Annotated in this window: 43 protein-coding genes and 4 pseudogenes; 12 read left to right on the forward strand and 35 right to left on the reverse strand. The window is 37.1% G+C overall.

Going from position 1 to position 42,299, the window contains the following annotated elements:
- Positions 1 to 189, reverse strand: a 189-nt coding sequence (locus tag WAX46_RS10315) for a transposase (RefSeq protein ID WP_336493791.1), incomplete at its 3' end; no start/stop codon positions are given.
- A 146-nt stretch (positions 190 to 335) separates the two neighbouring features.
- Here WAX46_RS10315 and WAX46_RS15850 point away from each other — a divergent pair.
- A pseudogene (locus WAX46_RS15850) lies at positions 336 to 776 on the forward strand (bile acid:sodium symporter family protein); the annotation flags it as partial.
- Between the two features lie 182 nt (positions 777 to 958).
- On the opposite strand, the gene ku reads toward WAX46_RS15850, so the two are convergent.
- A complete protein-coding gene (gene ku / locus WAX46_RS10330; protein ID WP_336493856.1) occupies positions 959 to 1,807 on the reverse strand; it encodes a non-homologous end joining protein Ku in 849 nt (282 codons plus the stop codon).
- A gap of 115 nt (positions 1,808 to 1,922) precedes the next feature.
- Here ku and WAX46_RS10335 point away from each other — a divergent pair, with 115 nt between their 5' ends.
- Positions 1,923 to 3,788, forward strand: a complete 1,866-nt coding sequence (locus WAX46_RS10335; protein ID WP_336493857.1) for a DNA ligase D — start codon at positions 1,923 to 1,925, stop codon at positions 3,786 to 3,788.
- A 425-nt stretch (positions 3,789 to 4,213) separates the two neighbouring features.
- Here the strand turns inward: WAX46_RS10335 and WAX46_RS10340 are convergent, their stop codons facing one another.
- The 6 genes from WAX46_RS10340 to vanR all read right to left on the reverse strand — a co-directional run bounded on the left by WAX46_RS10340 (position 4,214) and on the right by vanR (position 9,621).
- Complete coding sequence (locus WAX46_RS10340) at positions 4,214 to 4,417, reverse strand: hypothetical protein (RefSeq protein ID WP_226570080.1); 204 nt, start codon at positions 4,415 to 4,417, stop codon at positions 4,214 to 4,216.
- A 461-nt stretch (positions 4,418 to 4,878) separates the two neighbouring features.
- Positions 4,879 to 5,991, reverse strand: a complete 1,113-nt coding sequence (locus WAX46_RS10345) for a Rap family tetratricopeptide repeat protein (RefSeq protein WP_336493859.1) — start codon at positions 5,989 to 5,991, stop codon at positions 4,879 to 4,881.
- 157 nt (positions 5,992 to 6,148) lie between these two features.
- Positions 6,149 to 6,286 (reverse strand): hypothetical protein, encoded by a 138-nt coding sequence (locus WAX46_RS10350; RefSeq protein ID WP_336493861.1) that lies wholly within the window; start codon positions 6,284 to 6,286, stop codon positions 6,149 to 6,151.
- A gap of 551 nt (positions 6,287 to 6,837) precedes the next feature.
- Positions 6,838 to 7,716: a VanY-A/VanY-F/VanY-M family D-Ala-D-Ala carboxypeptidase gene (vanY, locus tag WAX46_RS10355; RefSeq protein ID WP_226570076.1), complete on the reverse strand. Its 879-nt coding sequence runs from the start codon at positions 7,714 to 7,716 to the stop codon at positions 6,838 to 6,840.
- A 104-nt stretch (positions 7,717 to 7,820) separates the two neighbouring features.
- On the reverse strand, positions 7,821 to 8,933 hold the full coding sequence (locus tag WAX46_RS10360; protein ID WP_226570074.1) for a sensor histidine kinase: 1,113 nt from the start codon (positions 8,931 to 8,933) through the stop codon (positions 7,821 to 7,823).
- Positions 8,926 to 9,621 (reverse strand): vancomycin resistance response regulator transcription factor, VanR-F/VanR-M family, encoded by a 696-nt coding sequence (vanR, locus tag WAX46_RS10365; protein ID WP_336493864.1) that lies wholly within the window; start codon positions 9,619 to 9,621, stop codon positions 8,926 to 8,928. The genes WAX46_RS10360 and vanR overlap by 8 nt, the downstream gene beginning before the upstream one ends.
- Positions 9,622 to 9,866: 245 nt before the next feature.
- Between vanR and WAX46_RS10370 the strand changes: the two are divergent.
- Positions 9,867 to 10,089 (forward strand): annotated as a pseudogene (locus tag WAX46_RS10370) (IS1595 family transposase); the annotation flags it as partial.
- Between the two features lie 690 nt (positions 10,090 to 10,779).
- On the opposite strand, the gene WAX46_RS10375 reads toward WAX46_RS10370, so the two are convergent.
- From WAX46_RS10375 to WAX46_RS10385, 3 genes are all read right to left on the reverse strand, one after another.
- Positions 10,780 to 12,048, reverse strand: coding sequence for a Y-family DNA polymerase (locus WAX46_RS10375; RefSeq protein WP_226570068.1), 1,269 nt, complete (start codon positions 12,046 to 12,048; stop codon positions 10,780 to 10,782).
- The gene (locus tag WAX46_RS10380) at positions 12,041 to 12,370 is read right to left on the reverse strand and encodes a YolD-like family protein (RefSeq protein ID WP_336493867.1); all 330 of its coding nucleotides are present in this window, start codon (positions 12,368 to 12,370) and stop codon (positions 12,041 to 12,043) included. Before WAX46_RS10380 ends, WAX46_RS10375 begins: the two co-directional genes overlap by 8 nt.
- A gap of 582 nt (positions 12,371 to 12,952) precedes the next feature.
- Positions 12,953 to 13,186 (reverse strand): IS3 family transposase, encoded by a 234-nt coding sequence (locus tag WAX46_RS10385; protein WP_336493869.1) that lies wholly within the window; start codon positions 13,184 to 13,186, stop codon positions 12,953 to 12,955.
- A gap of 900 nt (positions 13,187 to 14,086) precedes the next feature.
- Here WAX46_RS10385 and WAX46_RS10390 point away from each other — a divergent pair.
- Positions 14,087 to 14,173, forward strand: a pseudogene (locus tag WAX46_RS10390) (DUF3967 domain-containing protein); the annotation flags it as partial.
- A 169-nt stretch (positions 14,174 to 14,342) separates the two neighbouring features.
- Here WAX46_RS10390 and WAX46_RS10395 read toward each other — a convergent pair.
- The 4 genes from WAX46_RS10395 to WAX46_RS10415 form a co-directional block, all read right to left on the reverse strand.
- Positions 14,343 to 14,705: a hypothetical protein gene (locus tag WAX46_RS10395; protein WP_226568906.1), complete on the reverse strand. Its 363-nt coding sequence runs from the start codon at positions 14,703 to 14,705 to the stop codon at positions 14,343 to 14,345.
- Positions 14,706 to 15,178: 473 nt separating this feature from the next.
- Positions 15,179 to 15,502 carry a hypothetical protein gene (locus tag WAX46_RS10400; RefSeq protein ID WP_336493870.1) on the reverse strand — a complete coding sequence of 108 codons (324 nt, stop codon included), beginning with the start codon at positions 15,500 to 15,502 and terminating at the stop codon, positions 15,179 to 15,181.
- 315 nt (positions 15,503 to 15,817) lie between these two features.
- Positions 15,818 to 16,933, reverse strand: a complete 1,116-nt coding sequence (locus tag WAX46_RS10410) for a hypothetical protein (RefSeq protein ID WP_226568902.1) — start codon at positions 16,931 to 16,933, stop codon at positions 15,818 to 15,820.
- A gap of 393 nt (positions 16,934 to 17,326) precedes the next feature.
- The gene (locus tag WAX46_RS10415; RefSeq protein ID WP_336493871.1) at positions 17,327 to 17,833 is read right to left on the reverse strand and encodes a hypothetical protein; all 507 of its coding nucleotides are present in this window, start codon (positions 17,831 to 17,833) and stop codon (positions 17,327 to 17,329) included.
- Positions 17,834 to 18,096: 263 nt separating this feature from the next.
- On the opposite strand from WAX46_RS10415, the gene WAX46_RS10420 reads away from it, so the two are divergent.
- From WAX46_RS10420 to WAX46_RS10440, 5 genes are read left to right on the forward strand one after another with little or no spacing between them, the layout of a single operon-like run.
- On the forward strand, positions 18,097 to 18,381 hold the full coding sequence (locus WAX46_RS10420; RefSeq protein WP_226568898.1) for a circular bacteriocin, circularin A/uberolysin family: 285 nt from the start codon (positions 18,097 to 18,099) through the stop codon (positions 18,379 to 18,381).
- Between the two features lie 43 nt (positions 18,382 to 18,424).
- Positions 18,425 to 19,912, forward strand: a complete 1,488-nt coding sequence (locus tag WAX46_RS10425) for a hypothetical protein (protein WP_226568896.1) — start codon at positions 18,425 to 18,427, stop codon at positions 19,910 to 19,912.
- The gene (locus WAX46_RS10430) at positions 19,902 to 20,510 is read left to right on the forward strand and encodes an ATP-binding cassette domain-containing protein (RefSeq protein ID WP_226568894.1); all 609 of its coding nucleotides are present in this window, start codon (positions 19,902 to 19,904) and stop codon (positions 20,508 to 20,510) included. Before WAX46_RS10425 ends, WAX46_RS10430 begins: the two co-directional genes overlap by 11 nt.
- On the forward strand, positions 20,488 to 20,994 hold the full coding sequence (locus WAX46_RS10435; RefSeq protein ID WP_226568892.1) for a stage II sporulation protein M: 507 nt from the start codon (positions 20,488 to 20,490) through the stop codon (positions 20,992 to 20,994). The genes WAX46_RS10430 and WAX46_RS10435 overlap by 23 nt, the downstream gene beginning before the upstream one ends.
- A 30-nt stretch (positions 20,995 to 21,024) precedes the next feature.
- Complete coding sequence (locus tag WAX46_RS10440; RefSeq protein ID WP_226568891.1) at positions 21,025 to 21,534, forward strand: hypothetical protein; 510 nt, start codon at positions 21,025 to 21,027, stop codon at positions 21,532 to 21,534.
- A gap of 613 nt (positions 21,535 to 22,147) precedes the next feature.
- On the opposite strand, the gene WAX46_RS10445 is transcribed toward WAX46_RS10440, so the two are convergent.
- The 4 genes from WAX46_RS10445 to WAX46_RS10460 all read right to left on the reverse strand — a co-directional run bounded on the left by WAX46_RS10445 (position 22,148) and on the right by WAX46_RS10460 (position 23,350).
- Positions 22,148 to 22,273, reverse strand: a complete 126-nt coding sequence (locus WAX46_RS10445; protein ID WP_226568888.1) for a DNA/RNA non-specific endonuclease — start codon at positions 22,271 to 22,273, stop codon at positions 22,148 to 22,150.
- Positions 22,274 to 22,356: 83 nt separating this feature from the next.
- Positions 22,357 to 22,476 (reverse strand): DNA/RNA non-specific endonuclease, encoded by a 120-nt coding sequence (locus tag WAX46_RS10450; RefSeq protein WP_226568886.1) that lies wholly within the window; start codon positions 22,474 to 22,476, stop codon positions 22,357 to 22,359.
- 16 nt (positions 22,477 to 22,492) lie between these two features.
- Positions 22,493 to 22,753, reverse strand: coding sequence for a hypothetical protein (locus WAX46_RS10455; RefSeq protein ID WP_226568884.1), 261 nt, complete (start codon positions 22,751 to 22,753; stop codon positions 22,493 to 22,495).
- Positions 22,754 to 23,101: 348 nt separating this feature from the next.
- Positions 23,102 to 23,350 carry a DUF2651 family protein gene (locus WAX46_RS10460; RefSeq protein WP_226568882.1) on the reverse strand — a complete coding sequence of 83 codons (249 nt, stop codon included), beginning with the start codon at positions 23,348 to 23,350 and terminating at the stop codon, positions 23,102 to 23,104.
- Positions 23,351 to 23,594: 244 nt separating this feature from the next.
- Between WAX46_RS10460 and WAX46_RS10465 the strand changes: the two are divergent.
- Positions 23,595 to 23,789 (forward strand): annotated as a pseudogene (locus tag WAX46_RS10465) (tyrosine-type recombinase/integrase); the annotation flags it as partial.
- A gap of 115 nt (positions 23,790 to 23,904) precedes the next feature.
- On the opposite strand, the gene glnA reads toward WAX46_RS10465, so the two are convergent.
- From glnA to spoVK, 5 genes are all read right to left on the reverse strand, one after another.
- Positions 23,905 to 25,239 carry a type I glutamate--ammonia ligase gene (glnA, locus tag WAX46_RS10470; protein ID WP_226568880.1) on the reverse strand — a complete coding sequence of 445 codons (1,335 nt, stop codon included), beginning with the start codon at positions 25,237 to 25,239 and terminating at the stop codon, positions 23,905 to 23,907.
- A gap of 60 nt (positions 25,240 to 25,299) precedes the next feature.
- Entirely contained in the window at positions 25,300 to 25,710 is a 411-nt protein-coding gene (locus WAX46_RS10475) for a MerR family transcriptional regulator (RefSeq protein ID WP_226568878.1), read from the reverse strand.
- A gap of 101 nt (positions 25,711 to 25,811) precedes the next feature.
- Positions 25,812 to 27,080 carry a methionine gamma-lyase family protein gene (locus WAX46_RS10480; RefSeq protein WP_336493877.1) on the reverse strand — a complete coding sequence of 423 codons (1,269 nt, stop codon included), beginning with the start codon at positions 27,078 to 27,080 and terminating at the stop codon, positions 25,812 to 25,814.
- A gap of 17 nt (positions 27,081 to 27,097) precedes the next feature.
- Positions 27,098 to 28,360 (reverse strand): GTPase HflX, encoded by a 1,263-nt coding sequence (hflX, locus tag WAX46_RS10485; RefSeq protein ID WP_336493879.1) that lies wholly within the window; start codon positions 28,358 to 28,360, stop codon positions 27,098 to 27,100.
- 121 nt (positions 28,361 to 28,481) lie between these two features.
- On the reverse strand, positions 28,482 to 29,441 hold the full coding sequence (gene spoVK, locus WAX46_RS10490; RefSeq protein ID WP_226568913.1) for a stage V sporulation protein K: 960 nt from the start codon (positions 29,439 to 29,441) through the stop codon (positions 28,482 to 28,484).
- 318 nt (positions 29,442 to 29,759) lie between these two features.
- Between spoVK and WAX46_RS10495 the strand changes: the two genes are divergently transcribed.
- Positions 29,760 to 30,518 carry an N-acetylmuramoyl-L-alanine amidase gene (locus WAX46_RS10495; RefSeq protein WP_226568872.1) on the forward strand — a complete coding sequence of 253 codons (759 nt, stop codon included), beginning with the start codon at positions 29,760 to 29,762 and terminating at the stop codon, positions 30,516 to 30,518.
- Positions 30,519 to 30,584: 66 nt separating this feature from the next.
- On the opposite strand, the gene WAX46_RS10500 is transcribed toward WAX46_RS10495, so the two are convergent.
- The 8 genes from WAX46_RS10500 to WAX46_RS10540 all read right to left on the reverse strand — a co-directional run bounded on the left by WAX46_RS10500 (position 30,585) and on the right by WAX46_RS10540 (position 37,419).
- On the reverse strand, positions 30,585 to 31,202 hold the full coding sequence (locus WAX46_RS10500; RefSeq protein WP_226568870.1) for a hypothetical protein: 618 nt from the start codon (positions 31,200 to 31,202) through the stop codon (positions 30,585 to 30,587).
- A gap of 84 nt (positions 31,203 to 31,286) precedes the next feature.
- Entirely contained in the window at positions 31,287 to 32,267 is a 981-nt protein-coding gene (gene nrdF, locus WAX46_RS10505; protein WP_226568868.1) for a class 1b ribonucleoside-diphosphate reductase subunit beta, read from the reverse strand.
- Positions 32,268 to 32,284: 17 nt separating this feature from the next.
- Positions 32,285 to 34,387 (reverse strand): class 1b ribonucleoside-diphosphate reductase subunit alpha, encoded by a 2,103-nt coding sequence (gene nrdE, locus WAX46_RS10510; protein WP_226568866.1) that lies wholly within the window; start codon positions 34,385 to 34,387, stop codon positions 32,285 to 32,287.
- Complete coding sequence (nrdI, locus tag WAX46_RS10515; protein ID WP_226568864.1) at positions 34,347 to 34,739, reverse strand: class Ib ribonucleoside-diphosphate reductase assembly flavoprotein NrdI; 393 nt, start codon at positions 34,737 to 34,739, stop codon at positions 34,347 to 34,349. Before nrdI ends, nrdE begins: the two co-directional genes overlap by 41 nt.
- Before the next feature lie 265 nt (positions 34,740 to 35,004).
- A complete protein-coding gene (locus tag WAX46_RS10520; protein WP_226568862.1) occupies positions 35,005 to 35,217 on the reverse strand; it encodes a hypothetical protein in 213 nt (70 codons plus the stop codon).
- 531 nt (positions 35,218 to 35,748) lie between these two features.
- Positions 35,749 to 35,970 carry an RNA chaperone Hfq gene (hfq, locus tag WAX46_RS10530; protein WP_226568860.1) on the reverse strand — a complete coding sequence of 74 codons (222 nt, stop codon included), beginning with the start codon at positions 35,968 to 35,970 and terminating at the stop codon, positions 35,749 to 35,751.
- Between the two features lie 25 nt (positions 35,971 to 35,995).
- Positions 35,996 to 36,952 carry a tRNA (adenosine(37)-N6)-dimethylallyltransferase MiaA gene (gene miaA, locus WAX46_RS10535; protein WP_226568857.1) on the reverse strand — a complete coding sequence of 319 codons (957 nt, stop codon included), beginning with the start codon at positions 36,950 to 36,952 and terminating at the stop codon, positions 35,996 to 35,998.
- Between the two features lie 68 nt (positions 36,953 to 37,020).
- Entirely contained in the window at positions 37,021 to 37,419 is a 399-nt protein-coding gene (locus WAX46_RS10540; protein WP_226568855.1) for a YmaF family protein, read from the reverse strand.
- A 104-nt stretch (positions 37,420 to 37,523) separates the two neighbouring features.
- On the opposite strand from WAX46_RS10540, the gene WAX46_RS10545 reads away from it, so the two are divergent.
- Complete coding sequence (locus WAX46_RS10545) at positions 37,524 to 37,799, forward strand: spore coat protein (protein ID WP_336493887.1); 276 nt, start codon at positions 37,524 to 37,526, stop codon at positions 37,797 to 37,799.
- A gap of 426 nt (positions 37,800 to 38,225) precedes the next feature.
- Here WAX46_RS10545 and WAX46_RS10550 read toward each other — a convergent pair whose 3' ends face one another.
- The 3 genes from WAX46_RS10550 to WAX46_RS10560 all read right to left on the reverse strand — a co-directional run bounded on the left by WAX46_RS10550 (position 38,226) and on the right by WAX46_RS10560 (position 42,073).
- Positions 38,226 to 39,731 carry a carboxypeptidase M32 gene (locus WAX46_RS10550; RefSeq protein WP_226568851.1) on the reverse strand — a complete coding sequence of 502 codons (1,506 nt, stop codon included), beginning with the start codon at positions 39,729 to 39,731 and terminating at the stop codon, positions 38,226 to 38,228.
- A gap of 125 nt (positions 39,732 to 39,856) precedes the next feature.
- Positions 39,857 to 41,800, reverse strand: coding sequence for an ATP-dependent DNA helicase (locus WAX46_RS10555; RefSeq protein ID WP_336493888.1), 1,944 nt, complete (start codon positions 41,798 to 41,800; stop codon positions 39,857 to 39,859).
- Positions 41,801 to 41,875: 75 nt separating this feature from the next.
- Positions 41,876 to 42,073, reverse strand: a complete 198-nt coding sequence (locus tag WAX46_RS10560; RefSeq protein ID WP_226568848.1) for a hypothetical protein — start codon at positions 42,071 to 42,073, stop codon at positions 41,876 to 41,878.
- Between the last annotated feature and the right edge of the window lie 226 nt (positions 42,074 to 42,299).

Consider the following 42,299-nt stretch of genomic DNA (forward strand, 5'->3'; position numbering starts at 1 on the left):
ATATCGGACTGGATAATTTGTATATGACTTTGAAAAAGCTTTTTCGCCATGATATTGATACTTTCTGACCCAATATTGAAGTATACTTTTGTTCACGCCAATCTGTTTTGCAATTCTAAGCAAGCTCCCACGGTCAATGAGGTATCGTTTTACCGCTTTGATTTTATCTTCAATTGTAAATTTAGCCAAAGAAAAGCACCTCTAAATGTTAGACTGTGTCTAATATTTGGGGTGCACTTCAATGTGGGGTGTTTTTTGTTTACATAATATCATTATTGAAACAGATACAAATAATGGGCTGTTTTCCCATAATATTCGTTTAAATGAATCAATGAATGAACATCCTTTTAACCATTAGTCACTTTGCAGGAAGAACATTTACGATATGGGTCATTGTATTTGCATGTCTTGGATTTGCCTTTTCTGCTGAATTTGGCGTGATTGTACCTTATATCCCTTTTTTACTCGGTATCATTATTTTTGGTCCTGTCTGCTGAAGATTTTAAAGAGCTGTTTCAAAGTCTATTTATGTGCTGGGTTGACTCTTGCCATTTATTGCAATTCTATTAGCTTACGGATTACAGTTCCTTCTGAAATCGCTGTAGGTGTCATCCTCGTAGGCTGCTGCTCAGATGGGTAGTAGCCTCCAATGTATTTGCTAGAACTCTTGGTTACCTGTATCGCCGGGAGCTTTATTTTTGTCGATTGTACAAGTTGTGTTCATTCCTATTATTTTGGGAGTCATCGTGAAATTATTTTTTAAAAAACAAGTGACATATATTGAAACCATGATCTTGATAAGTTAATCATAGATGTCTTACTCATTTTGGTGTGTCTGAGATGGTCTGCTTCATCTAGTAGTCCTGTCAAATATGACGATGAATCTGTAATTTTGACTGTGTGGTTTTTTTATATTTGTCTACTTGACAGGATAAGACCAAAGTGAGCGGTCTTTTTCTTACGCATTCTTTTCTTTTTTAGTGGGTCCTTTTCTTTTCTTAGGGGCTGCTTTTTTCGCCTTTGACGGTTTTGATCGATCGATAGAAGCCTGCAAAGCTGCCATCAAATCGGTTACATTGGATGATACATCTTTCTTACCTATTATTTCTGGCTGAACGGTATGCTCACCAGATATTTTATCTCCAATTACATTCATTAGCTGCTCCCTGTATTCATCCTGATATGCATCTGGATCGAAGGTTGTGGTCAGCTGCTCGATTAAAAGGAGCGCTGTATCTAACTCCTTCTTCACAATGTTTTCCTCTTGCGGGATATTTGGCACGTCTGATACTTGTCTAATTTCGTCAGGGAAATGAATGGTTTCCATCAGCAAAATATGTTTATAACATCTGACAATCGCCAATTGTTCTTTTGAACGTATCATAATCTTGGCTACACCAATTTTTCCCGATTCTTGCAAGGCTTTTCTTAGTAATGAATAAGCCTTCGTTCCACCTGTATCTGGTGATAAGAAATAACTTCGTTCATAATAGATCGGATCAATGTCTTCTATCTTCACAAAGTCAATGATTTCGACGGCTTTTTCTTCATTTTCTTTTCGCAGTCTTTCTAGCTCTTCATTGTCCAATTCAATAAATTTATTTTTAGCATACTCGTATGCTTTGACTATTTGTTCTGGAGCTACCTCTTCACCGCAATTGGCACAAACCTTTTTGTAGTTAATGGGCGTATGGCATTCTTTATGTAGCTGTCTTAATTTAATATCTTTATTCTCTGTAGCGGTAAACAGCTTAACTGGAATATTGACCAATCCGAAGCTAATACCGCCCTTCCATACTGTATGCATCGTGACGCCTCCGTTCTTTTCTCCTTACTATGTAATGTTTTTACCAGACTTATGTATGTTTATGAAAATTTCATCCCAATCTAAGAACACACAATGTGAGGAAGTGAAAAGTACAATGAAACCTATGCGATTAACGTCTGCCCATGATATTCCTGTCGGAGCAGACTGGCTGTATGAATTAAAGTATGATGGATTTCGGACCATTCTTGTGTGGGAAGTAGACGAGATCCATTTGGAGAGTAGAGCTGGAAAACGATTAAACGACCAATTTCCTGAGGTGATTGATCAGTGTAAACAATTAAAGGATCGACTTGCTCCTTTTTTACCGCTAACCTTAGATGGAGAATTGGTCTATTTAATGAGTGAACAGCAAAGTGATTTTGCGAAGGTTCAGCAAAGAGGCAGGCTGAAAAACAAAGAAGCCATTCAATGGCAGGCTGAGCGGTTTCCATGTCATTTGATTGCATTTGATATATTGAAGTGTAAAGGGAAATCCCTCATTGATTTCCCCCTTATTGAAAGAAAAGAATGGCTACAGAAAGTGTTCCAACAGGCAAAGCTTCCACCTTCCGTTCAGCTGGATCATCCTTCCCTTCTTCAAATCATTCAAACAGATCGTAACCCTGAGCAAATGAAAGAGCTGATGACGACGCATTTAGCAGAAGGACTAGTTGCCAAAAAAAAGACGAGTAAATGGCATGATAATGCACGCTCGAAAGAATGGCTGAAAATCAAAAATTGGCGATACGTATCTGTCATTGTGACCCGTTTTGATAAAGAAAATGGCTATTTCCAAGGATGTATTTATCAAGATTCCGATCTCATAGAAGTTGTTCAATTCAAGCATGGTTTTTCTAAAGAAGAAGAACAAACACTGCGTACGTTATTTCAAACAAAAGGCCATCTGATAAAAGCATCACAATATGAAATCCCGCCATCTATTGTCGCAAGTATTGCTTGTGTATCCTTTGATGGATCAGCGTTAAGAGAGCCCCGCTTTTCTTCATTTTTACTAGATGCTGATCCAGCAGCGTGTACCTTTCAGCAAATGCTCAAACAAGTGTATCCGCTCCCAGCCGCAATTGATGTCACTCATCCGGAGAAACCGATTGTCCCGGTACTTCATATCACCAAAGCAGATTACTTACTTTATTTGAGACAGGCGGCTCCCTATCTATTGCCCTTTTTACGTGAAAGACGGCTGACTTTAATTCGATTCCCTCATGGCATTGGAGGTGAATCTTTTTATCAGAAATCGACGCCCGATTATGCGCCAAATTTTGTTGTGGTTGATCAAGTTCAAGATATTCAATATACAGTTTGTAATGATCCTAAGACATTACTTTGGCTCGGCAACCAGCTGGCGATGGAATTTCATATCCCTTTTGAAACAAGAGATACCGAGTGCCCAACAGAGATTGTCTTTGATTTAGACCCGCCATCTGTCAAAGAATTTCACCTAGCCATAGAAGCAGCAAAACGAATTAAAGCACTTTTAGACGAACTCTTCCTCACCGCTTTTATTAAAACAAGCGGCGGCAAAGGACTACAAGTTTATATTCCATTAAAGAAAAATGCCTTCACATATGAAGAAACGAGACAATTCACAGCTTTTATCTGTCAATTTTTATGCGAACAAGCGCCTGAGCTTTTTACACTAGAACGTCTAAAGAAAAAGCGCGGCAATCGTTTGTATTTAGATTACCTTCAGCACGATGCTGGAAAAACAATCATCGCTCCGTATTCCCCAAGAGGAAACGAGCTTGGACTTGTTGCAACACCGCTTGAATGGGACGAACTGAATCACAAAGAACTTCATCCTTCTCTTTTTACCATGTCGGCTGTCATTGAGCGTCTAAAGGAAAAAGGCGATCCATTTCGCCGAATGAGGCACATTGTGAATAATGATCCTTTTAGACAAGTCTTATATCAGCTTCAAGACATTTTACCACCTCATAAGATGGACATACGCAGTCATTAAGCGTTACACTTATTTATTTGAGAAAAAGAAAGGGAAGACCATTTTTCCTTATTCACAGGGTGTCTATTTTATGCTGATTATTCTTTTAAGTATAGACATAGGCATGCAGTCGACGAGCGCCCGCCCGTAAATTGAATGTGGCTGGCATTTCAACAACCGTTCTAACGAGTACACTTGCTATGCTCAGCGCTTATCAAATTCCAAAAAAAGAAGAACCCCTGATAAGCATATGAGCTTGATACGAATAGGATCCATTTCCTTTTACTGTCTAGGTCTGCTTTAGTTTGCATACGCAGATACCTCGATCAATTTCATGATTATTTGGCTGCCTGTTTGCATTTTAGGGGTGATTATTATCACTGCCACATGCAAACACCTTCACCAATTGAAATAGCCAACGGATATTTCAATTGGTGAAGGCTGAATTAAAAGCTCCTCACATAAAAGCCAGGAGGATGTCCCATGATGAACGTTGAGCCATACGGTCCCGAAAATGAACCATATCCGCCATACCCAGGATAACCACCTAAACCAGAGAACACACCAGGGCTCACATAATACCCGCCAAAGCCAATATGAGGGCCAACCGGTCCAATTCCATGAAAGCCTCCATATGCCCGTGTATACATACAATCACCTACCTTCACGATACACCTCATCTCATCATATGCATCACTAATGGAGGGGTGTTCGTGTTCCCTCTATTCTTTCAACTTCTATGTACAATAGCCCAATTTAATAAAATTTGAATGAAAAGTCCTGCAAAAAATTAAATTAAGCAAAAAAAGGTGACCTTTTTAACTTGTTGCTACTGCCTATGTTTATTTAGAATAATGGGGCAGGTAAAAAATTTGCACACCCCCTTTATTGCGAATTCTTCTTATTAAACGTTCTTGCAGCGTTTAATAAGAAGAGCCTATTCATACAAAAAACCCTTGCTGATATTATCAACAAGGGCAAGATTTGGATGGGTGATTAACCTCCTATAATTTTTTCTGCTACTTCGAATGAACCCGCAACGTTTTCAGTTAAAACAGCCGCAGCGATGGCTAAACCCACAACGAATAATACTTTTAATCCTGTTTTCATCTTAATTCAACCCCATTCTTTTCATATGTAAATCCGCTTCTAAGCTTTTATTCAAATAAAAAACAGACTGCTGAAAAAGTGCTTGCTTTTCACAATATTTTGCCGCAAAATGTGAAAGCTCTTTTACTTCATGATATTCATTCTTTTCTTCTAACTTTCTTAATTTCTCATCAATTTGCTGAAATCTTTGTGGCGCATTCGTTAAGTAAAGATCATGTACGATACCTATTTTTAGATGAATCACTTCATGAGAAGTATCTTTTATTCTGGCATAAGCAGCTTCTATATATTGGCTTGCACGCTGCTTTTCACCAATCACACAGAGTTCCCGGCTAATCAGATACGTAGAATTGAAAAAGAATTCTGAATCATAATACTCTTGATGGGACAACGCTTTTTCAAGATGACGTATTGACTCCTTCGGCTTGTTCCAAAATGAATATAAAATGGCCACATTGTGGTGATGCTGAGCCAGCATAAAGTCATCCTGCTCGGATGTCAGAACGTCTTCTGCCAGACGATAATTATCAAGCGCTTCTTCGTACCGGCCGATCTCTGTTAGATTCGCAGCGACGAGAGAGTATGAAAGTACCGTCCTTCTTTCATAATGCTTGTGACGTTTATAGACGTGAAGGGCTCTCCGGATATAACTTAAAGAGTACATAATATGACTAAGGCGATAGTAAAGCCACGCCACCTTAAAATCAAAATCAGCACGTTCAATCTCACTTGGGATTTTATCTAAGAGCTTTTCAGCACTTCGATACATCTGTAATGCAACCTCAAAATTTCCCTGATGCTGCTCATACACACCCTCATAAAAATCGAAATAGTAGGCAAGGCGATTAGACAAATCCTCATCTTTCTTGCCATATTGACCTTCTATACTTTTCGTTGATACACTGCCCTTTTGCCCTCGCAAATTATACATGAGAATGTGATGCCTTTTTTCAAGAAGAGAATAGTACATGAGGATGTCAGCATCGTCGATTTCCTCTACCGCTTGTTTCGCTTTGGCAAATAATCGTTCTGCCTCATCCACATGATCTTTTTTGATTTCCATGTTCCAGTCATTTAATAGTGATGCTAATTCCGCAACAGGAACTTTGCTCATTCTACGCCCCCAATCACCTTCAGGTATATCACATGATTTCACTAATATGGAACTTCTTGAACTTCTATTAGCAAATGCTAATTAGTCCATTTGACATCATTTTAATATGAATCACCTCAATCTTCAATAACCGTTTCCTTTAAAAATACGTTTTGCATCAAGTATTTTTGAATAGGATCGATACAAGACTTTCTGACAGCAAGTCAATCTCATGCAGCACGGTAAAAGAAGCTTTAAAACCACACAATTCTGTTTGTTCTTTTGTCTTATTGTTGATCTCTTTCAGTTGACTCATCAACAAGTTTGCCACTTTCAATCAGCCCAATTCAAATACTGTATACAAATCTATATGGCCTTTTATCATAAGCGTAAAATGAACATGAACAAAATAAGAACAACACTTTATAAAAGAGTGACGTAAACGCTGTTTAAAAGGGTACTGTCGGAAAACGTATCATGCGGCGTGCATCGGGGAAAGCATCCGGCAAACTAATAAAAAAGATATTCAAATAAAAAAACCTTTGTGGGGCTTTCTTCTAACTGAATTTATCGAAACCAATACTTGATGTGTGTCCTCTGATAGCCTCTTCATGGTTTTGTTAAAGGGCAAAATAACCAAGCGTGCTCAAAGTGCCAATAATGCTTCGGTGTAATCAACATGTACAATATTTGGGCAGACCTGATCATATGTAAATGAAAATCTAATTCCCCTTTCGATATTAACGAGGAATTAGGCTTTTGATTCTGCAACAATTGAGGCCAGTTTGTGGAGTAATCTTTACCTATAAACTTACTCTTACATTGATTGGATTTGGGTATTAAGTAAATTTCCTGTTTTTTCATTTATCATTCGTTATCGGTAACAATTACTCCCTCCATATTGTCACCTGAAATCTCATATTTGTGATTTTTCGGTAGATTAATGGTCATGTTTTCAGAAAAAGGGTAATAAGAAACTGTATATTGATTTCCTTCGACCGTAGCAGAAACCTTCTTTTTTTCCTTTAGGAAATCTAAATATTCTTCTAAAACAAAACCCTTTCCCTTCATAATCGCACTATGGGGAAAACCAACATAGCGAATATGCCAAGGCTCATATTGGATACCTGTAATATCAGATTTCCCCTTTGGATAGCGTAAAATAAAGCCGTATTTCCAAACATTTTTTTCTATCCATTTCCCTTCTGGTGCATCTTCCATCTTCATCTGTGTAGACCCTACATCAAGCGATAATCCCAAATTGTGTTCACTATAACCCGGAGATAAAGCGCGGTCATGTCCATATTTTTCATATAGTTCTTTTTGTTCCTCAAAACTGCGAAATCCACTTGTGATGGCGAAATTATGGATTCCATCTTTTCTAGCATCAGTGACTATTTCTGAAAATTTATGTGCAATATCCTTTGACATATAAATTTTACTATCTAATAGCACATATCCCTGTGTCAATTCATTGTGCATGGTTAAATTGACCACGTCTGTTTTAATACTCTCTTTGTGAACTGGGTATTCACTGTTGACCAAGAGCAGATTTCCTTGGTAAATTTGGTTTTCTGTAATATTTATTTGTTGACTATTTTCGGGAGCCCTTCTATCCTCTGCCTTAATTTTATTTGGATTATATATCTGCATTTTTACATTTGTTAAATCAGATTTATATTCAAAATATATGGATGCTAATAATAAGCTGAAAATTAGTAATAGCAAAAATCCCCACTTCTTCATGTTTCAATTTCCTCCTTACTCTTCTTTGTATCAAAGTATAGGTAAAAATAATTAAAAAAAAGAGTGGGTAAATCTTAAATTTTTCTTAAATCATATATTTGAAATCAATCTTCATCATTTGCTCCACTTTCCTTTGGTAATCGGACTTCAAAAGTTGTCTGTACGATGCTGCTTTCAGCAGTAATTGATCCATTATGCTGCTCTGCAATATTCTTCGCAATGAATAGGCCTAACCCTGTACTATCTTCTCGATGGGTTCGTGCTTTGTCGACGGTATAGAACATATCAAACAGATGCGGGAGTTCATCTGGAGGAATGCTGTCTCCATAATTCACAACTTGTATTACCACTTCATTTTCTTCAATAGAACCATTAATATCGACATACTGACCGTCATACCCATAACGAATTGCATTGGTGATAAGATTTTCAAACAGTCGTGCTAATAAGTCTCCATCGCCGATAATGGGTAAATGGATCGGAGTATTCATCCGGGCAATCAATTGATTGTTTTGGAATACTGGATACAATTCTTCATTTAATTGGTTTAGCAGATCAGCTAAATTCAATCTTTTTTTATCTACTGGCAACATTCCATAATTCATTTTAGTTATCTCAAATAATTCATCAATTAGCCTTTCTAAACGTTGGGATTTAGTAAAAGCAATCGTTAAAAAATGCCTGACTTGTTCTTTCGTTAAACTTTCATCTCTAAGGATTAAATCCAAGTAACCCAAAATAGAAGTCAGTGGTGTACGCAGATCATGTGCTAAGTTTACGACTAGCTGATCCTTACTGCTTTCCGAAAAGTCACCTCTTACTATAGCTTCTTTTAATTTTTCACTTGCGAGATTAATGTCTTTCGCAATATCGTTAAACTCATCATTTGATTGGATTTCAACTTTATACTGAAAGTCGCCACGAGCAAGGTAGTGAATTCCACTTGAAATCTCATTGAAATAGGTAGAATACCGTTTAGTAAGGAGAAAGAAAAATAATATCGAAAGTGGAATAAAGATAAGTAAAAAGAAGTTAATGTCTCCCATTTTTTTCATAAATAATCGAAAGTGGGCTAATAAATCGCCGTAATAAACCCAAGTATGATAATAATATTGAAGTATTTTAAAGATGATATATGTTATGGTACCAGACAGAAGCATGCTCAATCCAAATAACATAATCATTTTTGAGCGAAAATTCCCTATGATTTTAACCATTGAATGTATATCCAACTCCCCACACAGTTTTAATTAATTTGTTTTTCTGTTTATCTTCTTTAAGTTTTTTTCGTAACGTACGAATATGAACCATAACTGTATTCCCACTTTCAAAATACGCTTCGCCCCACACCTGCTGAAAAATGTTTTCCACACTATAGACTTTCTTTGGATGACTGGCTAATAAGTGCAAAATATCAAACTGTTTAGGAGTTAGCTCAATATATTCTCCGTAAAGGGTAACCGCACGTTGATCAGGAGAAATAACTAGTCCACCAAACTCTAAATTTGATTTATTTTCGCCCTTAGCTTGATTCAATGTCGTAAATCTCCGTAACTGGGCATTTACACGAGCTACCAATTCAATGGGAGTGAATGGTTTAGTCATATAATCATCTGCTCCAATTACGAGTCCCTGTACTTTGTCGAAATCAGATGTTTTAGCACTTAAAAATATGATAGGCATATTATGATGTTCACGAATACGGCGTGTTACTTCATATCCATCCATTTTGGGCATCATAATATCCAAAATCAGCAAATCAAAGACCTGATTCTCCACAACGCAAACAGCCTCTTGACCATTCGATACTTTCATAACATGGTATCCTTCTTTTTCTAAATGAAAGGCAATTAGATCAGCAATTTCCTCCTCATCATCAGCAATTAGTATTGAAATATTTTTCATATTTGCACCCCTAAATAAAGTTTCGTATATAGGCTCTATTCATTTCTTATTATATCTTTTCTTCTTCAAAAAAAATGTATTATTGTTGGGTCAAAAATAAACACAGCTCTTTAACTAAACTTCCCTTAGCTTAATGACAATCCTTTATCCATACTAAGTCTTACAAGAAAAATTTCAATAATAAGTGAGCGGCCAATGGCCGTTCTTTGTTCTACAATAAAAAGAACGAGAGAGAGTTGTTACGAATGGCATTGAAGGAGATTATTCGAGAAATCAGAAAGTTAAGTACAACAGACAATACCGTCTCAAAGAGTTCTTTACAAACTCTTTGGCTGCTTATGGACCTGTAAAGAGGTTTCAGAACAGAAGCATAAGATGTACTTGTTCACATTGCCATTCCAATAAAGCTGTTCGTTTCGGTAAATATAATGTGAAAATAAGCAGTCGCAGTTAGAACGCCAACGTTACTGATGCAAGTATTGTGGGAAGAATTTTACTGATGTAACGAATAAGAATTATTTGAAGTCCATGGCACGTTGGCACAATGACATAATCAATTAATAGAAAAAACAGACTAGGCAGTCTGCTTTTTCTTGAATACTTTATCAATAACAAACATGAAAAGCGTGAATAATAGAGACAAAACTAACATGTCTAGTATCGTGACATCTGTGCTCTTTTTCATTGCAACGAACCACAGCAACTGTAGCACAAGTGATATTACAAAATAAGATATGTACTTAATACTGTTCATATTAATTTGTCCCCTCTACTTTTGGCTTATTTTCCAATACAGCGAACGCTGAACCAAGCAAGGCTTGCGTATAATAACGCCACCCTTGACTGCGTTTTTTCCAACGATTTTGATGATCTCAACAGCTAATTTACAGTCAGTTTTTGCATTCCACCTGTGATAAACCCAAGTCCAGTGATGTCAATAACCCTATCGATCATACATGATTTCCAGGGTGCTGTAGAGATTTCCCCAGTTGATCAGGATTGAAGAGGATGCATTAAGAATTACATAATCAATTTAATATAAATATATCTCATGATTAGCCAGGCGCTTGATAGGACAGATTGTACATTACCATGGTGTTAGCGCATCCTCACTTCTTTTTGATTCAATTGTATAACAAGGCCATTATGATTTCAACATCAGCTTCTATGTCCACCGGTTAAACCGGCTCTGTATAATGCCGTCCCACCTTTAGTGTATGAAACAGCCCTTAGAAGCGAATTTGAGCCATATTTATTTCTAATTCCGTCCATAACATAACCTAACTGTCTTTTTTTCTCTAACCCCTGTTCATCAAATAAAGTGAGTTGTTGATTGGAATCTTCCTCAATTTTGCTTAATGTGACAGAAATACTTCTGACTGTTTTGTGCTGATAAAACGTGTTAAACAATTCGATACATGTTTTGTATATATCCATTGTGATATTTGTTGGACTTTCAATTGTTTTACTTCTGTGAAATCCCCCACCAAAATCCTCTTTGCTGTATCCTATCCCTAAACTGATTGTCCTACCCACTTTGTTATGTTCTCTCGTTCTTTTTGCAACTTCTTCACATATTTCAAGGATAACGGCTTTTATTTCTTCTTTCTTTGTGTAGTCTCTGAGTAGAATTTGACTCTTTCCAAAGCTCACTTGTCCCTGCAACATCGGAGTGCCTATTTCAGATAAATCAATTCCCCAAGCGTGATGGTAAATTTGATTTCCCATTATCCCGAATTTCTTTTCTAGAGATTCAAGTGAATATCTAGCTAATGCACCGACTGTAAAAATCCCCATTCTGTTCAAGTTTCGTTCCATCCTCCCTCCTATTCCCCACATTTTAGAAATTGGTCTAACTGGCCAAAGCTTTGCTGGTATGTCCTCATATCTCCACCTAACAATTCCATTGGGTGCTTTTTTACTTTCTAAATCAAGAGCAAGCTTGCTTATTAACATGTTGTCACCGATTCCAATTGTACAAGGCAGCCCAAACTCTCTCATAAGGGCATCTTGTATATGTTCTGTAATTTCTTCAACACTTTTCCACATTCTCATAGCTCCATCAACCTTCAAAAAAGACTCATCGATTGAGTAAGTGTGAACATCACATTCTGGGACATATCGATAAAACAACTGTGTGATTTTCGTTGAAACATTTATAAACGTATCCATTTTAGGATTAACAATATGGATTCTTGGATCATTAGGAATTTCAAATAATCTTGATCCAGTCTTAATTTTGAAATCTTGTTTAAGTTTAGGGCTTGCTGCTAAGACAACACTCCCCTGCCTCTCTGTGTTACCTACAACAGCCAAATAACACTCAAGAGGATCTAAGCCCATCATAACTGCTGAGATTGATGCATAAAAAGATTTCATATCAACACAGAGTATCTTTTTCCGTGGAAACTTGGTGTAATCAATCATAAGAGACTCCCACTATATCATCAAAAATAATAAAGTGAGTTTCATGCGACAAATCCTTTATATGTAGCATTTTCTTCTCGTAGTTGATGTATTGAGTATGACCAATAAGATTATCTATTCTTCCTGAATTGTAGACAGAAAAGCTTACAGGCTTGTTAACACCCATAGCATAGGCAATGATCGATTCAAATTCTTCTATTTGTTGTTCATCTATAATTGGTTTATCTGTTTTTTGCGTTTCTGCTAAATCGTGTTTAAGTCGTGTAACATGCTCAGGCAACATCATAGCAGTCCATTTGATCGTTCCTCTGTCTCTAAGCATTTAATCACTCCTTTTCGAATGATTAAATAGTAACAGAACAAATGTTCCGTTTCAATGTGTTACAGAACTTTCGTTCAATGTAAATTATGGAAAATAAATACCCTCCTTTAATTCCTTTTATACTATGAAACTGCATGATATTGAGGCTTTCATCTTATGGAAATCATTACATAATTTGAGATATAATATTTTTATGTACTAGAAGGTGAAATCATTTTTAAAACAAAATTGTGCTTCTTTTTTATATTCTCTTAGGGATAATTACGCCAGAAAGGCTTCAAAAGGAGTTAGTTGGGCGATGATTACATTAGCAGGAAGCATCTGTGGCGGAGCTTGTAATGTAACAATGGGTACAGCTTGTGCGCCTTGCTTTTATGGCTTAACATTCTTATCAGGGTTTAACATAGGCGAATGTTTCGGGAAAAAATATTAATAGATAAGGAATAAATATGAAAACAGTGGAAAAATTCCATTGGGGCATTATCAGCAGGCATTCCCATACAGGGCACGCTCATGATAATGCCTTTTTTGATAACATATGAAATGTAGACCGATGTTTGATCACGATGAAGTATACAGTTTTCAAGCAGTGCCTGTAGCTGATTCAATGTATTTCAAGTGGCTTTGTTGAATACGTTGTACCGTTTTATGATTCATTTTTATTTCTTTTTGCAGTAGAGCCGTTCTTTTACGATAACCATACGTATATTGGTGTGACTCACAAAGAGATGAAATGAGGTCGATTAACACTTGTTGTTTTGTCGGATGACCTTGTTTTTTCCAACGATAAAATGTTGATTTAGCGACTTCAAACATCTTACAGAATGTACTTATACTTACTTTGATGAAACCGATGTTTCCCCATATGATGCGCTACCATTTCATCCAAACCCTTGTGTTCTATTCTTAATTTCTAGCTTATCCATGATTTCTTTTGTAACATTTAGCATTCCTCCTTTCTTTGAAATACTTCTTTTATTTAAAGTCACTTAACGGCAGACTACAGTGTCTTTGCCATTGTTTATTATACCTTTTTTATCCTTCGAAATTCTTCAAGCATTACTTTTAATATTTGAGCTGTTGCTATCCTTCTTTGGAATACTTCGTTATCGGTTGAAAAATATTCTTTTCGTGGTAATTTTACATAAAGAAACATCTTTACACAATGAAAATAACCTTAAATTTCCCATCATATTCCCAAATGAAAAACAAAAAATGGTAGCATGAAAATATATGGTAAGTGATTTTTATAAGTCAATACTACAACGTCTCTTATGATTCTTTATGAAACCATTTTTTCGACTCTCTTATGATTCCCCAAAATAGGAATCTGTATAGAAGTACAATTAGGATAAAAGTATAAACAAACTCAAAGGGAGAGAATGGTTCATAATCAATTATGTATGTATTAATAAAGATTAATATCAAAGAGAGCAATTCCATTAAAGAATCTATGAATCTGTTTTCTTTGTACACGTCCCTTGTCTTCTTGAAATTAAAGATATCTTTAATTTCCCCACTGGAAAGTCCTTTTATCAGACCTAAACCAATAAGATACACCCCAAAAGAAATCTCATAGGACAAATTAAAAATCTGTGTTAACACACAGTAAATTAAAGTGAATAAGAATAAATACATTTTATTACTCTCCTTAACCTCTTAAGTATTTATAAAACACACCATAAACAGCTAGAATGATTTGAAGAACAGCAAAAAAAGCGAGATGAAAATCTCATGCTCGCTTTGAAAGAATCCATTGAAACAAAAAAAGTGTTGACAATTTTGGAAATAGAACACACATGACAATATAGCTATTATTATTATTAACATTAAGCCAATCAAGGGAGAAGCAAAATAAGCAGTTGAGCCAGATGAATCAAAAAAGATTGTATAAATACTAATTGAAATAACTAACATAGAAATTAAAAGTAGAGATATTTTTAACAATCGCATATATATCCCTCCACTTAAATTATTGTGGTTTTATCCAATAAGGATACATTTTACCATTAATAGGATTTCTTAAAACTTTAACCTTAATCCCAGTACCGCCAGCATTTATAATAGCAGCCATCTTATTAGCTCTACAAGAATCAATATACACTGTACCTGCTACTCTGTTCCCATCATAACGATTGACTCCTCCACAGTTTTTCTTCTTCTTTGCCATTACAGTAATCTGCGGTTGAGATTTCGCTAAAAATGCATTTGCTTTATCATAAGCTTCTTTAGTTTCCATAACAAACGTTCGCGATAAACCGTCCTTTTCATTAAAAAGGACATTCTCCGCAACAGGAGATTCCGCTCTAACCTTTATACTCCCACCTATTGACATCCCTATGTAATCATCATCAGATGAATCCTATTAATTTTCTTCTTTAATATAACCAAGAAAGAACACTGATGTGGGTTCTATATTTGGAAATTTATTTTCAAAACATGTTTTTCTGTATTTAAATGCATTTTAAAAAAACACATCAATATCATTTTCCAATGATTCGATTTTTTCCGTAGCGCTCCTGAAGAAAACGCCAAGTTCGATTGAAAAAATGCCTTTTCACGCTCCGGCGAAAGCCCCGAATTTTTTGAGGGGCTGGCTGGAATCATGAACGAACAGCACCGGACGGCATCTTTCCGTTTCTGAAAACCACATGCAATGATCATCAAAGCACCTCCACAGTTAAGGAACACAGAAATGTTCCTCAAAACGAAACAATGAAAAATAAAAAATGCTTTCGGACACCGCAATCAAAAAGTATCAGCAAATTCAATGATATTCAGAAACAAAAAAACAGGCCTTCAGTCTGTTCACTTTAATATGTTGTTGATGAATTTAGTATGTAGATCATCAGCTTTATAAGACAATAAAACATCTTCAGCAACTTCATTAGTCAAGTGAGGAAGACCTTTTATTTCAGCAAGCTTTTTTCTAAAGTCTTCTTTGCTGACTTTAGACTTTTCCATAGTGATCTTCATGAAATAATCATCTAATTCAGAAATCTGCTTTTCAGTAAAACTATACTTTAGAAGAGCTAAATCTCTTGTTCTAAATTCAGGTGCTAAATGATCGTGCAAAGCCACAATCGCATTTTTCATGTGCATTAATTGACAATACAATTCTTCTTTACCCAAAATTCCTCCTCCCAATTAAAAGAATCACTGAGCAATACGATTTAAAATATATCGTATAATTTTTGTTATGACAGAGGTACACATACATAGAAAGGTGACAGTCACTACCCAGTACATATTAGACATGTCGAACCCAGTGTATGCAAATATGAAGATGGTCGATGTGATAAATGTGATAATTAGTACCACATAGACCTTCTTAAAGATTAAATAGCCGATAATCCCCCAAGCCAAATACAATAATGGCAATGTGAATAACACAAGAGCCATGGGTTGAAGATAATGTAAGCTAATATACTCCACTCTCCTCACCAGTTATTTTATGACTTCCAAGCTCGTCATTTCCCAATCTCTATCAGATTTTAGCGATATCTCTTTAGAGTCTTTGCTTTCAATATTATATTCAATAATTCTGCCAATAACTCCATCCTTATCTCTATCAAACATTCTTACCAATGCATAAATCTTGCCGTCTAAAATCTTGACCTCTTCTAAACGTTCGTCATCTGATTTAAAATTAAGTGGAATTTTTTCAGATAATATCTCTTTGAAGTCTCTGTTAAACATTTTTACTTCACCTTCATAGGAAACTATTGTGACTTTATCATTGTCTACACTGGTCTTGTAGATAGTGAATCCCTTGTCCATTACGATCTCTCTTTTTGTATCGAGAGTTTTTTTGTCGAGTACAACCAACATTGATTCTTCCTTACTGTCAACACCATCGTTTACGGCAAGAATTAATTTTTCATTGTTTAATGACTTCAAAGATTCATTGTTGTCAGGAAAAAAGACTGATTCGACGTCTATCTTTTTTCGTTTTTCTTTATGAGTTTTAGGGTCTATTGAAGATACTGTGACACTTTCATCATTGCTGAGAATGGCATAGATTTTTTTGTCTTCAAATATAGCTGTTGTTAATTCTCCATCTAATTCAACTTGATTTTTGTCGTTGTTATCTTCATTCCAATATACTAATTCGCCTACTAAGCCATCCTCTGTAAAACCCACGTTAATGTCGTGTAAAACATACCCATTAGAGTAGTTAATAAAGAATGCTCCCTCGTCTTCTGTAGATTTTGAAAGTGATTTTGTATTCAAAGGCTCTACCCTACCTGTCTTTTTATTTAGAGACACATGATAATTAGACCTATTAGATGAGAAGTACATATTATTATCACTCTGAGTAGACGAAGTAAATCCCACGCAGTCTTTTAATGACACGCTTGATAGCTTACTCCCCGTATTGTTATAGTTTACTATCTCGCATCCCCTATCCATCATTTTTGAGTAAATTACAGCAAATTTACTGTCTTCCATATCGCTCAACTCTTTTTTAGGAGAGTCTACTACTGCATCCTGCCTCTGTGAACATGCTGAACAAATTATTGCTATGATACAAATGGATACAAGTATTTTAAAATAATTCATTCAATCATCTCCTTTCAATTTTAAACAAGCAAAGCAATCGGGACACCCCGACTGCTTAACCTCTTACTTTTTATGATAAAAAACCTTCGTGTTGTTAGAGTTAACTAATTCCATTGGCGATACGACTGTATCAAATTTTATATTGTCAATATCGTGACCTTGATTCTTCCAAGCTCTCCAAGCCAATTGAGAACAATAGAATTTTTTTGTAGTTTTCTTATCAAGCCAGTTCATATTGTATGGCTTCTTCTCTTTAGCTTGTTTGCATATTTAGCCGCATTAATATACTTCTTGTTATTAGACTTCTTCACCCAAAGCCCATAAACCTTCTTTCTAGTACGCCATGTATTATTGTATTTTCTGACTCCATGCTGTTTAATCGGACTCCAATTCTTATGCCAAGACTCTACTGTCTGTTTTTTTTTCAGTAGAGACAATTGCGGCATGTCCAAGTCCAATTACAGAACTACCTGAGTTCAAGTCGTAACTCACCAATACATCGCCTTTAGTTCCTAGGCTCTTGCTCTTGCTCTTGCTCTTGCTCTTACTCTTGGCGTTTACGCTCCTCTTTTCTCTCTCTTCGTTGTACTTAGGCAGATACTCGTCGATCACGCCATTTTTAATATATTGGTTAATATCTTTCTTTGACTCTTTGTACAGTGCTTCTGCTTTTTCTTCCGTAGATACAGAGCTATATTCTTTTTTACTCATTTCATAAAGCTCTTTAATTTGCTTAGAGGTTACTCCTTCTGCTTTCATCTCAGCTACTTCTTTTTTGACTCTTTTATCATTCATAGAAGGAAATACATCTTTTGCTATCGCTTTCCCTTCCAAACCAAGCCCAGTGAATAATACAGATGCTGACAACAAAGATGTGACAATAATGTTACTTATTTTCATATTATTACCTCTAATTCCTTTTATAGTGTGAAACACACATACCATTTCAGTATTATAAAAGGATACTGTGAGCTGAACCTAGTACTATATTTTTCACAGTTTCTCTTATTGTAAATGCAGTCTTTATTATTATTTTAAATTCATATAACAATGGGATCATTTAACTATTTTTATTTAAATTGTAAAGAATGTTGAAGTTATACAATTTTTATGACAAAATATAAAAAGGGGGAGAAAATAATTAAAAGAAAAGGGGAATACTTATGAAAAAGTTATTTGGTTTTGGCTTTATGTCACTAATCGCAACAATTGCTGTAACTTCTGTTGCTTTTATGAGTGTTAATCAGAACTTTTTAGTAGCAAAGCTTGGTATTGAAATAAGTACAGCTAAAACAATTGCAGATCTTATTATGGCAGGCGGAACAATCGCAACTATTATTGGTGTTGTCGGTGCAGCTACAGGCGTAGGGCTTGCTTTAGCTGGTGCTATTGGGGCACTAAAGGCAATAGCAAAAGCACAGGGGAGAAAAGCAGTAATTAACTACTAATCTTTGTCTTCTCCCCCTATTACTATATATTAGGTGATATTATATGAGATTAGCTTTACTATTTCAAAAAATGTATCTTAGAAAGAAAATAGATGAAGCATCATTACCACAATGGTTCGGTCATGCTACATATTTATTTCTATTTTTAAGTTTCTTCATCATTTACCCTGCAATAGGCATAAGCTTATTTTTTGTTTTAAAAGCTCGACTATTAGACATTTCTCTAATAAGTACCATATGTTGTTTCTTAGCAATAATTGATGCGAGAGATTTCCCTATAAAAAATTATTTAGTTTACACTTTACATCAAAATATAGTTGTGAAAAGAACAGAATCATACAGAAAAATTTATCGACATATTTATTTTTATTTTTTTGGTAAAACTGTGTTGAAATTTTTCTTGATGTTTTTTTTGCCTATGTTCATGATTGGAAATCCAATAGTGATTATTTCTTTGTTGTTATTAGTTATATTAATAATCTTAACAGTGATGAACTTTTCTTCCTATCAATTTTATAGAAGCTACTTCCAAAAAGGACTTGGCCAAAATGTGCGACTTTTAAAGCTCATTTTAGTATGTTTTACTGTCTATATCGTATTGTTATCAATTTTACATCTTTTTAAGTCGGAAATAATACAAATCTATAGTCATTTTCAATTTGATATATTCAACATCTTGACAGAACTGTTAATCGTCTGTTCGGTTCTATTTATTCTGTCTATGATGCTTCACTATCATAAGGTGATTCGGAAAATTGGTAAAGAAGAAGTAAATACAAAAGAAGCTGTTGTTCAGCACAGGCTAGGATTTAAAAAGTTGATTTTCTTTAACAAAGATATCTTACTTGTAAAAAGGACTTACCACAATAAACTCAAGTTCTTAAAATATTTATATGTTCTACATGTATGTTCGTTAGCAACTGTTCCAATGTTAGTTAATTTATTTTTAAAGAATAATTCTTATGTTATACTATCCATCATATTTATATCTGTGGCTTTTTCAAATTTTATAACCGATTACTTAAAAAAGGTCATTAGCCCTGATATTGAATTTTTTGCATTGCCACCCAATACTGCATGGAACATTTCTTTAAATGAAATCTTAATACAGAAAGTTTACTTGTATATGATTTTATCTGGGATACCAGTAATCTTTAGTGTCATCACAATGATCATCTTACATATTCCTTATCCAATCATTACTGGCGTTGCTCTTTTAATTGTTTTTGTATTTATCAACATGGGGCTAGCTGCTACCATTGGTGCAATACTCTTTCCGAAAATAAATCCTGAGAGTGATTATGAAATAGGAAACTCAAGTAAAGCAGTCATGTTTGAAAATGTTTATTTGTACATAATCTCTATTTTGCTTTCCTTTATTTTTATTATGGAAATTTTTAATCTGGATATGCTTTTTCATTTAGGAAAGTACATAGTGACTTTAATTGTTATTCAGTCTTCGATTATCGTCGTCGCGGTCTTGTATTTGAGAAATACCAAAGTGAAGGATGTGATTAAAAATGCAAGTTAAGGAAGCATCTTTTAGTTATGGAAACAGTTTGATCTTTGAGAAGATCAATTTAGAGTTAATGCCAGGCGAGATTGTTGCGATAGTTGGTTCTAATGGCTCAGGTAAATCTACATTATTAAAGTGTATAGCAGGTATTTACGAGTTAGATAGTGGTGATATTATGAAAGAGACCGAGGAAAATGTAGTGTTCGTGCCTGACGTCCCTAGGTCGTATGAATATTTAACTGGATATGAATATCTTGTATTTATACAATCTGTTTTTAAGAAAAAAGATGTTTCAAAGATTCATGGTATTTTAGAGGACTATACTCTATATCCGAATAAGGATAAATTGATCAAACATTATTCACACGGAATGAAACAAAAATTGGCGCTTTGTGCCGCACTCATCAATGAAGATATTCATTATTTATTATTAGATGAACCACTTACAGGTATTGATGAGAAAAGTCAAAAAGTGATCATTGAAAAATTTAAAGAACTTACAAGCAAACACTGTTCCATTGTATTTTCAACACATCAGATCGAAACTTTAAGAGAGATATGTGATAAGGTATTTTATTTAGAGGATCATTATGAAGAACTTGTTTATAAATAAAATTAGACTTTCAGCAGTGTCCATTTTTTTCATAATTCTTCATGTAGTATTCGGTGTTATTGGTTTTATATTAACTAAAAAAGCACCCTCGGATGTCATGTATGTAGAGGATAGTGTGTACCTTTATTTTACTAACAATTTTTTATACTGTATGGTTCTTGTCGTTGGCGTCGTTACAGCAGGCTTACTCACTACCTTTCTCATCGCTACAAATGCATACTTGCTTGGAGTGACAATGAAGGGAGCTCTATTGTTAGGTCATGATGTTGGATACATTCTTTATCATATTTTGCATGGAGTGATTGAGCTTCCTGCAATCTATTTTTTCTATAAAATTGGTATTTATCCAGTGAGTTTATTTTTAAAATATTTTGTTGTTGGTAACAAGTTTGACTTTTGGATAGATATTTATACAGTCATCAAAAATTTCATTTTTGGGACAGTATTGTTATTGTTGGCTGCAGTAATTGAATTTTTATTATAGTGTATTTCTTTTGTTTATAAGGAGAGGAACATGTTAAAAAAAGAGAAGCTTTCATTGCTATTTATCTGGAGCGTAATTATCGTCATTCATTTCATAGTGTCGCTTTACATTACAGAAGCTATTTCTGTCCCTTTGTTAGAAAAGTCATCAATCAATGTAGGGGAAAATACTGTAATATTAATGACAATTGTACTTTTAATTTTAGCGTCATTAATTGATGTTGTGATTGTTTCTTTACTCATTCATATTAGCTCTGTCATGATGAATATTAGAATAAGTATGATGAAAAGTTTTTTCATCGCTAGTTTATTTAATCTCATTTTGAATCTAAACCAAGTGATAGAAACTATTGCTTTATCAAACGCAAATAAATTAACAACAGAAAATTTCTCAACGTATATCTTCTTCAATCCGTTCTTTTATCTAGGTTTAGTAGTTGTTGGTGTATGGTTAAGGTATTTTGAGAAGAAACCAATTGTACAAATAATTTTGATTGCTGTTGTCATCTGTGTATATAAATCTTTGTCTGTGTTTATTTAAATGTACAAAAAAGGGGATTTAATTTATGTCAAATTCATCAAAGAAAAATACTAATTTGATCTTTTATATAGGTGTTGGAATAGTTATCTTACTTATTGCCTTTTTGAAGTTTAGTCATATTTCCGGTACGATGGAGGTCGTGTTGATCTTAATCGGGTTAATAATTTTATTTACAATTAAGATTCTTACTAGAGAAAAAAAGCAGTAACGTCTTTATTTGAAGTACTATGTTTTAAAAATATAATGAGAACATGATCGAACGGCATAATGAATAGGCATATCTGTTTGATTATGTCTTTATTTTATTTATAATTGTTCTGTCGTCACCTAGTAGAAGAAATATATTTAACTTACACTAGAAGATGCCTAAATTCTATATATAAAAATAACATAATGAAGAGTTTATAATCGGAATATTGAGAAATTATTTCTGCTACTTCTTTATAGTTTTCTTTTATTTTTTTCTATACTTTAACCTCATGGTTTATTTCTAATAGTTCTAAATCTCTTTTGCTCTCCGATTTTATATTCTATAAGCTACAGGTCTTAATTAATCATTCTTATAGATAGGTTCGATTTTAACCTCTATATGCTTTGGAGGGTCAGCCGGCCGTTAATGCTTTTTTCCACTTGTGTTCTGCCCCATCTGATACCATTTCCCGCCACTTCGATTGATATGTGAATTCATCGGAAGTAGGTTATCAACATCTCCAGACCCTTCGAAAATAGATGCGATCAAAAATGACCTCCGTCATCATCCAGTAATCGATCTGGCTTTATTGAATTGGCCTGAATTGGATTGAGCGTATTGATTTCTTCTGTTTAAATCACTTGATTCGACTTTGACAATGCGCGTCCGTAGTGATCCGTTGTGTAGGTGTAGTCTTGTTTTGTTGAATAGAGGACATTTGGTTTTAATACTTTCTTGCGTTTCCACCTCACATAATGATCTCCATATTTAACGACTGTTGGGTGCTGGTAATCTTCTGCCTGTCTGCGAGATTCCGTAGCCTGAATTGTTATCTAGACGTTTGGCCATTGAGAGAAGCTTATTTTTGATATTCTCCCCGTCAAAAACAATATACGGTAGTTTCCCTCCACCAGCTATTTGAAACTTTGGTGAGTATGGCAATAGATTCGGAATAGAGACTCTATCTATTGATCTTGCTCCTTGTTCAAGCCCTTTCTTCACTGTTGTTTTGGCAGCTGTTGTCCCCATTTTTGTTATGGCTTCTGCCCCTTTAGAACCAAGACGATTTCTGCTAGAGAACCAGTCGCATTGGTTCGCCTATGCGATCGAGAATACGCATCACCATCTATGTCCTCTTTTTGGAATGAGTCTGAAATAGATTCCCCAATTGATTTGGATGTATCACTTGTTTGGAGAAGACATTAGACCAAAGAAGAAACCACAGTAAAAGAATTTAAGCACTTAAAAGGGACTGTTTGAAAATGATTTATCTGTTTTCTATTAAGTGAGGTGCAGTTTTTAAGAAAAATGGAAAACAAATCTAAAACTAAAAAATAACTCCTTCAATAATATAACAACCGATTTTGCTATGTTATTTTATGACTTCTTCTTATTTAAAATCTTGTGAATCAATAATGCAATATATGAAGAAATTAATGAAAATAAAGTGTAAACAACTGCCCAGCCTAAAAATGAGACATTAAAAATTGTAAATGTTAGGAGGATAGAAATAAAAAAGCTAACAACTGGCATTAAATAAATCTTTTGTACAAACAATGTGATAATAAATGAAAATATGATAATACTTACTGGAAGCCAGCCGAATGCAAATTCTAGATCTGTCATATCAATTCTCCCTTTAGATTACTTATTGAATATATTGATAACATCATTTCTATTGTTCTAACATGAAAAAGTCATACTCAAACACATGATTCTTATCCAATATTTTGTCAAGACCTCTTATCTCTAATGAACTCAACCTTGAATCGGCTACACTGAGTTAGACATATAAATTAAGGTCAGATAGACTTGTTTAAAACCTTTATACAAGAAGCGTCTACTATGACCAAACGAACACGCCGTAAATATCCCAATCCATGGACTAAGACATAGTCATGCAGTTCTATTATTAGAAGCTGGTCAAAGTATGAAATTCATCCAAGAAAGATTAGGACATAAAAATATAAGCATAACTTCTGACGTATATGCTCACATAAGTGAAAAACTCGAAAATAAATCTGTGGACAGTTTCGAGAATTACATCAACTCGATTTTGAGTTAAATTTTTTTGTTGAATATGGTGGTCAAAAAGTGGTCAACCTTGATTCAGGCTGCGGTCACTCTATATTTGACCACCAAATCTGTTTTCAAAACCTTGTTAAATCAACGTTTCTTTATTAATACTGAGACATATACTGATCGCGTTCCCATGGGTGTACTTGGGTGCGGAACATATCCCATTCGATTTCTTTTGATTCCATGAAGTGCTCGAATAAGTGATCGCCTAGTGCATTGACCATGACTTCGTTTGATTTTAGCAGCACTAGCGCTTCTGCAAGTGTTGCAGGTAAGTCATCGATACCGTTTTCAAGGCGCTCTTCTTTGTCCATGACATAGATGTTTCTGTCAATTGGCGCTGGTGCGTCTAGTTTGTTTTTGATTCCGTCTAGACCTGCTGCAAGTAATACACTTAGTGCAAGGTATGGGTTTGCAGATGGGTCTACGCTGCGCACTTCTACACGTGTGCTGATGCCGCGTGATGCTGGGATACGGATCAATGGGCTGCGGTTTTGTGCACTCCATGCGACATAGCAAGGTGCTTCATAACCTGGTACAAGACGCTTGTAAGAGTTTACTGTAGGATTTGTGACCGCTGTAAAGCTTGTTGCATGCTTCACAATACCTGCGATAAAGTGTCTAGCTGTCTCGCTTAATTGTAAATCTGCTTTTTCATCATAGAATGCGTTTTTGCCATTTTTGAATAATGATAGGTTACAGTGCATACCAGATCCGTTAACACCGAACAATGGTTTTGGCATGAATGTCGCATGAAGTCCGTGCTTTCTCGCAATCGTTTTAACAACGAGCTTGAACGTTTGAATATCATCACAAGAACGGATCGCACCTGCATATTTGAAATCAATTTCATGTTGTCCAGGTGCTACTTCATGGTGAGACGCTTCAATTTCAAAGCCCATTTCTTCAAGCTCAAGCACGATATCACGGCGGCAGTTTTCACCTAGATCTGTTGGAGCAAGGTCAAAGTATCCACCTTTATCGTTTAGTTCAAGCGTTGGCTCGCCTTTTTCATCTAATTTAAATAAGAAGAATTCTGGCTCAGGTCCAAGGTTGAAATCACTAAATCCTAGTTCTTCCATTTCCATTAAGATACGCTTTAAGTTGTTACGAGGGTCTCCATCAAATGGCGTCCCGTCCGGTTTATAAATGTCACAAATAAAGCGTGCAACTTTACCTTTTTCTGCTGTCCAAGGGAAAATAACAAATGTGTTTAGATCTGGATATAGATACATATCTGATTCTTCAATACGTACGAATCCTTCAATGGATGAACCGTCAAACATACATTTGTTATCGAGAGCTTTTTCTAACTGGCTCACAGGAATCTCAACATTTTTAATCGTTCCGAGAATGTCTGTAAATTGCAGACGGATGTACTTTACGTTTTCCTCATTTACTAATTTTACGATATCTTCTCTTGTGTACTTTGCCATTTCGTAAAACTCCTCCCCTACAAAAAATAAAATGTTTATAGCAATGCGTTTGCTAATATGTTAACGGAAGAACCTTGACATATCCCCTTGCCTAAAGGTCGTTCCTTGTTGGAAACGTCCAGCCTGAATGAGTTCCTTCTTCAGTAGCTTCCTGAGTTCATCATCTGTCAAGTTGTGCTTAGCTGCGGTTTTTTCCTCCGTCTTTGTTTCAGACGCAGAATTCTCCGCCTCAGCTTTGGCAAAAAGCTTTTTGATTCCTGCCATGTTTACACCTTGTTCGATGAGGTTTTTAATTTCTAGTAATTTATCAACATCATGGAAAGAAAATAATCGGCGATTTCCATCACTTCTTGCTGGAAATACTAAACCATTTTCCTCATAATAGCGAATTTGTCTTGCAGATAATTCTGTTAGCTGCATGACAATCCCAATTGGGAATAAAGGCATTGAGCGGCGAATGTTATCACTCATCTCAACTGTCTCCTCCTCTTTGCTTAAATTTATTATATGTCATGTTATATTATGTGTCAAACATATGTTAGGAATATTAACATTGATTTTTTTCGAGCAGGTCATTCGATAAAACCTTGTTCCAATAAGGCGTCTATAGCACTGCAAATCGCATTTTTCACATGGGCATACGTGAGTCCACCTTGAACGTAGGCAGTATAAGGTGGTCTGATTGGACCATCAGCCGATAATTCAATACTAGCTCCTTGTACAAAAGTACCAGCCGCCATAATGACATCATCCTCATAGCCTGGCATGTAGCTCGCATGTGGTGTGACGTGACTGTTGATAGGAGATGCATATTGAATGGCCTGACAGAACGCAATCATTTTTTTAGGATCTCCAAATTCTACAGATTGAATCAAGTCCGTTCTTTTTGCATTCCAAACTGGGTTTGTTTGGAACCCTAGCTTTTCAAGAAAACGAGCCGTAAACACTGCGCCCTTTAAGCTTTGAGCAACGACATGTGGTGCTAAAAAAAATCCTTGATACATTTCTTGGAGCGCATACAGCGATGCACCCGCTTCACTGCCGATGCCTGGCGATGTCATTCGATAAGAGCAAGCTTCTACCCATTTTTCTTTTCCAACGATGTAGCCACCTGTTTTGGCAAGACCCCCGCCTGGGTTTTTAATGAGAGAACCGGCCATGAGGTCTGCTCCAACATGACAAGGCTCTTGTAATTCAGTAAATTCACCATAACAGTTGTCAACAAAGACAACGATCTCCTCATTGATCTCTTTCACAAATGAAATCATTTGTCCGATTTCTTCTATTGTAAAGGAGGGTCTTGAAGCATAGCCTTTTGAACGCTGGATGCCAATGACTTTTGTTTTAGAGGAAATAGACTCTTTTACTTTGTCATAATCGACTGATCCATCTTGGCGCAAATCAATGGCCTTATAATCAATCTGGAAGTCTTTTAATGAGCCTGTCCCTTCTTTGCCGCGAATCCCGACAATTTCCTCTAAGGTATCGTACGGTTTCCCTGTCATGTAGATCAATTCATCGCCAGGTCTTAGCACACCGAATAAGGCGATAGAAATCGCATGTGTTCCGGAAATGATTTGCGGGCGTACAAGACCGCTTTCCCCTCCAAATACATCCGCATAAATTTTTTCTATGATATCTCTTCCCCTATCATCATAGCCATAACCAGTTGTCGGGTTAAAATGAGAGTCACTGACTTTATGCTTCCGGTAGCTTTCAAGAACCCGCCACTCATTTTTCTCACTCTTTTGATCAATTTGCTGATGCATGTGTAAAATGTCTTGTTCTGCTTCTGCTGCTATTTTTTCTAAAATGGTGCCATGTTTTAAAGTGTGAAACATCGTATTTAATTCCTTTCCTACAACATATACTTCTTGATTTGACCTAATATGGTCTGCTCTTCACCACTAAATCCGGTGATGTCGTAAAGCTCTGCTTCTTTTTGAAATTCTAGTGATTCCACGAGGGTTTCTGACTTTAATGAAGATATAAGCTTCCCTTCATACGCTGGAATCTTCACATGATATGGCTTTAAAAAGTCTTTTTTCAGCTCAGCCATCATATCCGACTTTAACCGCTTCACATCTTCCTCGCGTTTGGCACTGATTAAAATATGGCGCTGTTTTGAAGATGGAATAAAATCCGGTCTGATTTGATCTTCCTTGTTATAGATAGTCAGCATGGGAATGCGGTCTGCTTCTAATTCTTCTAAAAGCTCAAGAACCGTTCGTTCGTGCCCTTCATAATCCTCATTAGAAGAATCGATGACATGAAGCAAATAATCTGCTTCGTTCACTTCTTCGAGTGTGGAACGAAATGCTGCAATGAGCGTCGTTGGAAGGTCTTGAATAAAACCAACTGTATCTGAAATCAACACACTGTAGCCAGATGCTAATGTCATTTTCCGTGTCATGGGATCAAGCGTTGCAAACAACAAATTTTCCTCATGACTATCGGCATCTGTTAACTGGTTGAACAAAGTGGATTTTCCGGCATTCGTATACCCTACAATGGCAATTTGGAAAACACCATTTTTCTTTCGTCGTTCCCGGTGTCTTGTGCGGTGATCTTTCACTGCGGATAGCTGCCCGTGAATTTCGTGAATGCGGTTTCGAATATGGCGTCTGTCTGTTTCAAGTTTTGTTTCACCTGGACCTCTTGCACCAATTCCGCCTCCTTGTCTTGAAAGGCTGATCCCTTGTCCACTTAATCTCGGCAAGGCATATTGAAGCTGAGCAAGCTCAATTTGCAGCTTCCCCTCACTTGTACGGGCTCTTTTGGCAAAGATGTCTAAAATCAATTGCGTTCGATCAATAATTTTCACGTTTAAGGCAGTCGCCAAAGCTTTTAACTGGCTTGGGGAAAGCTCGTCGTTAAAAATAATAACATCACACGCTAATTCCTCGCAAAGCACTTCAAGCTCTTCTACTTTCCCTTTTCCGATATATGTTGCGCTGTCCTGTCTATTTCTTTTCTGCGTCATCAGGCTGACAGCTTCACCGCCAGCTGTTTGGGTTAAGGAAGCTAATTCTTCCATTGAGTATTGAAAGCGTTCATCCGTTACATGCGGCAATTGACAGCCGACAAGGATCGCTTTTTCGATCATTTGATGTTCATTCAACGTCAGTTGTTTCCTTTCTGTACTTAAGTTTTCAGTAGTACCATCATACCAAACACATCACACGTATACCACTATTCGGAAGGTTTATTTTGGCGTCTCTTTACAAAAAGGATACGCCATTTCAAGAAGGCGTATCCTCTTTCATTTGAAGATCGTGGCTTTTAATGGTAAGCAAATCTTTTTTATCGTAATGATCAACAAGAAGCAGCCTCATGGCCTGGGTTCGGATGGCCTTTTCAATGGTGTTTCGCACAAAACGGCCGTTGCTAAATTTGGCAGGACTTGTTGTGCTCTTAATGTGCATCAAATAATCTCGCAGCTTCCATTCTGCTTCTTGCGTAAAGACATACTCCCTATCAGTCATCATGCGTTTCCCAATATCCATGAGCTGATCGACTGTATAATCAGGAAAATGAATATTGATTGGAAATCTAGATTGCAGACCGGGGTTTAAAGACAGAAAATGATCCATTTCCTTGGAGTAACCAGCAAGGATGAGTATGAATTCATGCTGTTTATCCTCCATATGTTTGACAAGGGTATCAATCGCTTCTTTTCCAAAATCCTTTTCTCCTCCACGGGCAAGAGAGTAGGCTTCGTCAATGAACAATATACCGCCCAGTGATTTTTTAATTAAATCCCTTGTTTTCTGCGCAGTATGCCCAATGTACTCTCCGACGAGATCACCGCGTTCAGCTTCAATTAAGTGACCCTTTGAGAGGACATTCATTTCAAAAAAAAGCTTTCCGACTAACCTTGCAACCGTTGTTTTCCCTGTGCCTGGGTTACCTTTGAACATCATGTGAAGCGCTTGTTTACCTACCTTCAATCCTTGTTCCTGTCTTTTTTGATTGACAAAAATCCAAGCATAAATCTCTTTTATGTTTCGTTTCATTTCATCCATACCGACAAGGCTGTTCATTTCACGCTCTATTGCCCGTAAGATGCTGTGTTTTGCCTCATTTTTCTGCAAGGCTTCTAGGTATTCTGCCTCTGAATCTGCATCAATCAATACTTGCTTTTGCCCATTAAGTATAATATTGATTTGGCCGTTGTTTTTATATGTGACAGCTCGCTCCAACGTATTCACCTCTCGCTCTTCTCTCTTTATTCTATTCGGGTGGAGCTGTAATCGTGACAATCGCCCGCTTAAGCCCAGGTTTGCTGTCAAAATGACCCGAGATACCAGTTATTGTAGGAGATTCTGCGGTTTCCCAGGAAATGATGTGCTATCTCTATTGTATTCATCCATTTTTGGGGGACAAACCAACAATTTGATTTTTCTTAGAAAAAGGGGCGTTTTGATGATAAATTATGCAGAGAGGAGTCCAATGATTTCCGAATTTTGTACAGGCAATTATTCTATTTCCTCATAAAATAAAAACGAGGTGATGAATAGATGGTGAAAATCTTTATTGATCCTGGCCACGGAGGGACAGATTTTGGAGCTACTGCTAATGGACTTTTAGAGAAAAATATAACACTCCAAATTGCACTTTATCTGAGAGATATGTTGATTAGTGAATATGATGGGGTTTCCGTCCGCTTAAGTCGTTCAATTGACCAATCCGTCACTTTATCCCAGCGAACAAATGCGGCAAATAGCTGGGGAGCTGATTATTTCGTGTCTATTCATATTAATGCTGGCGGGGGTACAGGTTTTGAAAGCTATGTGTACCCTGGCGTTTCAGCACCAACAACCACGTATCGCAATACCCTTCATGATGAAATTGTCCGCTCGGTTGATTTTGCCGACCGCGGAAAGAAAACTGCGAATTTCCACGTTCTTCGGGAAACTTCTATGTCTGCCATTTTAACAGAGAACGGTTTTATTGATACGGCAGCTGATGCAAATAAGCTCCGCAACGCGACCTTCCTTCAAGGCATCGCTCGCGCTCATGCTAATGGATTAGAGAAGGCACTTCAGTTGAAAAAAAAAGGGGTAAAACTTTATAAAGTGCAGGCAGGGGCTTTCAAGGTCAAAGCCAATGCAGATCAACTAGCAGCCACACTTAGATCCAAAGGATTTGAAGCATTCGTTTTACTAGAAGGCGGAATGTTCCGGGTACAAGCTGGAGCTTTCCGTTCAAAGCAAAATGCGGATAACCTCGTCGCAAGATTGAAGCAGGCCGGTCACGACGCATTCGTTTTCAAATAAGCTGAAGCTGTCATAATGAAACAAACCGGCTCAGTCGTCTGTAGAGCCGGTTTGTTGTTTATCTATTTATGCTAAGATGTTCACGACAAATTGAGACCACGTTTCAAGACGCTCGAAGTATTCAGGCTTTTTCAAGTCCGCTACTTTCATCCATTTTCCTGAGATTTGATCTGTTTCTTTGACTTCAACAGGAGCACCAGGTGATAATTCCAGTGCTGATAACAGCCCGATGTGCACACGGCCGACACTGTTGTCATCATCATTGATTAATCCAAGGGTTTTCATGTCAAGTTTGTCTTCTTCTTGAATAGAAAGCTCCTCGTCAAGCTCACGGTCCGTATTTTCTTTTAGGATCTCAGCAAAATCTTTCCCTTGGGCAAAGTTCATATGACCGCCAAAACCAAGAGATAACTTATGATGTAATCTCGTCTCTCCCCCGCCTCGAAGTCTTTCATATACATACACTTCGTCCTTACGCTTAATGACGACATAAGGAATCGGCTGCTTGAAGTCAGGATTTTCTTCTGCATCGCCTCTTCGCATCTGCTGGAAGTGCTCTTCAATTTCTTTCATGATCGTTTCGATTGCTTCTTCTTCACTATTCACCCCATTAAACGCAAGTGTTTCGTTTTGGAAAACACGTTTACGCGGTGCGACTAAAATGATTTCATCCATTTTTCCCATGTTCGATAACCTCCAGTATGTAACACGTTGTAAGAAATGGTAAAAAGCCAAAACGAGTGATGCGTTTTGACTTTTGCGTATCACTTATGATTCATCTCCAAAGAAGAAGTCGTCATCTTTTAACGGCTCAACTGTTGCTTTTTTGTAGCCGTTCCCTTTCATTGAGAAGAAGTCATGTGACTTTGTTTTTGTATTGAGTCCGTTCAATACGATCGGATTAATCTCTTCTTCTTCAAAGTAAGGAGCAAATCCAAGGTTCATTAACGCTTTATTGGCATTGTAACGAATGAACTTCTTCACATCATGTGATAAATTGACTTGGTCATATATATCCTCAGTGTAATGAAGTTCATTTTCATATAGCTCATTTAGCAGATCGATGGAGAAATCATATAGCTCTTTTTGCACTTCAGGTGTTTGTTTGTTGTAAATTTCTTGCGCTAATAATCCAACGTACACACCGTGAATCGCTTCATCGCGCAAAATCAAGTTAATGATTTCACCACTTTGCATGAGCTTTCCTTGTCCATAGAAATAAAGCGGGTAGTAAAAGCCGCTATAAAATAGGAAGCTTTCTAAATAAACAGAAGCAACCATTGCTTTAAATAAGGAAATAGGATCATCCTTTTGGATCGAACGGTATAGACCTACAATCATATCTGCTTTCTTTTGCAAAAATTTATTTTTCTTGACCCATTCAAATACTTCATTAATGGTTTCAGTTGGTGCAAGCGTCATGAAGATATTGGAGTATGATTTCGCATGAACCGCATTTTCCATCATCGCCATAAAGTTCAACACGGCTTTACGCTGATGGCCGTCTACATGTTCTGCGACAATCGGCATCCCTGTATTTCCTTGTTCTGTATCAAGTAAAGTCAGTCCAGCAAGTACCTTCATGTACGTATCGCGTTCTTCTTCACCTAAATATTTCCAAGTTAAGAGATCCCCGTTTAAGGAAATCTCTTCAGGAAGCCAGAACTGCTTCACATTTTGGTTGTAAAACATTTGTGTAAAATCGTCTTCGTGTTTTGACCAGTTGGCTGCATCATAAATTTTTGTCACGTTAAACTCTCCTTTAATCAAACAACACAAGAAAGACAGCCTTCCTGCCCTGTATCCTTCGTTCTTGCATAATAAAGTGTCTTAATGCCTTTATGGTGTGCATAAAGATCAATGCGGTTTAAGTCACGCGTCGTCATCGTATCCTTTAGGAACAACGTAAATGAGATACCTTGGTCGACGTGCTGCTGAATCGTTGCGATCATATCTATCACTTTAAACATGTCCATATCGTACGCTTCTTTATAGAAGAACCAGTTCTGCGGCGACAGCCCCGGCATTGGGTAGTACGTCTTTGAGTTTCCGTAAGTCCGCTCCTCAATACGCTCCATAATCGGCATGACCGAAGCCGTTGCCGATTGAACATAAGAAATTGAACCTGTTGGGGCAATACATAATCTATAGCTATGGTACATGCCATTTTTCGCTACAAATTCTTTAAGCGTTGCCCAATCTTCTTTTGTTGGAATGTGCATACCTTCAAATAGTGCTGCCGCTTTTTCTGTTTTTGGTGTGAAATCATTCTCCGCGTATTTATTGAAGTACTCACCAGTTGCATATCCAGAGCCCTCATAACGATGGAATGTTTCTCCTTTTTCTTTTGCAAGCTCACTTGAGCGTTTAATAGAGTAATAGTTCACCATCATAAAGAACGTATTAGCGAAATCTCTAGCTTCTTCACTTTCATAGGCGATTTGGTTTTGAGCTAAATACCCGTGAAGGTTCATCGCACCAAGTCCAATTGACTTCATCGCTTTGTTCGCTTTTCTAACGGCCGGTGCATTGCGGATATCTGTTGTTTCGGACACAAGTGTTAGTGAGTCTGTTGCAAGCTTAACCGTTTTTTCGATTGACTTGTTTTTCATGACATTCATGATATTTAAGGAACCGAGGTTACAAGAAATATCAAGACCGATCTCATCTTCTTGATCATAGTCCGTGTAAGAGGATACCTCTGAAGCCTGAAGCACTTCTGAGCAAAGGTTAGAGAATTTCACACGTGAAATATGGTTCAGTGCATGCTCTCTATTCACATTATCTTGGAACATGATATATGGATAGCCTGATTCTGAGCGCAGAACAGCTAATTTTTCAAGAAGCTTTCTCGGATTGACTTTTTCTTTTTTGACTTTCGGGTTTTCAACAAGCTCGTCATACATTTCTTCCATGTCCATCTCATCAAGATGCTGTCCATATGCTTTATAAACTGTGTGTGGATAGAAAGTGTAAGCTGTTTTATCTTCTCTTGCAAGCTCGATAAATTTGTCTGGGATAACAACACCGATGGAGAGTGTTTTAACACGAACATCTTCATCAGCAGAGATTTTTTTCGTATCTAAGAAATCATTGATATCTCTGTGGAAAATATTGAGGTAGGCACTGCCTGATCCTTGTCTTTGTCCCATTTGATCTGCATACCTGAATGCATGATCAAGAAGTTTCATGACGCCTACGACACCTTTTGTGGCGTTTTCTACATCTTTGATCGCTTCACCTTTTGCACGAAGCTTTGAAAGATTCAAGCTGACGCCGCCGCCTAGTTTAGAAAGCTGCATGGAGATATCAATCGCTCTTGAAATATCGTTTAATGAGTCATTCACTTCAAGCAAGAAGCAGCTCACTAGCTCACCGCGCCGTTTACGACCAGCGTTTAAGAATGTTGGTGTACTCGGCTGATACTCCTGGTTGATCATCAGCTCTACAAACTCAATTGCTTTCTGTTTGTCTCCGCCCGCAAAGAAAAGAGCCACAACCGAAATGCGGTCTTCATAGCGTTCAAGGATTTTCTTTTTATCATTTGTTTTCAGTGCATAATCGTTGTAAAACTTAAACGCACTCATAAATGATGGGAATCTAAATTTTTTGGCATAAGCAGCATCGAATACTTCTTTAATATCCGCCATGCTGTATTGTCTTATAAATTCTTCCTCATAGTAGTCATTTTCTATTAAGTAATCAATCTTCTCTTCTAAATTGTGAAAGAAGACCGTGTTTTGATTAATATAATCTACGAAATAACTATGTACAGCTTCTTTGTCCTTATCGAACTGAAACTTTCCTTCTTTTTGAATCATAATCTCGTTATTTAATTGTATCCACTTTGGAACCTGATTTTGTGACAATTCTTTCTACCTCCTCTGTAAACAATTCAACATCCCTTTTTGTTCCACTTAGTTCAAAGCTGTGCAAAATAGGAACTTGATATTGTTTAGAAATCGTATCGGCACTTTTTGCAAAATTATCTCCCCACACTTTGTTGCCACTCACAGCTACACCTAGTAAAAGGTGCGCATTTTTCTCTAAAAAGGACTGAGTGGTACTAGGGACTTGTCCAAATCCTGTCGTAAAGGTGACGAGAATAAACGGCGTATCCAAAAACTCTTCTCCAGTCAATTTTCGTTTGTCTGTAAAAGGGGTCTTGTCCAAAAAACGTTGAACATTTCCTGTTTTTGAATCAAATACGATTTGAATCAATTCCATCACGACCTAGTTTTTAGTATTGTTGATCATTCGGTTATTCACTATATATAGTATACTATGTTTTTTTTAAACACAACATATAGATATTAAAAACGAAAAAAATCAACCAACCCAGCCGAACATTCATAGCTGAACTCGTACATTCAAATAAATAGAGCAGAGCAGGATTTAAAAATAGACTGCCCTACTCCCTATTCAACTGAAACCGAAATCTATCATAACACGAAAAAAAATCTCTTAGTAGACTAGACTTTTTGTTTTATTTTTTGTAGGCATCGCACTGTAAATCTTCTGACACTTCTGTTATTTCCACTTCAACATCTAATTCTTTTAGCACAGCTTTAAGCGCAGAGACGATTGAGGCTTGTCTCACTAATTCTTTCCCATTTACGGAAACACTTGTTCCATATTCGAGACAGGAGTCGTCTTCACAAGTTTGTTCCCAGTGATTAATTTTAATTTTGTGTGTCATGAACTCATCCTTTTCTGTCTAGATGTCCGATACATGATTATAGTGTAGCGACTTCACATTCATTTGTAAATTTAAGTGCCTACTCTTCATCAAGCTCATCATCATATTCGTCCCATTCATCTATGTACTTCGTTGTAATAAGAGTAAGCTCCCCTTCTTATTCATCAAATCGATACACATGCACTTCATCATCCTTCACCATAGCAAAGTGATTATTTTTTAGCTGAACGGATGATCGTAAAATGCCTTTGACGTCCTCCTCGTTGTCTCGTTTCTATGTTTGAGATGGCGCACAAACCAAATAAGACAACGATGCCGATCAATAGGAGTAGTACTCTCATCCTTCTTAATTCAAGTCTGCATTTTCTATAAAGATTCTCTCCTTTTCAAATGTCCAATAAGGAATCCTACGCAACATGGACAGAAAGGTTTCACGGCATGCAAAATAGCCCCTCTGCACTGACAAAAAACGTAGCGGGTTCCGGCCGGTTTATTCGCAGATGCATGAGGCTATTGGTGACAAAATTGGTCCTATTCTATTTCTAGATTCACATTTTTTTGAGGCGTAAATGTAGAAATGGCATGTTTATAAATAAGTTGCTGCTTCCCTTCTGTTTCAAGCAGCACTGTGAAATTGTCAAATCCCTTCAATTGACCGCGAAGCTGAAAGCCATTCAGTAAAAATACTGTGACAAATGTATTGTCTTTGCGGATCTGATTCAAAAATTGGTCCTGAATATTAATCGGTTTCATGTTTCGTCCTCCTTGATTCTGATAACTACAGTTTCGCTTTAAGTCCAAGCTTTCCTGCTATATATGCAAAAATTTCATCTTTTTTGTCTGAAAAGTGGCAAGGTGGTGTCATATCAAACCAAGTGACATCCATTTTATTACGGAACCACGTAAACTGACGTTTCGCATATCTTCGGGAATTTTTCTTTAATTGCTCGATGGCTTCATCAAGTGAGCAGTAACCTTGAAAATAGGCGTACAGTTCTTTATAACCAATCGCTTGAACAGACTGACAGTCCTTCAAACCACATTGATATAACGCGCTCACTTCTTCTATTAAGCCTTCATCTAACATCATATCAATTCTTTGATGAATGCGCTGGTACAAAAGCTCTCGATCCATCTTCAGCCCAATGAAGGCTGTGTCATAAAGAGGAACTTCTTGATGCCCGTTTTGAATCTCAGAGATTTTCTGACCAGTTGTATGTATGACCTCTAGCGCACGAATCACGCGGCGTACATTATTCGGATGGATTGCTTTTGCAGCGTCAGGATCTACTGCCTTTAGCTTTTCATGCAGCTGAAGCGGTCCATTCTGCTTTTCAAACAGCGTCATCTCTTTTCTAAAAGCAGGATCACTTTTCTCATCAGTAAACGTGTAATCATATAAAACAGATTGGATATACAGGCCTGTTCCACCGACAATCATAGGTATTTTCCCTCTAGCGGCAATCTCTTTGATTTTCAATCGGACAAGCTGCTGAAATTCAGCTGTAGAAAATGATTCATTCGGCTGTTTAATATCAATTAAATGGTGCGGGATGCCATTCATTTCTTCTCGGGTGATTTTAGCTGTTCCAATATCCATTCCTTTATAAATCTGCATAGAATCCCCGCTGATGATTTCTCCATGAAATGCTTTGGCTATATCAATGCTCAGCTTTGTTTTGCCAACAGCCGTCGGACCTACTAGCACAATAATTGGTTGTTTTGCTTTTTTCATAACATCACTCTCTTTTACAAACTGCCTACAGTATAGCATAACTTCTCTTTCTCTCCTATATACTCCCGTCACCAGCCGAGTGGTTCATTTCCGACAACTTCATATGTCTTTCCTTTTAAACGGTGCTTATGCGTTGGCCGTTCATCTGCACTATAGACCACACCTCCGTACTGGATGGGGACAGCATCTGTGTAGGCAGGAAACGTGACTTCCTGAATTTCGTGATAATGCGTCCCATCCACTCTTGGGATAGCAGGCCCTGTGATGCCGTAATATCTATGGTAATGCCCCCTTTCAAAAGATGTGACCCCTTGGTAAAAATGAGTATGCTGGTCGGTGTTGCTTCCATTCACAGGCTCAGATATACCTTCGATTAGGTGATAATGCTCTTCTGTCACATCTGTTCGTGCTTTATATACATGAGCGTGAGGCGGACATTTAGCCCAATCAGACGGATACAGGCCCATTTTTACCATTCCCCCTTATAATAGGCGTTCACCCAAACACATGTGTGCAATTAGAATACACTGATGTCAGTTACAGTGATTTTATGTGAAAGGAGCCTTTTTTTATGAATTATTTTGAAACGCCGTTTTTTCAAGACGATATGAGAAGACCTTTTGGATTTGGAAGACCTGGCTTTGGATTTGGAAGACCTGGCTTTGGATTTGGAAGACCTGGCTTTGGATTTGGAAGACCTGGCTTCGGATTTGGAAGACCTGGCTTTTTCGGACCTCCATTTTTAGGTGGTTTTGCAGGTGGCCTTCTTGCTGGATCCCTTCTTGCTCCAGGATATGGTTATGGATATCCTTATCCACCACCATATGGACCATATCCTTATTATTAAGATATATTTTTTAGTGAAAACACCCTCTTTAAAATGAATCGATTGACACACTTGTTTTTCAATGGTTAACATTTACTTTACCGACCGTTCAGTAAAGTAAGTGTTTTTTTATGTTTAAAAACAAAAAAGAGGAAATTTATGAGGCAGCTGCCCACACAATTTTAATAGAAGGGTTAAGTCAACTTACACTTCAGCAGTAGCAGAATATATAACCAACAAATAGCCCATTTTATACCGAATTTAGCAATAATTCCAACGTTATTGTTGGGACGATGGAAGCTTGAGCTTCTAAGGTGCTAATTTTATAGTAATCACCACTCGGCTTTTGCCTTCGCATGCTTTGCAATAGCGGCAAGTCTTTTAATGTTCGTTTTTAGAATATTCTCACATACAAAGACACCCTTCTCATCAAAGGGTGCCTTTCATTTATGATAAATACAGTTTCGAATACTTATCTGTTAGATAGTCGATTAAATATTGAACATTTAATTCTTCGCCAGTTGCATCTTGAATGATTTCAGATGGCTTTTTCCGTTTTCCATGTTGGTGGACATGTTCAGTTAGCCATTCTTTTATCGGTGCAAAAGACCCATTTTGAATCAGTTCATCAAAATTCGGTAAATCTTTGATCATTTGATGCTTTAATTGTGCCGCATACATATAACCAAGAGCATATGAAGGGAAATAACCAAAACTTCCATCAGACCAGTGAACATCCTGTAAGATACCAAGTGCATCGTTAGGTGGCGTAATACCAAGATACGCTTTGTATTTTTCATTCCAAAGGGTAGGTAGGTCTTCAACGGCTACTTCTTCATTGAAAATGGCTTTTTCAATTTCATACCGGATGATGATGTGAAGCGGATACGTAAGTTCATCTGCTTCAATTCGAATGTAAGTCGGCTTAGATTCATTCACTGCAAGAACAAAGTCCTCTAAAGATACATCTTTAAATTGTTCAGGAGAAGCCTCTTGCAGCTTTTGATAATATGCTTTCCAAAAATCTTCATGTCTGCCAATAAAGTTCTCAAAAAATAGTGACTGTGATTCATGTATCCCCATTGACGTACCATCACATAATAGCGTTCCGCTAAGCGCCTCATCAATGTTTTGCTCATAGATGGCATGACCACACTCATGAATGGTACCAAAGATCGCCATCCGAAAATCATGCTCATCATAACGGGTCGTCACTCGAACATCACCCTTGCTTAATGTTACAGCAAACGGATGAACTGTTGTATCAAGACGACCTGCATCGAAGTCATACCCTAACTCTTTTAAGAAAAAGAGACTCAGTTCTTTTTGCTTGTCGATCGGGAAGCTTTTCGATAAAAATGAAGTATCCGGTTTATTTGGAGAGGTTTCAATTTTTTTCACTAGAGGAACGATGGCATCGCGAAGTGCACCAAATTTTTGATCAAGCTGTTCTACGGTCATATCTGGCTCATAGTTATTTAACAGCACATCATATGGCGTTTTTTTCACGCCCCAATACTGAATAAATCGCTTGTTAAAATCAATGAGCTGTTTTAAGTATGGTGCGAAGAGTGAAAAATCTGATTTCTCCCTTGCTTCTACCCAAACATGCTCTGCTTTTGATTGTAAAATGGAGTATTCCTTAAATTCTTCTTTTGGAATTTTGCTGTTTTCATCATACTCTTTTTGTGATAATTCGAGCGCCTTCTGTGTATCTTTTGACAGCTCATCACCCTGCTTATTTAATGCATAAAGAAGATCTCTCATTTCATCTGAAGTCTTCATATTAAAAATATCACTTGATAATTGACCGATGGTTTCCGCTCTGAAATCAGCGCTTTTTTTAGGAGCCTGTGTTCTAGAGTCCCAATAAAGCAAATGGAGTGCCTCTGTATAGTGGGCAATTTTTCCTAGTAGCTGATAAAATTCTTTCTCTTTTGATTCAAGACTCATACGTTCGTTCCCCCAATCAATAAAATATGTATGTACGTTTCAAGGCTACTTCAATGAATGTTCTTTTGTCAATGAAAAAGAGGAGGATGCACAGTTGGCATCCTCCTCTTTTCGTAGCTGGCCTCCTATTTTGAAGGGACCACTGACTTCACTGGCAGAACAGATTCCACTTTACTTTGAAGCTCTTCATCTTCCTTGCGATCAAAGTATATATGAATGCTTCCGGCATCTTGGCTCGTCCGAATCAGTCTCCCAATGCCTTGTCTTAATCGAAGCAACATATATGGAAGGTCCACTTCAGCATGTGCATCCTTTGCTTCATTCCGTTTCGCCTCAAATACAGGATCATGCGGCGGATAAGGGAGTCCCCAAATAATGACACTCGTTAGTGATTGACCAGGAATATCCAACCCTTCCCACAAATGAACGGAGCATAAGACAGACGTCTCATCTGCCTGGAACTTTTGAACAAGGGTACTAACCTCTTCGTCCCCCTCAAAATACACCTGGAAAGGCAGTGCTTCACCTGATGCATTAAGCTGCTTTCTAAATAAATGAAGTTCATCAAATGAAGGGAATAGGATAAGAGATCGTCCTCCATTTTCTTTCAGGTGAGCGATCACTTGCTGCCCTTTTTCTTCCGGCTGCAAGAATGGCTGCTGTATCCCATGGAAATAAATCTGCATTTGCTCGTCATAATCATACGGCGAGGCTACACTCATTGATAAGTAGTCTTTGATACCAAGACTTTCTGCTAAATAATCGAAGGATTGATTTTCAGACAAAGTAGCAGAAGAGAAGATATAAGGAATTTTTTGCGAGAATACTTTTTCGCCCAGTACCTCTGCAACCGTCTTCGGCATCACAACAAATGTCGTATCTAATTCCTGTTTTTCAAGCCAGCTAATGGCATTTTTTTGATAAAGCGACAGAGAATACGCCATTTGTTCAATGTATTCTTCCACAACAGACAATTCGTATTGATCAATTGTATACATCTCGGATTCAAATACGAGTGCTTCTCCGATTTTTTCAAGTAAGTTACACAGTTCACTTGATGAACGCTTGACCTCATTCACGCATCCAATTTCAAGTCGATGTGAGCCTTTGACCTCTTTGGCATGTGTTTTTAAGAGATAGAAGAATTCATCATTTGTTGTTAGTGCATCTTCAACAAGCTCTGCAAATTCTTCGCGAATGTCGTTTTGTAACAGACGCTCTAAAAATGTCTCGAGCGTGGATTGCTTCACTCGATAAGTTAAAGCTTTTTGTGCTGCAAACTCAAGAAGATGTCCTTCATCGAATACGACAGAGCTATGTTCAGGTAGCAGTGGAAGCTGCCCCTCACGTTTGCGGGATTCTTTTGTCCACACATGCTCCATGTAAAAGTCATGAGAGCAGATGATCAAGTCTGTTGCTTTTCGGTAATGATCTCTTGATAGATTCAGGCCGCAACGGTGTCGCATGTCACATGTCAAGCAGTCCTGAAAGGAGTCATAGCCGACTTTTGACCATTCATCATTTGTTAATTCTGGATACTCTTTTCGATCTCCATACGGATAAAAGGTCTGCATACCATGTGATTCATGAACAAATGCAGGAAGCGATTCATAAATATCGAGCCACTTCTCATCATCTTCACGCTGCATGGTTTTTTCTAATTTTTTTAAACATAAATATTGATCATGCGATTTACTTAATCTCGCATCTATTTGAATATCGAGGTGATTGGCAATTTTATAGATATCACCTTCTTGTTTGACTAGCTGTTCAATCAACGTTTCATCTGCACATGCGATAATTGCTGGTTTCCCTTTATATCTTGCATACGTGACGGCAAATAATAGATAGACGATTGTTTTGCCTGTACCTACCCCAGCTTCGGCAAACATCACACTTTTTTCCTTAAAGGCTCTTTCTAACTGAAAAGCCATGTATATTTGTTCATCTCGAAGATCAAAGCCCTTTTCTGGCAAAATGTCATAAAATACATCACCAATCCAGTTGCCCAGTTCTTCGTAAAAATTGTGTTCTTTTGATAATGAAAAAGGCAAACGAGATGCTGTCACCTGCTACAACCCCCAACTTTTGAATCATTCAGACATTCAATAATAACATTTATGCTGGGGAAAGACAATCTTTATTTAAAAATGCAGGCGATGATGATAGCTTTCCTTCATTAAAAATGCATGCTCTGCACGCTCTATGTAGGCCTGAGCCAGTGCTAAGTCCTGAATGGCTGCCGCAAGCTGAGCAGATTGTCCAGTTTCATGCCCTTCTATTTCCTGAACAGTTGACGCCAATGCTTTTTGGATTAACTGGAATTGATCATAATGAATCATAAAGACACCTCTTTTTTTAAAATCAAGTTCAGTTTATTCCGTCGGGTGAAGCTTTATACCATTCTAGATAAAAAAGTCACACCTTCTTTAGGTGTGACCCAGACCGTAGACAAACCCCACCTTTACTTCAAGTAAAAGTGGGGTTTTCACTTATTTTGATAAAATTTATCAGTTGTCTTACGCTGGACATGGTCCTTTCCATGTCCAGTTTGCTAGCTTTTTGAGA

This window comes from Bacillus sp. FJAT-53060 (assembly GCF_037104745.1).
Taxonomy (GTDB): Bacteria; Bacillota; Bacilli; order Bacillales; family Bacillaceae; genus Bacillus; species Bacillus stratosphericus_B.

What these genes read in the sequence shown, in the direction of transcription:
- WAX46_RS10545 (WP_336493887.1), top strand. Translation starts at nt 37,524, where the DNA reads ATGAATTATTTTGAAACGCCGTTTTTTCAAGACGATATGAGAAGACCT.
- WAX46_RS10410 (WP_226568902.1), bottom strand. Translation starts at nt 16,933, where the DNA reads ATGAATTATTTTAAAATACTTGTATCCATTTGTATCATAGCAATAATT.
- vanR (WP_336493864.1), bottom strand. Translation starts at nt 9,621, where the DNA reads ATGAAAAATATTTCAATACTAATTGCTGATGATGAGGAGGAAATTGCT.
- WAX46_RS10340 (WP_226570080.1), bottom strand. Translation starts at nt 4,417, where the DNA reads ATGTATACACGGGCATATGGAGGCTTTCATGGAATTGGACCGGTTGGC.
- WAX46_RS10460 (WP_226568882.1), bottom strand. Translation starts at nt 23,350, where the DNA reads ATGACAGATCTAGAATTTGCATTCGGCTGGCTTCCAGTAAGTATTATC.
- WAX46_RS10435 (WP_226568892.1), top strand. Translation starts at nt 20,488, where the DNA reads ATGAAGAACTTGTTTATAAATAAAATTAGACTTTCAGCAGTGTCCATT.
- WAX46_RS10375 (WP_226570068.1), bottom strand. Translation starts at nt 12,048, where the DNA reads ATGATTGATTACACCAAGTTTCCACGGAAAAAGATACTCTGTGTTGAT.
- WAX46_RS10480 (WP_336493877.1), bottom strand. Translation starts at nt 27,080, where the DNA reads ATGTTTCACACTTTAAAACATGGCACCATTTTAGAAAAAATAGCAGCA.
- WAX46_RS10380 (WP_336493867.1), bottom strand. Translation starts at nt 12,370, where the DNA reads ATGCTTAGAGACAGAGGAACGATCAAATGGACTGCTATGATGTTGCCT.
- glnA (WP_226568880.1), bottom strand. Translation starts at nt 25,239, where the DNA reads ATGGCAAAGTACACAAGAGAAGATATCGTAAAATTAGTAAATGAGGAA.
- WAX46_RS10455 (WP_226568884.1), bottom strand. Translation starts at nt 22,753, where the DNA reads ATGGGGACAACAGCTGCCAAAACAACAGTGAAGAAAGGGCTTGAACAA.
- WAX46_RS10335 (WP_336493857.1), top strand. Translation starts at nt 1,923, where the DNA reads ATGAAACCTATGCGATTAACGTCTGCCCATGATATTCCTGTCGGAGCA.
- WAX46_RS10385 (WP_336493869.1), bottom strand. Translation starts at nt 13,186, where the DNA reads ATGTTTGAAGTCGCTAAATCAACATTTTATCGTTGGAAAAAACAAGGT.
- WAX46_RS10345 (WP_336493859.1), bottom strand. Translation starts at nt 5,991, where the DNA reads ATGAGCAAAGTTCCTGTTGCGGAATTAGCATCACTATTAAATGACTGG.
- WAX46_RS10475 (WP_226568878.1), bottom strand. Translation starts at nt 25,710, where the DNA reads ATGAGTGATAACATTCGCCGCTCAATGCCTTTATTCCCAATTGGGATT.
- WAX46_RS10440 (WP_226568891.1), top strand. Translation starts at nt 21,025, where the DNA reads ATGTTAAAAAAAGAGAAGCTTTCATTGCTATTTATCTGGAGCGTAATT.
- vanY (WP_226570076.1), bottom strand. Translation starts at nt 7,716, where the DNA reads ATGAAGAAGTGGGGATTTTTGCTATTACTAATTTTCAGCTTATTATTA.
- ku (WP_336493856.1), bottom strand. Translation starts at nt 1,807, where the DNA reads ATGCATACAGTATGGAAGGGCGGTATTAGCTTCGGATTGGTCAATATT.
- WAX46_RS10425 (WP_226568896.1), top strand. Translation starts at nt 18,425, where the DNA reads ATGAGATTAGCTTTACTATTTCAAAAAATGTATCTTAGAAAGAAAATA.
- WAX46_RS10520 (WP_226568862.1), bottom strand. Translation starts at nt 35,217, where the DNA reads ATGACACACAAAATTAAAATTAATCACTGGGAACAAACTTGTGAAGAC.
- WAX46_RS10430 (WP_226568894.1), top strand. Translation starts at nt 19,902, where the DNA reads ATGCAAGTTAAGGAAGCATCTTTTAGTTATGGAAACAGTTTGATCTTT.
- WAX46_RS10500 (WP_226568870.1), bottom strand. Translation starts at nt 31,202, where the DNA reads ATGGGAAAAATGGATGAAATCATTTTAGTCGCACCGCGTAAACGTGTT.
- WAX46_RS10560 (WP_226568848.1), bottom strand. Translation starts at nt 42,073, where the DNA reads ATGATTCATTATGATCAATTCCAGTTAATCCAAAAAGCATTGGCGTCA.
- WAX46_RS10495 (WP_226568872.1), top strand. Translation starts at nt 29,760, where the DNA reads ATGGTGAAAATCTTTATTGATCCTGGCCACGGAGGGACAGATTTTGGA.
- WAX46_RS10395 (WP_226568906.1), bottom strand. Translation starts at nt 14,705, where the DNA reads ATGTCAATAGGTGGGAGTATAAAGGTTAGAGCGGAATCTCCTGTTGCG.
- WAX46_RS10360 (WP_226570074.1), bottom strand. Translation starts at nt 8,933, where the DNA reads ATGGTTAAAATCATAGGGAATTTTCGCTCAAAAATGATTATGTTATTT.
- WAX46_RS10350 (WP_336493861.1), bottom strand. Translation starts at nt 6,286, where the DNA reads ATGAGTCAACTGAAAGAGATCAACAATAAGACAAAAGAACAAACAGAA.
- WAX46_RS10540 (WP_226568855.1), bottom strand. Translation starts at nt 37,419, where the DNA reads ATGGGCCTGTATCCGTCTGATTGGGCTAAATGTCCGCCTCACGCTCAT.
- hfq (WP_226568860.1), bottom strand. Translation starts at nt 35,970, where the DNA reads ATGAAACCGATTAATATTCAGGACCAATTTTTGAATCAGATCCGCAAA.
- WAX46_RS10415 (WP_336493871.1), bottom strand. Translation starts at nt 17,833, where the DNA reads ATGAAAATAAGTAACATTATTGTCACATCTTTGTTGTCAGCATCTGTA.
- WAX46_RS10420 (WP_226568898.1), top strand. Translation starts at nt 18,097, where the DNA reads ATGAAAAAGTTATTTGGTTTTGGCTTTATGTCACTAATCGCAACAATT.
- miaA (WP_226568857.1), bottom strand. Translation starts at nt 36,952, where the DNA reads ATGAAAAAAGCAAAACAACCAATTATTGTGCTAGTAGGTCCGACGGCT.
- WAX46_RS10550 (WP_226568851.1), bottom strand. Translation starts at nt 39,731, where the DNA reads ATGAGTCTTGAATCAAAAGAGAAAGAATTTTATCAGCTACTAGGAAAA.